This window comes from Burkholderia gladioli (assembly GCF_000959725.1).
Lineage (GTDB): Bacteria > Pseudomonadota > Gammaproteobacteria > Burkholderiales > Burkholderiaceae > Burkholderia > Burkholderia gladioli.
Genome location: NZ_CP009322.1, coordinates 2,636,847 through 2,694,517 on the forward strand (window position 1 = coordinate 2,636,847; position 57,671 = coordinate 2,694,517).

Consider the following 57,671-nt stretch of genomic DNA (forward strand, 5'->3'; position numbering starts at 1 on the left):
CCGGCTTCAGCTCGGTCGGCTCGCCGATCAGGCACAGGCGCGGGCGCGGCTCGCGCCGCTCGAGCTCGGCCAGCATCGGCCGAACGCCGAGGCAACCGACCTCCTCGTCGTACGAGAAGGCCAGATGCACGGGCATCGAGATTTCGTGCGCGCGCTCGACGAAGGCAGGCACGGCCGCCAGCACCGAGGCGAGGAAGCCCTTCATGTCGGCCGTGCCGCGCCCATACAGCTTGCCGTCGTGCTCGCTCATGCGGAACGGCTCGACGCTCCAGGCCTGGCCGTCCACCGGCACCACGTCGGTATGGCCCGACAGCACCACGCCGCCGCGATCGCGCGGGCCGATGGTGGCGAACAGGTTCGCCTTGCTGCGCTCGTCGTTGTAGAACAGCTCGCTCTCGACGCCGAAACTCGTCAGGTAGTCGCGGACAAACTCGATCAGCGCCAGGTTCGAATCGCGGCTGACCGTGGCGAAGCCGATCAGCTTCCCGAGCAGCTCGCGGCTGCCGAGGCGGCCCGCCGCCGCGGGCATGGAGGCGATCTCACTCATCGCCGGGCACGCCATAGCTCGGCGCCGCGGTCGGGTTGATCGCGCGCGTCAGGTAGTCGGCCATCTGCGGCTGGTAGGCCTGCCAGAGGCCGGCGAGCTGGCCGATCGGATCTTCGTCGGCCCAATCCACGCGCAGGTCGATGATCGGCCAGACCACGTCGCCGACCACCTTGAGCGCCGCCGAATGCACCGGGCCGGCCTCGCCGCCCGCGGCCATCGCGGCCTGCATGGCGGCCAGCAGCCGGTCGGCGAGCATGCCGGGCGCCTCCTCGAAGGCCGGCACCATCGCCTCGATCACCTTCTGGTGCGAGAGCAGGTTGCCGGCGGCCACGCACTGCTCGCCCGCCACCGCGTGATAGAGGCCCAGCGATTCCTTGCCGCTGAACAGCGCGGTGCGGCCCTGCCCGTCGATCACCGTCACCTGGCGATACTGGCTCCAGCCGTTCGCCGACAGCGCGCGATCGAGCGCGGCGGCCGGATCGAGCTGGCCGGCCTCGAGCAGGTCGAGGATCTGCGGACCCAGCGCCGGCAGCGTGACGTTCTGCGTGGCCACCGCGCCCACGCCCGCGCGCACCCAGGGGCAGCGCGCGCCCACCGCGATGCTCGACGAGCTGATCGCGATGCCGAGCTGCCCGGTTTCCTGACATCGTCCGACGATCGAGAAAGTCATGTTCGGCTCCTTGGCCTAGTTCAGGCCGGTTGCGGCGTCCAGTTGTCGGGGATCACGGCGATCACGTCGATTTCCATCAGCCATTGCGGCTGGCCCAGGGCACTCACCACCAGCCCCGTCGAGATCGGGAACACGCCCTTGAGCCACTTGCCCACTTCCTGGTAGACCGGCTCGCGATAGCGCGGGTCGATCAGGAAGGTGGTGGTCTTGACGATGTGCGAGAGGTCGCTGCCGGCTTCCTCCAGCAGTTGCTTGACGTTCTTCATGGCCTGCTCGGCCTGCGCGCGCGGGTCGCCCAAGCCCACCAGCTTGCCGTCGAAGTCGGTGCCGACCTGGCCGCGCACGTAGACGGTATTGCCGGCCCGCACGGCCTGGCACAGGTCGTTGTCGAGCGTCTGGTTCGGGTAGGTATCCTTGGTATTGAACATCCGGATACGGGTATGCGTCGGTTGGCTCATGGATGTACCTCGAAATCTTGATTCGGGAAGCCGCGTTGCCGCGGCTTCGTATGGGTTCGCGCTGAGGGGCCGCGCTGAGCGTTCCCGCTCAGGCCGCGGCGGGCGGCGTCCAGCTGTCGGGGATCACCGCGATCACGTCGATCTCCATCAGCCATTGCGGCTGGCCCAGGGCGCTCACCACCAGCCCCGTCGAGATCGGATGCACGCCCTTCAACCACTTGCCCACTTCCTGGTAGACGGGCTCGCGATAGCGCGGGTCGATCAGGTAGGTGGTGGTCTTGACGATGTGCGAGAGATCGCTGCCGGCTTCCTCCAGCAGTTGCTTGACGTTCTTCATCGCCTGCTCGGCCTGCGCCTGCGGATCGCCCAGGCCCACCAGGTTGCCGTCGAAATCGGTGCCGATCTGGCCGCGCACGTAGACGGTGTTGCCGGCTCGCACGGCCTGGCACAGGTCGTTGTCGAGCGTCTGGTTCGGATAGGTATCCTTGGTGTTGAACATCCGGATACGGGTATGCGTCGGCATCAGTTCACTCCCATTTCGCTGGTCTGGTTCCGGGCTTGCGCCTGGCTGGCGGCCGCGTCGGCCGGTTCAGCGGCTTCGCGCTGCGTGCTGTCGCGGTAGTCGAGGTACTTGCGCTGCGTCGCGATGTGATCGGCGACGTGCTTCGCGTCGTGCCAGACGCCCCAGATGAAGCTGGAGCCGCGGCGCGACTGCCACGGCAGGCCGAGGAAATAGATGCCCGGCTCGACCGACACGCCGCGCTGGTGGCGCGGCTTGCCCTTCGCGTCGAAGGCGTCGACCTGCAGCCAGCGGTAGTCGGTGGCGTAGCCGGTGGCCCAGATGATCGAGGTGACGCCGGCCGCGGCGAGATCGAGTTCCAGCCGCGGCTCGCTCAGGCAGGCGGGATCGGCGGGAATCACGCGCGCTTGCGGCTCTTCCGGCAGGTCGAGGCCGTTGCGCTCGATATAGGCATCGGCCTCGTCGAGCAGCGACAGGTAGTTCTCGTCGCCGCGCGCGATGTTGGCGACCAGGTCGTCCTGGAAGGTGACGACATTGCCCTCGAAGGACTTCGTCAGGCCGACCAGGTTCACGCCCTGGTGCGCGAGACGGCGGAAATCGACGGTATGGCCGCCGCGCGCGCCGCTCACGGCGATCGTCACATGCTCGCGGCCCGGCACGGCCGCCTCGGCGTCCCACTTGCCGAGCACGCCGAGCCACCAGCAGAAGTCACGGTTGCGATAGGCGCGCGGCGGTCGATCGTGCGGGCCGACCGACAGGTAGACGTCGCGGCCGGCGCGCTGCAGTTCGTCGGCGATCTGCACGCCCGAGGAGCCGGCGCCCACCACCAGCACGCCGCCCGCCGGCAGTTGCGCCGGGTTGTGGTAGTCGGCCGAGTGGATCTGCGTGAGCGAACTGGTTTGCGGCGCGATCGGCGGAATCACCGGGATCTGGAACGGGCCGGTGGCCACCACCACACGGCTCGCCTCGATGGTGCCGTCGCTGGTCTCGACCGTGAAGCCGGGGCGGCCCACGTTGCGCACCACCTTGGTCACCTCCACGCCGGTGCGGATCGGCGCCTGGAATTTCTTCGCGTAGGCCTCGAAATAGTCGGCCACGCGATCCTTCGACGCGAACGCGTCCGGATCGAGCTCCTCGAATTCGAGCCCGGGGAAGCGGTCGTGCCAGGCCGGGCCGTTCGCCACCAGCGAATCCCAGCGGCCGGTGCGCCAGCGCTCGGCGATCCGGTCGCGCTCAAGCACCAGATGCGGCACGCCGAGCCGGCCCAGATGTTCGCTCATCGCGACGCCGGCCTGCCCGGCGCCCACCACGAGCGTGTCTACGACTGTTTTCCCGACTGTCATCTCGAGTTCCTCTGAAAGCGGTTCAGGCTGTTGTTTCGTTGTCGCCCACGGCATGGCCGCGCGCGCAAAGGCATGAATCGAATTCTGTTCAGAGAAAACGAATAGCGAAATGATGTTTTTTGTGGTCGCTGGCTAGGAAAAAGCTGGTGGGGCGCCGAGGCCCGCCAGGCTTGGGAGAGGCGCGTTAAAAGGTCGCGAAGCTAGGGGTTCCTGACCTGTCTGGTACCGGCAGTGCCGCCCTGGGGCGCATTGTGCGGATGCCTGAGTCACTCCATCAATACGCATCCGAAGCGGCGGACAAGCATGAAAAAAGACCATGCCCTGCCTGGATCGACGGGACGTGTCGTCCGGGCCGCGATGCTTGCCTCCTGCCGCGCCCCATCCTCGGCCTCCGAGCGAACAGGGTGCGCCGGACACGTGATCCGCGTTCCGACGCCATATCGGGATCGCCAATGCGTGAACTGGCAGCGGCTTATGCAAACACGTGCCTCGAGGGCCCAGGAGGCTTCATTTACCCTCTATTCAATCCACTGATCATGCCCGCCATCGAACTCATTCACGATCGTGAAATCTTTACATCATTCTGGCAACGAGCCATTCTGGAAGTCGCATCGTTGCACGGCAAACCTGGCAAGGACGTGCTTTATCTCGATCCTATCGACCTGCAAACACAGAAATTCTTCGAGCTGCTCCGACTTCTGACAACAGCCCAAGGCGCGGACGAATTCGCTGTGATCATTCTCAAACCCGATCCGTTCGGCTATTTTAATTTTCATTTTGGGAAATATCCGGGATTCGTTCATAACAAGCACCACACCGACGATGAATACTTTTCGGTATTGATGGAAAATCCCGGCGACAGCCCGGCCGACGCGATAGGAATCAACTCTTACCAATACGTCGTCATGCCCTTGCACGGGAACTGGATCGTGTTTGGCGACAGGAATTGGGACATCGCGGTTTTCCATGGTCCGCCCGACATCATGAATCTGGCACGAAACTTCTACCCATTCTTCATCAAGCCGCCTGAAGGCTTTCGTATCGAACCTTATTACCATCGCGAGAACGACTGAAGGACTGCCGATACAACGCGCCGCCTCATTCGGCATCACCCGAACGAGGCGGCGCTCGCCCCCCACGATCGCTTCAAAAAATCAGCCCCCTACCGCCCCAAAACCCGCTCCACCAACCGCACGAAATAACTCGCCCCCACCGGCAGCAGGGCATCGTTGAAGTCGTAACTGGCGTTATGCAGCAGGCAAGGCCCGCCGCCGTGCCCATGCACGCGATGATCGCCCACGCCATTGCCGAGGAAGGCATAACACCCCGGCTTCTCGCGCAGCATGAACGAAAAGTCCTCCGCCGCCATGGTCGGATCGACGGCCGCGTTCACATGCGCCTCGCCCACCAGCTCGCGCATCACCGCCACCGCCAGCGCCGTCTGCTCGGGGTCGTTCACGGTCGCCGGATACTGGCGCTGGAAATCCACCTCGCTCTCGCAATCGAAGGCCGCGGCGGTCGCGGCCACCACCGCGCGCATGCGCGTCTCGATCAGGTCGAGCGTGGCCTCGGAGAAGGTGCGCACCGTGCCGCCCAGCCAGGCATCGGTGGGCACCACGTTCATCGCCTCGCCCGCGTGCACCTGCGTGACCGACAGCACCGCGCCGTCGATCGGATTGCGGTTGCGCGTGACGATCCCCTGCAGCGCGCTCAGCACCTGCCCCGCCGCGAACACCGGGTCGCGCCCCAGGTGCGGCATGGCCGCGTGGCAACCGGCGCCGCGCAGGTTGATCCGGAACAGGCTGGTGGAAGCCATCAGCGGCCCCGGGCGCACCGCGAAATCGCCGGCCGCGATGCCGGGCCAATTGTGCAGCCCGAACACGGCATCCACCGGGAAACGCTCGAACAACCCGTCCTCGATCATCGCGCGCGCGCCGCCGCCCGCTTCCTCGGCCGGCTGGAAGAACAGCTGCACGGTGCCGTCGAACTCGCCGTGCCGCGCCAGATGGCGCGCGGCCCCCAGCAGCATGGCGGTGTGCCCGTCGTGGCCGCAGGCGTGCATCGCGCCGGGCACCGTCGAACGATGCGCGAAGGTATTGGCCTCCTGCACCGGCAGCGCGTCCATGTCGGCGCGCAGGCCGATCGCGCGCGCGCTGCCGCCGCGCTTCAGGGTGCCGACCACGCCGGTGCGGCCGACGCCGCGCGTGACGGCATAACCCCATTGCTCGAGCCGCTCGGCGACGAGCGCCGCGGTGCGGAACACGTCGTAGCCGACCTCGGGATGGGCGTGGATATCGCGGCGGATCGCCGTCAGCTCGTCGGCGTGCGCGACGATGGAATCGATCAGTTTCATGCGGATGGGAAGGCCCTTGTCGGTCGTCGCGTCGCGGCAGCGGCAACGGCGGCAACGGCAGCGGCCCTGCCCGTGCAGCCCGCCGCCGCGACGCGAGACATCAGATATGGAACAGTTGCGCCACCAGGGTCGCGCCGATGAAGGTGCCGGCGTTCGCCACGAAGGACACCAGCACGATGCGCCAGCCGAGCCGGCGGAAAGCGGGGATGTCCTTGGCGATCGACAGCCCGGCGAACACCAGCATCGGCGTGGTCACGCCGAGGAAATCGTTGTGCGAGCTGAGCGCGGCGATCTGCGAGGCCCACGGGCTCCACGGCGAGGTCAGGAACATCGCCACCACCGATACCCAGCAGACCGCCGGAATCCGCCGCCCCGTCACGCGCGCCAGCGCATCGCCGACGATCGTCGCCACCACCATGATCGCGATCCCCGGCAGCCCCACCAGCGGCGTGGTGCCATGGGCGATCCAGTCGCACACCAGCGCCATCGCGGCCGTCACGATCCAGGCCAGCAGCTTGCCGCCGTAGCCGAGCGTGGGCGCCTCGGTGCGCACCTCGCCCAGCGACGGGCTGGCCGTCTCGGGCTGCGCCGAGGCCTTGGTGGTGCGGCCGATCAGCGGCTCCAGCACGCGATAGCCCCACACCGCCAGCGGCAGCGAGATGAACAGCGTGAAGTAGGTGCCGATGGTGGTGGTGATCAGGTTGCTGGCCGCGGCGAAGGCGAGCACGGATTTCGCCGTCTCCGGATCCTGCTGCGCGGCGATCGCGCCCGAGGCGGCCGCCATCATGCTGCCCGAGCCGACGCCCGAGCCCATCGCCAGCGCGAGCGGATCGAAGATGCCGAGGCTGCTCACGAAGCCCGCGAACACGGCGATGAACACCGCGCCGAACACGGTACCGGTCAGGTATTCGGCCAGCACGCCGCGGCCCTCGGCCGAATCCATGCCGTACTTCTCGCCGATGATCGCCAGGCTCGGCTCGCGGCCCACCGAGAAGGTCGCACCGATCGCCTCGCGCTTGATGCCGAGCAGCAGCGCGAGCGGCAGGCCGAGCAGGATGGTGCCGACGAAATGGCCGAATTCCTGGAAGGCCAGCGCCCAGCCCGCCGAGGCCAGCTTGGGCAGCGCGCTGCCCACCATCAGCCCCAGCTTGGAGACGAACAGCAGCAGCGCCGGCTGCAGGATCGCGGCGGCGAAGAACTGGTCGGGCACGCTCAGCCGCGCGCTACTGTTCCAGCGCGCGCTGGCCAGCCCCACCGCGGCGCCCAGCAGCAGCGCCCAGATCATCGGCAGCAGCACGACCTTGCCCGGTCCGAGCTTGAACGTAAACGAGCCGATCCATTCGGCGACCAGCAGGATGCCGGCCGCGTAGAGCAGGACCTTGGCGGTGGCCGCGCCGCCCAGCTCGCGGCGCTCGATCCCCAGTGCGTGTTGCATGGCAAGTCTCCCCTTGAAGCCCGGCTGCCGTCGGATGCGGGCCGGTGTTACAGATAACCGAACGCGGTCGGCGGCGCTTCGGCCGTCTCGACCCAGACGCTCTTGGTCTGCGTGTATTCGTACAGCGCCTCGACCCCGCTCGAGCGCCCGTAGCCGCTCATGCCGTAGCCGCCGAACGGCGAGGCCACGTTGATGGTCTTGTAGCCGTTGACCCAGAAGGTGCCGGCGTTCACCTGCGCGGCCACGCGATGCGCGCGCGCCACGTCGGTAGTCCAGGCCGCGCCGGCCAGGCCGAACTCGGTGTCGTTGGCGATCGCGATCGCCTCCTCCTCGGTGTCGAACGGGATGGCGGCCACCACCGGCCCGAAGATCTCGGTGCGCGCCACCTCCATCGCGTTCGACACGCCGGCCAGCACGGTGGGCGCCACGAAGTAGCCGCCGCGGCCCGGCTCGACGCGCTCGGCCGAGCCGGCGGCGAGCGTGGCACCCGCCGCCACGCCGCGCTCGATCATCGTCATCACGTGCTCGTATTGCTTGCGATTGTTGATCGGGCCCACCTCGGTCGCATCGTCGAGCGGCGCGCCGACGCGGATCTTTTTCGCGCCGGCGGCCACCATCGCGACGAATTCCTCGTAGACGGCGCGCTGCACCAGCAGGCGCGAGCCGGCCACGCAACTCTGGCCCGCGCCGGCGAAGATCGCCGCCTGGGCGGTCAGCGCGGCGCGCTTGAGGTCGGCATCGGCGAACACGATATTGGCCGACTTGCCGCCCAGCTCCAGCACGCAGGGCAGCACGCGGCGCGCGGCGGCCTCGGCGATGCGCGCGCCGGTGGCCGGCGAGCCGACGAACACCACCTTGCTCACCACGCGATGCGCGATCGCGGCCTGCCCGGCGGTATGGCCGAAGCCGGCCAGCACGTTGACCAGGCCGCGCGGCAGCCCGGCCCGCTCGCCGAGCATCGCCACCGCCAGCGAGGTGAAGGGCGTCAGCTCCGAGGGCTTGAGCAGCACGCCGTTGCCCATCGCCACCGCGGGCGCCACCTGCCAGCCGCAGGTGAACACCGGCGCGTTCCAGGGCGTGATCTGCAGCACCACGCCGGCCGGCTCGCGGCGCGTGTAGTTGAGATGCGAGCTCGGCACCGGGATCACGCTGCCGTAGAACTTGTCGGTCCAGCCCGCGTAGTACTCGAACATCTCGGCGACCCTGGCCACTTCGCCCCGGCAGTCGCGGATCGGCTTGCCCGAGCCGAGCGCCTCCAGCCGCGCGATCGCCTCGGCCTCGGCGCGGATCGCGCGCGCCACCTCCTGCATCACGCGGCCGCGCGCGGCATGCGTGAGCGCCCACCATTCGCGCTGCGCGCGGCGCGCGCTCTCGGCGGCGTGGTCGATCACGGCCGCGCCGGCGTCGCGATAGGCGAGCGTGGCCTGGCCCGTGGCCGCGTCGTAAAGCTGGATCGGCTCGCCCTGGCCGGCGACGAGTTCGCCGTCGATATAGGAGCCGATGGTGGCGGCGCCGGGGAAGAAATGCGCGAAGGCGGCGAGCAACTGGTCTGCGTGCTGGGTCATGTCTGGGTTCCGTGTCTGGATCGTCGAATGTCGGGCGTCGGGCTCGATCGCGGCGCGGGCCGCCCGGCCTCAGGCCGGATCGAGGAAGTCGACGATGCGGTTGAAGTCCTCGCCGTCCGCGACGTATTCCTCGCTGGCGGCCCACAGGCGCGCCGCCTCGCGCGCCACCGGCGCGACGCTGTCGAACTGGTCGAGCAGGCCCAGCGCGAGCCGCACGTCCTTGCGCATCAGCTTCATGGTGAAGCCGGAATCGAACTTGCCGTTGAAGATCCAGGTGGGGTAGTTGGTCAGCGTGGCGCTGTTGCGGCCCGAGCCGCCGTTCAGCGCCTCGACCAGCTTCTCCGGATCGACGCCGGCCGCGCGCGCGGTGCGCACCGCCTCGCTGGCGGCCAGCAGGTGCACGCCGGTCAGCAGGTTGTTGAGCAGCTTGGTGACATGGCCGGCGCCCACCGGGCCCACGTGCACGCGCTTGGCGCTGATCACCGCGAGGATCGGCTCGACCGCCTCGATATCGGCGGCCGAGCCGCCCAGCACCATGGTCATGGTGGCGGTGGCCGCGCCCTTGGGGCCGCCGCTCACCGGGCCGTCGACCAGGCCGATGCCGCGCTCGGCCAGGGCCGCCGCCACGCGCCGCGTGCTGTCGGGGTCCGCCGTGGTGGTGTCGATCACGATCGTGCCCGGTTTGGCGTTTTCGAGCACGCCGCCCGCGCCCAGCACCACCGCCTCGACCACCGCCGAGGTCGGCAGCGAGAGCAGCAGCACGTCGGCGTCGCGCGCGATCTCGGCCACCGAATCGCGCGCCGACAGCACCTCCTGCCCGGCCAGCGCGAGCGCCACGCCGGGCGCCGCGTCATAGCCGAGCACCGTGTAGTCGCCGCGCCGCAGCGAGCCGGCCATGCCGCGCCCCATGTTGCCCAGACCGATCACGCCCACCGTTTTCATCCGACGACTCCCGATAACTGTTGGTTCGAGGGCGGCGCGCCAGCTTGCGCCCGCCTTGCATGGCAACGATGTTCGGTCCGGCGATCCGTATAATCAATCCACGCCAATATTGATATTGTTCTCTTTTTTAGAACACTCGACACATGAGCGATACCCTCACCGACAGCCGGATCATCTATTTCTACGAGGCGGTGCGCTGCGGCACGATCCGCGCCGCGGCCGACTGGCTCGACGTGGCGCCCTCGGCCGTGAGCCGCCAGATCGGCCTGCTGGAGAAGGAGCTCGACGCCACCCTGGTGGAGCGCCACGCGCGCGGCGTGACGCCCACCGAGGCGGGCCGCTGCGTGATCGAGTATTTCCGCGAGCAGCTCGCGCACCGCGACGACCTGATCTCGCGCCTGCAGGAGCTGCGCGGTCTCAAGACCGGCCAGGTCAGCCTGGTGCTCGGCGAGGGTTTCGTCTCGGACCTGCTGGCCGGGCCGATGCAGCAGTTCTGCCGGCAGTTCCCGGGGATCCGCGTCAACCTCGACGTGGGCAGCACCAACGACGTGATCCGCAAGATCTCGAACGACGAGGGCGAGATCGGCCTGGTCTACAACCCGCCCACCGAGCCCAAGCTGGTGTCGCGCGCCTCTAAGCGGCAGCCGATGATGGCGATCGTCGGCCCGGATTTCCCGCGCCGCGGCCACAAGGTGCTGACGGTGCAGCAGCTCGCCACCTACCCGCTGGCGGCCACCCACCCGTCCTACGGCACGCGGCAGATGATGGAGGCCGTGGAATACGCCGAGCGCGTGCGGCTCGGGCCGATCGTCACCACCAATTCCTTCGCGATCCTCAAGGAGTTCGTGAAGTCGGGGCTCGGCATCTCGGTGATGCCGGCCTTCGCGGTGGCCGCCGAGCTGCAGGCCAGGGAGCTGTTCGCGATCGAGATCGCGCATCCGATCCTCGAGAACGCCGAGGCGCACATGGTCACGCGCGTGGGCCGCAAGCTCTCGGTGGCCGCCAACAAGATGCTGCAGATGATGACGGGGCAGATGCGGGCGTTCCGCTAGGCGCCGGCGCGTCGGGCTTAGCCTAAGAGACGGTTTCAAAAAGGGCCCGAGGGGCTGTTAACTTTCGCGGCGAGCTGTTAACCTCAGGCATCGGAACAACCGAGACGAGGAGATGGGCAAGCCAATCATCGACGACGAGTTGTGGACACTGATCGAGCCGTTACTGCCGCCATCCAAGCCACGGCGCAAGAAGAACCCGGGCCGCCTGCCGGTTTCGAATCGCGCCGCGCTGACCGGCATCTTGTTCGTTCTCAAGACCGGACTGCGCTGGCGCGATCTGCCTGCCGAGATGGGTTGCGGCTCGGGCGTGACATGTTGGCGACGGCTACGCGATTGGCAGGCTGCCGGTGTGTGGGACCGTTTGCACGAGCTGCTGCTCGCGAAGCTGCGCGCAGCAGACCAAATCGACTTCTCGCGAGCCGCTGTCGATTCATCATCGATTCGCGCAGTTGGGGCGGGCCAAAAACTGGGCCAAACCCAACCGATCGCGCGCGACCCGGTTCCAAGCACCACATCGTCACCGACGCCAACGGCACGCCGCTTGCCGCGATCCTGACCGGCGCGAACGTCAACGATGTCACGCAATTGCTGCCGCTGATTGACGCGATTGCGCCGATTCGCGGACTGCGAGGCCACCCGCTGCAAAGACCGCGTGTGGTCTACGCCGATCGAGGATACGACTCCGAGCGACATCGACGAGCGTTGCGCAATCGCGGTATTGAGCCGGTGATCGCCAGGCGCCGTACCGAACACGGCAGCGGCCTTGGCAAATATCGCTGGGTCGTTGAACGCACGCATGCTTGGCTGCATCACTTCCGTCGCCTCCGTATTCGTTTCGAGCGACGTGCGGACATTCACGGCGCGTTCCTCAAACTCGGTTGCTGCCTGATCTGCTGGAATACCCTTCGGCGCGTCGAGCAGCCTTTATGAAACCGTCTCTAAGCGCAATCAACGAAATCTGGAGTATGGATTTCGTCGCAGACGCGCTGTTTGATGGTCGACGCTTGCGGTCAAGATGACTTCAACGCCTGCGCGAGCATCTCAAACGGCTCATCAGCAAAAAACGGTCCGAGCGCACGTGCGATCGGACCGTTTACCCCCGTCCGGCTTGCTACACCGTCCGGTTTCCTCGCAAAAACCTCAACTGAACAGCCTTACCGCCTCGGCGGGCTTGTGTGTGCCATGTGCAGCCTGTCTCTACTCGTTCCCGCTCTCAAGCGACCAGCTTCACCACCTGCTTGCCATGATTACCGCCGCCGAGCAGGGTGATGAACGCCTCGGGCGCGCGCGCGAGGCCGTCGGCGACGGACTCGTGATAGCGCAGCTTGCCGGCCCCCACCAGTGCGCCGAGTTCCTCGAGCGCGTCGAACCATGCGTCGCCCTGATCCGCAATGATGAAGCCCTCGAGCCGGATCCGATTGATCAGCAGCAACTGCGGCATGGTGAGCGGAATCGCCTGACCGTTGTAGCCGGCGATCATCCCGCACAGCGCCACGCGCGCGAACGGGTTGCAGCGCATCAGCACGGCGTCGAGCAGCATCCCGCCGACGTTCTCGAAATAGCCGTCGATGCCGTTCGGACAGGCGCGGTTCAGCGCGGCGCTCATCGACTTGAGATCGCCGTACTGGCGATGGTCGAGGCAGGCGTCAAAGCCGAGTTCCTCCACCACGTACGCGCACTTCCTCGGACCGCCGGCGATGCCGATTACCCGCGCGCCGCGCGCCCGCGCCAGCTGGCCCGCGGCACCGCCCACCGCGCCGGCCGCGGAGCTAATCACGACGGTCTCGCCGGCTTGCGGCGCGATGATGCGCGCGAGGCCGTACCAAGCGGTCACGCCGGGCATGCCGATCGCGCCCAGATAGGCCGACAGCGGCGCGCGTGCCGGATCGACGTGGCGCCAGCCGCCGAGTTCGGCACCGTCGAGCAGCGCGTACTCCTGCCAACCGCCCATGCCGGCCACGAAATCGCCGGGCTTGAAACGCGCGTTGCGCGAGGCCAGCACTTCGCCCACCGTGCCGCCGATCATCACCTCGTCGAGCGGCTGCGGCGCGGCATAGCTCTTGGATACGCTCATCCGGTCGCGCATGTACGGATCGAGGCTCAGATAATGCTGCCGGACCAGCACCTGATCCTCGCCCGGCTGGACGAGCGGCACCGCTTCCAGCCGGAAGTTGCCCACCTCGGGCGCCTGCCTCGGCCGCGAGGCGAGCACGATGCGGCGATTCATTGCGGTCATGGCGTGGCCCTCCCCCGGCGCTCGCGGGCGGGGCTCACCAGCCGCCTCCATGCACGGCGGCGGCATCGATTTCCTGCAGCAAGGCCAGGTCGATTTGGCTCACCGAATCGACGATGCGACGCACGCCGGTCTCCTTCATGTCGTGCTTCTGCCAGCTCCACGCCTCGTTCGACGGCACGCCGATGAACGGCGTGCCGAGCATCTTGGCGTGCTCGGCCACGAAGTTCACGTCGTCGATGAACAGGGCCTGGTGCGGCGCCAGCTTGTAGAAGTCGCGCACGATCTCGCGCACGCCGGGACGGAACTCGTTGGTGCAGATGTAGGTGGCGAAGCGCTCGGCCTGTTCGCCGAGCCCGCGGCGCATGTAGTCCTCGTCGAGGCCGCCGTAGCAGATCACCGTCACGCCGAGCGAGGTCAGCAGATCGAGGAAGGCGGGCACCTCGGGCTTCATGCCGTGCGGATGGTCGCGCATGTATTCGTCGCGATAGCGGAAATAGCTCGCGATGCTCTCCTCGTCGCTCTGCTTGCGTTCGGTCTCGCTCATCTGCTCGCCGATCTGCCGGCGAAGGTAGTCCACCACCTCGGCGCGCGAGCGCGAGAAGGTGTTGCGCTCCAGTTCGCGCGTGTAGTCGATCCGGTAATACTCGCTGCACAGCTTGTGCATGATCGGGCTGAATGTGTCGATCAGCAACGGGCCGTCGAGATCGACGGCGATGAGGCGAATCGTTTGCAGGCTGGTGCTATTCATCGGATTTGTCTCCGCGGCAGGTTTCAGTGAAATTTCAGAATGACTCTGGGCACGCGGCGCTCAGATCGCGCGCCGTGCCCATGCTTCCTGCAAGGCGGCACTCAGGGACAAGGCGCTGGTGGAGAAGCGGCCGCACGGCTGGCCGTCCACCACGAACACGCCGTCGATGCGCAGATGCGACGCATCGCCGACCTCGGTGACCTCGTTGCGCTCGAACACGAGCTCCACGGCGTCGTCCCAGTACAGCGGCCGATCCAGCGCGACGTGCAGCGCCTTCAGCACGTCGCGGGTGGCCTCGCCGCGTGCCGGCAGGCTGGCCGCCAGCCGGCGCTCGGCGGTAAACAGCCGCATCGACTGACGGGCGGCCTCGGCCAGCACCACGATGTCGATCCAGGACGCCGGGAAATCGCCGAAATACGCGTTGTCCGGCTGCATCACCAGCGCGCAGCTCGGCTGGCCGGCCTCGCCGCGCACCTCGCTGAGCAGCACGTTTGCCGCATCGTGCTTGTTGAGGCTGCGCGCGGGCGCCGGCTCGGCGCGCCCGGGCATCTCGCCGACGGCGCGCGGCGGACGCGGCGGCACCGCGCTCACCACGAACTCGGCGTGAGCCATCTCGCGGTCGTTCTGGACCACCTGCGCCTGATACGTGTCGGATGCGTCGGCGGCGGCGCTCACATGGATCGTCGCGCCGGGCTCCTTGCGGCACAGATCGACGAAGTGCAGCCGCACTTGCGATACGAACAGCGCGGTGTCGGCCGGCAGGCCGTGCCGATGCAGATGGGCCGCCTGCACCGCCTCGCTCATCGCCGCGCCCAGATGCAGGCCGGACACATGGTCGAGCGGATGGTCGAAGAAGAACGCGTGCGATTCGTCCACCACCAGCTTGGCGTCGAGCCGCACCGGCTCGACCGACGCGATGCGCAGCGTCTCGCACAACTGGTTGCGCGGATCGCGGCGCAGCGGCGGCTCGACAGGCTGCGTCTGCGCGCCGGTCGTGGCGGGAATCGCGTAGAGGCGCCGACGGCCGTGCTCCGCTTCCGGCTCCGGCAGCGCGACGGCCGGCGAATCGGCCGACTCGCCATGCGGCTCGCCGTCGGTGGTCGGCGCGCTCGCGGCGACGGTCTGCTCGATGCAAGCCGCGAGGTCGACCGCACTCGCGCAACGCAGCAGCGCCGAGCTCTCGAGCGTCACGCCCTGCGTCTTGAACTCGGCGATCAGCGACGACGACAACTGCAGCAGGAACACCGAATCGAGCCCCAACTCGTGCAGCGAGTGCATGGCGAACGGCTCAGCCGGCAGGCCGGACAGCCGCCCCGCATGACCGCACACGCGCGCCAGCAAGGTGTCGTCTCCCGCCTCGCTTGCCGCCGCGGCGACGGGAGCCGCCGATGACGGGGCCGGGCCTTGCGCCGGCGCCGACGTCACGACACCAGCCGGTGCCGGCTCGATCCAGTAGCGCTCGGCCGCGAACGTGTAGCTCGGCAGATGCAAACGCCGCGGCCGACGCGCCGGGTAGAAGATCTGCCAGTCGAGCGCGAGACCCTTGACCCACATCGACAGCAGACGGTCCCACTTGCCCTTGGCGAGCCAGGTGGCCAGCAGCGACGGCAGATCCTCGTCGGCCGCCAGACTCGACACCATTTCCTTGTTGCGTTGTGCTTGGCCACGCATGCCACTGCCGAGCCGGCCGTCCTTCGTGAACGCACCGAGCCGCTCGCGCAGTTCGTCCAGCGAATCGACTGCCCAGGCCAGGCGCTCGTCCATCGCGTCGCGACCCACTTGCAGCGTGTAGGCCAGCGCATACAGATCCACCTCCGGATTGCGCTCCAGCCACGCCAGCAGTTGCGCCGCGCGCTCGGTCAGCGCCGCTTCCGTGCGCGCCGACAGCACCACCAGCGCCGGGCCGCCCGGCCGGGCTACCGGCTCCACCGGCGCGACATACTCCTCCAGCACCACGTGCGCATTCACCCCGCCGAAGCCGAACGAGCTGACGCCCGCGCGACGCGGCAGCGTACGGCCCGCCTCGTCGACCGGCGCCACCCACGGGCGGTTCTCCCGCACCACGTAGAACGGGCTGCCCGACAGACCAATGTACGGATTCTCCGGCTCGCTGTGCAGGCTCTTGACCAGCGTGGCGTGCTTCATCTGCATCACCACCTTGATCACGCCGGCCACGCCCGCGGCCAGCTCCAGGTGGCCGATGTTGCTCTTGACCGAACCGAGCCCGCAGAACGGCTGCTCGCCCGACTCGACGCCGAGGTTTGCAAACGCACTCTTCAGGCCGGTGATCTCCACCGGATCGCCGAGCTTGGTACCCGTGCCGTGCGCTTCGATATAGCTGAGCGTGCGCGGATCGACGCCCGAGCGGCGATACGCGTCCATCAGCAGGGCCGCTTGTGCCTGCGGGTTGGGTGCCGTCAGCGAACTCGCCCGGCCGCCGTGGTTTTCCGAACCGCCGCGAATCACGGCATAGATCGCATCGCCGGCCGCCTGCGCGTCGCTCAAGCGCTTCAGCACCAGCATCCCCACGCCCTCACCGCGCACGTAGCCGTTGGCGGCCGCAGAGAAGGTCTTGCAACGGCCGTCCTCGCTGAGCATGCCCGCCTTGCTGAAGCTCACATGCGCGTCGGGCGTGACGATGGTGTTGATGCCGCCGACGATCGCCATCTCGCAGCTGCCATCGCGCAGCACTGCGATGCCGCGGTTGATCGCCACCAGCGAGCTGGAGCAGGCCGTCTCGATCGGCTCGCTCGGCCCATGCAGGTTCAGGAAATAGCTCATCCGGTTCGGCCCGATGGACGGCACCACCGAGGTCGAGGTGAACGCCGCCTGCGCCTGCGCGGATTGCGCGAGCAGATTGCCGTAGCCGCTCAGGCTGGTGCCGACGAACAGCGCCGTGCGGCTGCCCGACAGCGCTTGCGCCGAATAGCCCGCATCCTCGATCGCCTTCCAGACATGCGTCATCAAGAGGCGCTGCTGCGGATCCATCACCTGTGCCTCGCGCGGCGTAATGCCGAAAAAGTGCGGATCGAACTCGTCGATGCCATCGATGAAACCGCCCCACTTCACGCGAGTACGGCCCGCGTCGTCGGTCGGATCGCCGTAGATGGCCTGCCAGTCCCAACGCATCGCCGGGATCTCCTCGATGCAGTCGCGGCCGTCGAGCAGGTTCTGCCAGAACGCGTCCGCGTCCTCGGCCATCGGCATGCGAGCGCTCAAGCCGACGATCGCGATCGGCTCGTCGAGCGGAGCCCGGGCCGGCGCGATGGCCGCTGCCGGCGCGTCGAACTGCACGTCGAGCGGTGCGGCGCGACGACGTGCCGCTTTCGCGGGCACGCGCCGGGCCGTCTGGGCCGTCTGGGCCGTCTGGGCCGTCTGGGCCGTCTGGGCCGTCTGGGCCGTCTGGGCCGTCTGGGCCGTCTGGGCCGTCTGGGCCGTCTGGGCCGCCGGCAGGATCGCAGCCGATGCCTCCGTCGCCGGTGCGAAGTGTCGCGCCATCGTCTCGCGATGCGCGTCGACCAGATAAGCCGTGAGCGCCGCCAGCGTCGGATGCTCGAAGAACACCGTCGGCATCAGATCCAGTTCGTAGGTGCGATTCAATTCGGTGGCCAGTTCAGTCAGCGAGATCGAGTCGAAGCCATAACCGGCCAGTTCCTCGTCGAGATCGATGTCCTCGGGCTTCACCTTGATCAGCACCGACGCCTGGTCCAGCAACGCCGCGCTGACCATGCGCGACAGGTCGGCACCGCCGGCCGCCGGCGAACGCGCGGCCGTGATCTCGACCGCCGGCGCGGCGGCGGGGTTCGCCCGATACGCCTCGTCGGCATCCTGCTCGGCCTCGAACCCGTCATCGTCGGCCTGGTCCCCGGCCGCGCCGAACAGCGCGAGCAACTTCTCGCGCTCGCCCGCCGCCACCAGAACCTGTGCCGCATCGCCCATCACCGCCTGCGCGAACGCCGCCAGTGCCGCCTCGTTCTCCAGCGGTACCAGCCCCGCCGTGCGACGCATCAGCTCGACGCTCGCCGCGTCCGGACGCATCGCCCCCTGCGCCCACAACGGCCAGTTCACCGACACGCTGCGCCCGCTCGCCTCGCCACGCGCCACACGCTCGGCGCGAGCGATCACATAGTGATCCATGAACGCGTTCGCCGCCGCATAGTCCGCCTGACCCGGATTGCCGCCGTAACCCGCCAGCGACGAGAACGTCACGAACAACTCCAGCGGCACATCGCGCGTAGCCCGATCCAGGTTCACGACACCCGCCACCTTCGGTGCCAGCACCGCGTCCAGTTCCGCCACGCTCTTGTTCGCCAGATACGCATCGCGCAGCAACCCGGCGCCGTGCAGCACGCCGTCCAGCCGTCCATACTCGACGACGATGCCCTCCACCAGCGCACTCACCGCCGCCGCGTCCGTCACGTCCAGGCGGCGATGCACGACACGCTCGCCGAGCGCGGCGAGCCGCGCTTGGGAAACCTCGTCGAGTGCCGAGCGGCTGCTCAGGATCACGCGTGCGCGCGGCGCACGCGCCAGGATCTCGCCGGCGAACACCAGCCCGATCGCACCGGCACCGCCGGTGATCAGATACACACCATCCTCGCGCCAGATCGGCCGGGCCGGCGTTTGTACCAGCTCCCGCGCCACCCGCACCTCGCGCACGCCATCGCGATAACGCAGCAGCGCGGCCGGTTCGGCCTGCTCGCCCTCCTCGCGCAAGCGATCGCCCATCACCACGCCGTTCATCTCGGCCGGCAGACACAGCAGTTGCGTCCTCAGACGCGGATATCCGAGCCGCGCCGTCTTCAGCAGGCCCGACAGACCCGCCAGCACCGCAAGCTCACCCGTCAGCGGCACGACCACCTGCACCAGCACGTCGGACGCCGGCTTCTCGGCCGCCAGTGCCTGCAGTCGCAGGAACACATGGCGGGCCAGGCCGTGATAGCGCGCACCGAGATCCTCGCCGACCACCGGCGCCACCTCGCAGTGCGTATCGGCCAGCACCGCCGACAGCTCGCCCAGCAATTGCGCACCGAAACCACACAACAGCACGACGCGGCGCGCAACCGGCACGATCGGCGCGTCCGACGGCAGCGCCCTCGGCTGCCATGCAGGTGCCAGCAGCAGCATGTCGTCGTCGTGCGTGGCGGCCGCGTCGAGGCGACGCGAGGCGAAGCCATTCAGTCGAACGCAAACGCGCCCCGCCTGGTCGAGCAGCACGATGTCGAGCTTGCGCACGGTCGCGCTATCGTCCCCGGCGGCGGCGACCCATACCCACATCTCGCGCTGGCACGGCGCCAGCACGTCCAGTTCGCGCAATGCGAACGGCAGCATCGGCGATCCGTCGGCGAGTTCGCCATCGACCTCGAGCACCAGCCCGATCGCGGCCTGCAAGGCCGAATCAAGCAGCCCCGGCGCCAGCGTCATGCCGGCCGGCAAGGCCGGCAGCGACAGCCGTGCCAGCACTTCCTGCTCGCCGGCATGCACCTCGGCCAGGCCGCGATGGCTCGGTCCGTAGACGAGCCCGAGCCGCTCGAACGCGGCATAACACTGCGCGGCCGTGAAGCTCGCGCGTTGCATGCGCGCCCGCAACGCATCCAGATCGAGCGTTTGCGACGCGGCTCCGGCTCGCGGCCGTGCCTGCGCGACACCGCGGCCATGCACGCGGCGCGCCGTGTCGGTGGCATCGTCGCTATGGATCTCGAAGCTCACGCGGCCATCGTCCTCGGCCTGCAGGTCGATATGCACCGCCCGCGGCGTGCCCGGCTCGACCGCCAGCGGGCGCGACCAGACGATCTGGTTCAGCACCAGCTCGGTCGTCGCGCCGGCACCGGAGTGCAGCAGCGCGGCATGCGCCATCTCCAGATAGGCGACGCCCGGCAGCACGCGCCGGCCTTGCACCTCGTGATCGGCGAGGAACGGCTCGCTGCCGTCGAACCGCGATGTGAAGCGCTGCGTCTCCAGGTTCGAGGTATTGGCATGCAGCAACGGATGCAGTTGCTCCGCGCCAGGCACCGGCGCCTTGCTCGCCGGGATGCTTGCCGCCGGCTTCGTCTCGGCCCAGTAACGCTCGCGCGAGAACGGATAGACCGGCAGATGCAGGCGCCGCGGCCGACGCGCCGGGTAGAAGATCTGCCAGTCGAGCGCGAGGCCCTTGGCCCACATCGACAGCAGACGGTCCCACTTGCCCTTGGCGAGCCAGGTGGCCAGCAGCGACGGCAGATCCTCGTCGGCCGCCAGGCCGGCGAGCGCGTCCTTGTTGCGCTTGACCTGCCCGCGCACGCCGCTGCCGAGCCGGCCGTCCTTCGTGAACGCACCGAGCCGCTCGCGCAGTTCATCCAGCGAATCGACCGCCCAGGCCAGGCGCTCGTCCATCGCATCGCGACCCACTTGCAGCGTGTAGGCCAGCGCATACAGATCCACCTCCGGATTGCGCTCCAGCCACGCCAGCAGTTGCGCCGCGCGCTCGGTCAGCGCCGCTTCCGTGCGCGCCGACAGCACCACCAGCGCCGGGCCGCCCGGCCGGGCTACCGGCTCCACCGGCGCGACATACTCCTCCAGCACCACGTGCGCATTCACCCCGCCGAAGCCGAACGAGCTGACGCCCGCGCGACGCGGCAGCGTACGACCCGCCTCGTCAACCGGCGCCACCCACGGGCGGTTCTCCCGCACCACGTAGAACGGGCTGCCCGACAGACCAATGTACGGATTCTCCGGCTCGCTGTGCAGGCTCTTGACCAGCGTGGCGTGCTTCATCTGCATCACCACCTTGATCACGCCGGCCACGCCCGCGGCCAGCTCCAGGTGGCCGATGTTGCTCTTGACCGAACCGAGCCCGCAGAACGGCTGCTCGCCCGACTCGACGCCGAGGTTTGCAAACGCACTCTTCAGGCCGGTGATCTCCACCGGATCGCCGAGCTTGGTACCCGTGCCGTGCGCTTCGATATAGCTGAGCGTGCGCGGATCGACGCCCGAGCGGCGATACGCGTCCATCAGCAGGGCCGCTTGTGCCTGCGGGTTGGGTGCCGTCAGCGAACTCGCCCGGCCGCCGTGGTTTTCCGAACCACCGCGGATCACGGCATAGATCGCATCGCCGGCCGCCTGCGCGTCGCTCAGACGCTTCAGCACCAGCATCCCCACGCCCTCACCGCGCACGTAGCCGTTGGCGGCCGCCGAGAAGGTCTTGCAACGGCCGTCCTCGCTGAGCATGCCCGCCTTGCTGAAGCTCACATGCGCGTCGGGCGTGACGATGGTGTTGATGCCGCCGACGATCGCCATCTCGCAGCTGCCATCGCGCAGCACTGCGATGCCGCGGTTGATCGCCACCAGCGAGCTGGAGCAGGCCGTCTCGATCGGCTCGCTCGGCCCATGCAGGTTCAGGAAGTAGCTCATCCGGTTCGGCCCGACCGACGGCACCGCCGAGGTCGCGCTATAACCGTCCGTGGCCCGTTCCTCGATCGGGAACAGGTTCTGATAACCGCTCAGCCCGGTGCCGACGAACAGCGCCGTGCGGCTGCCCGAGATCGACTCCGACGCATAACCGGCGTCCTCCAGCGCCTTCCAGACATGCGTCATCAAGAGGCGCTGCTGCGGATCCATCACCAGCGCCTCGCGTGGCGAGATGCCGAAGAACAGCGGATCGAACTCGTCGATGCTGTCGATGAAGGCACCCCACTTCACACGCGTGCTGCCCTCGCCGCCTGCCAGCTCGGCGGCCACCGCGCGCCAGTCCCAGCGCTTCGCCGGAATCTCCCCGATGCAGTCGCGGCCGTCGAGCAGGTTCTGCCAGAACGCGTCCGCGTCCTCGGCCATCGGCATGCAGGCGCTCAGGCCCACGATCGCGATCGGTTCGTCGTCGGCCTCGACGGGATCACGCCGGCGCGGCGCCTTGGCTCGGGCGCGGCGCGTCGACGGGGCGCTTGCCGCGGCGCGCAGCTCTCGCCGCGCCGCGGCGGCCGGCGCCGTGGCGGAGACGGGCGCCAGATGGCGCGCCATCGTCTCGCGATGCGTCTCGACCAGATAAGCCGTGAGCGCCGCCAGCGTCGGATGCTCGAAGAACACCGTCGGCATCAGATCCAGTTCGTAGGTGCGATTCAATTCGGTGGCCAGTTCAGTCAGCGAGATCGAGTCGAAGCCATAACCGGCCAGCTCCTCGTCGAGATCGATGTCCTCGGGCTTCACCTTGATCAAGGCGGATACGCGGCTCAAGAGCGCCGCTCCGACCACGCGCGACAGATCCACCCCGGCACCGGGCGCCGCCTGCGGCGCCGGCACGACGGCTTCGGTCGTGTCGTCGTCGGCCTGGTCCCCGGCCGTGCCGAACAGCGCGAGCAGCTTCTCGCGCTCGCCCGCCGCCACCAGCACCTGCGCCGCATCGCCCGTCATTGCCTGCGCGAACGCCGCCAGTGCCGCCTCGTTCTCCAGCGGCACCAGCCCCGCCGTGCGACGCATCAGCTCGACGCTCGCCGCGTCCGGACGCATCGCCCCCTGCGCCCACAACGGCCAGTTCACCGACACGCTGCGCCCGCTCGCCTCGCCACGCGCCACACGCTCGGCGCGAGCGATCACATAGTGATCCATGAACGCGTTCGCCGCCGCATAGTCCGCCTGACCCGGATTGCCGCCGTAACCCGCCAGCGACGAGAACGTCACGAACAACTCCAGCGGCACATCGCGCGTAGCCCGATCCAGGTTCACGACACCCGCCACCTTCGGTGCCAGCACCGCGTCCAGTTCCGCCACGCTCTTGTTCGCCAGATACGCATCGCGCAGCAACCCGGCGCCGTGCAGCACGCCGTCCCAGCCGTCCAATACTCGACGACGATGCCCTCCACCAGCGCACTCACCGCCGCCGCGTCCGTCACGTCCAGGCGGCGATGCACGACACGCTCGCCGAGCGCGGCGAGCCGCGCTTGGGAAACCTCGTCGAGTGCCGAGCGGCTGCTCAGGATCACGCGTGCGCGCGGCGCACGCGCCAGGATCTCGCCGGCGAACACCAGCCCGATCGCACCGGCACCGCCGGTGATCAGATACACACCATCCTCGCGCCAGATCGGCCGGGCCGGCGTTTGTACCAGCTCCCGCGCCACCCGCACCTCGCGCACGCCATCGCGATAACGCAGCAGCGCGGCCGGTTCGGCCTGCTCGCCCTCCTCGCGCAAGCGATCGCCCATCACCACGCCGTTCATCTCGGCCGGCAGACACAGCAGTTGCGTCCTCAGACGCGGATATTCGAGCCGCGCCGTCTTCAGCAGGCCCGACAGACCCGCCAGCACCGCAAGCTCACCCGTCAGCGGCACGACCACCTGCACCAGCACGTCGGACGCCGGCTTCTCGGCCGCCAGTGCCTGCAGTCGCAGGAACACATGGCGGGCCAGGCCGTGATAGCGCGCACCGAGATCCTCGCCGACCACCGGCGCCACCTCGCAGTGCGTATCGGCCAGCACCGCCGACAGCTCGCCCAGCAATTGCGCACCGAAACCACACAACAGCACGACGCGGCGCGCAACCGGCACGATCGGCGCGTCCGACGGCAGCGCCCTCGGCTGCCATGCAGGTGCCAGCAGCAGCATGTCGTCGTCGTGCGTGGCGGCCGCGTCGAGGCGACGCGAGGCGAAGCCATTCAGTCGAACGCAAACGCGCCCCGCCTGGTCGAGCAGCACGATGTCGAGCTTGCGCACGGTCGCGCTATCGTCCCCGGCGGCGGCGACCCATACCCACATCTCGCGCTGGCACGGCGCCAGCACGTCCAGTTCGCGCAATGCGAACGGCAGCATCGGCGATCCGTCGGCGAGTTCGCCATCGACCTCGAGCACCAGCCCGATCGCGGCCTGCAAGGCCGAATCAAGCAGCCCCGGCGCCAGCGTCATGCCGGCCGGCAAGGCCGGCAGCGACAGCCGTGCCAGCACTTCCTGCTCGCCGGCATGCACCTCGGCCAGGCCGCGATGGCTCGGTCCGTAGACGAGCCCGAGCCGCTCGAACGCGGCATAACACTGCGCGGCCGTGAAGCTCGCGCGTTGCATGCGCGCCCGCAACGCATCCAGATCGAGCGTTTGCGACGCGGCTCCGGCTCGCGGCCGTGCCTGCGCGACACCGCGGCCATGCACGCGGCGCGCCGTGTCGGTGGCATCGTCGCTATGGATCTCGAAGCTCACGCGGCCATCGTCCTCGGCCTGCAGGTCGATATGCACCGCCCGCGGCGTGCCCGGCTCGACCGCCAGCGGGCGCGACCAGACGATCTGGTTCAGCACCAGCTCGGTCGTCGCGCCGGCACCGGAGTGCAGCAGCGCGGCATGCGCCATCTCCAGATAGGCGACGCCCGGCAGCACGCGCCGGCCTTGCACCTCGTGATCGGCGAGGAACGGCTCGCTGCCGTCGAACCGCGATGTGAAGCGCTGCGTCTCCAGGTTCGAGGTATTGGCATGCAGCAACGGATGCAGTTGCTCCGCGCCAGGCACCGGCGCCTTGCTCGCCGGGATGCTTGCCGCCGGCTTCGTCTCGGCCCAGTAACGCTCGCGCGAGAACGGATAGACCGGCAGATGCAGGCGCCGCGGCCGACGCGCCGGGTAGAAGATCTGCCAGTCGAGCGCGAGGCCCTTGGCCCACATCGACAGCAGACGGTCCCACTTGCCCTTGGCGAGCCAGGTGGCCAGCAGCGACGGCAGATCCTCGTCGGCCGCCAGGCCGGCGAGCGCGTCCTTGTTGCGCTTGACCTGCCCGCGCACGCCGCTGCCGAGCCGGCCGTCCTTCGTGAACGCACCGAGCCGCTCGCGCAGTTCATCCAGCGAATCGACCGCCCAGGCCAGGCGCTCGTCCATCGCATCGCGACCCACTTGCAGCGTGTAGGCCAGCGCATACAGATCCACCTCCGGATTGCGCTCCAGCCACGCCAGCAGTTGCGCCGCGCGCTCGGTCAGCGCCGCTTCCGTGCGCGCCGACAGCACCACCAGCGCCGGGCCGCCCGGCCGGGCTACCGGCTCCACCGGCGCGACATACTCCTCCAGCACCACGTGCGCATTCACCCCGCCGAAGCCGAACGAGCTGACGCCCGCGCGACGCGGCAGCGTACGACCCGCCTCGTCAACCGGCGCCACCCACGGGCGGTTCTCCCGCACCACGTAGAACGGGCTGCCCGACAGACCAATGTACGGATTCTCCGGCTCGCTGTGCAGGCTCTTGACCAGCGTGGCGTGCTTCATCTGCATCACCACCTTGATCACGCCGGCCACGCCCGCGGCCAGCTCCAGGTGGCCGATGTTGCTCTTGACCGAACCGAGCCCGCAGAACGGCTGCTCGCCCGACTCGACGCCGAGGTTTGCAAACGCACTCTTCAGGCCGGTGATCTCCACCGGATCGCCGAGCTTGGTACCCGTGCCGTGCGCTTCGATATAGCTGAGCGTGCGCGGATCGACGCCCGAGCGGCGATACGCGTCCATCAGCAGGGCCGCTTGTGCCTGCGGGTTGGGTGCCGTCAGCGAACTCGCCCGGCCGCCGTGGTTTTCCGAACCACCGCGGATCACAGCATAGATCGCATCGCCGGCCACCTGCGCGTCGCTCAGACGCTTCAGCACCAGCATCCCCACGCCCTCACCGCGCACGTAGCCGTTGGCGGCCGCAGAGAAAGTCTTGCAACGGCCGTCCTCGCTGAGCATGCCCGCCTTGCTGAAGCTCACATGCGCGTCGGGCGTGACGATGGTGTTGATGCCGCCGACGATCGCCATCTCGCAGCTGCCATCGCGCAGCACTGCGATGCCGCGGTTGATCGCCACCAGCGAGCTGGAGCAGGCCGTCTCGATCGGCTCGCTCGGCCCATGCAGGTTCAGGAAGTAGCTCATCCGGTTCGGCCCGACCGACGGCACCGCCGAGGTCGCGCTATAACCGTCCGTGGCCCGTTCCTCGATCGGGAACAGGTTCTGATAACCGCTCAGCCCGGTGCCGACGAACAGCGCCGTGCGGCTGCCCGAGATCGACTCCGACGCATAACCGGCGTCCTCCAGCGCCTTCCAGACATGCGTCATCAAGAGGCGCTGCTGCGGATCCATCACCAGCGCCTCGCGTGGCGAGATGCCGAAGAACAGCGGATCGAACTCGTCGATGCTGTCGATGAAGGCACCCCACTTCACACGCGTGCTGCCCTCGCCGCCTGCCAGCTCGGCGGCCACCGCGCGCCAGTCCCAGCGCTTCGCCGGAATCTCCCCGATGCAGTCGCGGCCGTCGAGCAGGTTCTGCCAGAACGCGTCCGCGTCCTCGGCCATCGGCATGCAGGCGCTCAGGCCCACGATCGCGATCGGTTCGTCGTCGGCCTCGACGGGATCACGCCGGCGCGGCGCCTTGGCTCGGGCGCGGCGCGTCGACGGGGCGCTTGCCGCGGCGCGCAGCTCTCGCCGCGCCGCGGCGGCCGGCGCCGTGGCGGAGACGGGCGCCAGATGGCGCGCCATCGTCTCGCGATGCGTCTCGACCAGATAAGCCGTGAGCGCCGCCAGCGTCGGATGCTCGAAGAACACCGTCGGCATCAGATCCAGTTCGTAGGTGCGATTCAATTCGGTGGCCAGTTCAGTCAGCGAGATCGAGTCGAAGCCATAACCGGCCAGCTCCTCGTCGAGATCGATGTCCTCGGGCTTCACCTTGATCAAGGCGGATACGCGGCTCAAGAGCGCCGCTCCGACCACGCGCGACAGATCCACCCCGGCACCGGGCGCCGCCTGCGGCGCCGGCACGACGGCTTCGGTCGTGTCGTCGTCGGCCTGGTCCCCGGCCGTGCCGAACAGCGCGAGCAGCTTCTCGCGCTCGCCCGCCGCCACCAGCACCTGCGCCGCATCGCCCGTCATTGCCTGCGCGAACGCCGCCAGTGCCGCCTCGTTCTCCAGCGGCACCAGCCCCGCCGTGCGACGCATCAGCTCGACGCTCGCCGCGTCCGGACGCATCGCCCCCTGCGCCCACAACGGCCAGTTCACCGACACGCTGCGCCCGCTCGCCTCGCCACGCGCCACACGCTCGGCGCGAGCGATCACATAGTGATCCATGAACGCGTTCGCCGCCGCATAGTCCGCCTGACCCGGATTGCCGCCGTAACCCGCCAGCGACGAGAACGTCACGAACAACTCCAGCGGCACATCGCGCGTAGCCCGATCCAGGTTCACGACACCCGCCACCTTCGGTGCCAGCACCGCGTCCAGTTCCGCCACGCTCTTGTTCGCCAGATACGCATCGCGCAGCAACCCGGCGCCGTGCAGCACGCCGTCCAGCCGTCCATACTCGACGACGATGCCCTCCACCAGCGCACTCACCGCCGCCGCGTCCGTCACGTCCAGGCGGCGATGCACGACACGCTCGCCGAGCGCGGCGAGCCGCGCTTGGGAAACCTCGTCGAGTGCCGAGCGGCTGCTCAGGATCACGCGTGCGCGCGGCGCACGCGCCAGGATCTCGCCGGCGAACACCAGCCCGATCGCACCGGCACCGCCGGTGATCAGATACACACCATCCTCGCGCCAGATCGGCCGGGCCGGCGTTTGTACCAGCTCCCGCGCCACCCGCACCTCGCGCACGCCATCGCGATAACGCAGCAGCGCGGCCGGTTCGGCCTGCTCGCCCTCCTCGCGCAAGCGATCGCCCATCACCACGCCGTTCATCTCGGCCGGCAGACACAGCAGTTGCGTCCTCAGACGCGGATATTCGAGCCGCGCCGTCTTCAGCAGGCCCGACAGACCCGCCAGCACCGCAAGCTCACCCGCCAGCGGCACGACCACCTGCACCAGCACGTCGGACGCCGGCTTCTCGGCCGCCAGTGCCTGCAGTCGCAGGAACACATGGCGGGCCAGGCCGTGATAGCGCGCACCGAGATCCTCGCCGACCACCGGCGCCACCTCGCAGTGCGTATCGGCCAGCACCGCCGACAGCTCGCTCGCGAGCTGCGCGTCGAAGCCGCACAGCATCACCACGCGGCGCGCCAACGGGGCCGATGCCCCGGCTTGCAGTGCCTCCTCTTGCCAGACCGGCGCGAGCATCAGCGTCGCGTCGCCGTCGTGACCGGCATCGAGGTCGGCCTCATGCCAGGTTTCGTCGTCGGAGACGGACTCGCCCTGCGCGAGCGCCGCATCGAGGCGGCGCGACGCGAAGCCCTTGATCCGCACGCAGACGCGCCCCGTCTGGTCGAGCAGCACGATGTCGAGCTTGCGCACCGTCGCGCTATCGTCCCCGGCGGCGGCGACCCATACCCACATCTCGCGCTGGCACGGCGCCAGCACGTCCAGTTCGCGCAATGCGAACGGCAGCATCGGCGATCCGTCGGCGAGTTCGCCATCGACCTCGAGCACCAGCCCGATCGCGGCCTGCAAGGCCGAATCGAGCAGCCCCGGCGCCAGCGTCATGCCGGCCGGCAAGGCCGGCAGCGACAGCCGTGCCAGCACTTCCTGCTCGCCGGCATGCACCTCGGCCAGGCCGCGATGGCTCGGTCCGTAGACGAGCCCGAGCCGCTCGAACGCGGTATAACACTGCGCGGCCGTGAAGCTCGCGCGTTGCATGCGCGCCCGCAGCGCGCCGAGATCGAGCAGTTCGGGCGCGGGCTGGTCCATCCCGAGCCGGGCGACGCCGCGGCCATGCACGAGCTGTGCCGTGCCGCCGGCATCGTCGCTATGGATCTCGAAGCTCACGCGCTCGTCGTCCTCGGCCAGCAAGCTGATATGCGCCGCCTGCGGCGTGCCCGGCTCGACCACGAAGGGCCGCGACCAGACCACCTGATTCAACTGGACACGATCCGAGGCGCGGCAGGCGCCCGAGCGCAGCAGCGCGGCATGTGCCATCTCCAGATAGGCGACGCCCGGCAGCACGCGCCGTCCTTGCACCTCGTGATCCGCGAGGAACGGCTCGCTGCCGTCGAACCGCGATGTGAAACGCTGCGTCTCCAGGTTCGAGGTATTGGCATGCAGCAGCGGATGCAGTTGCACCGCGCCGAGCACCGGTGCCGTGCCTGTCGTCGTCACCGGCCCCGGCTCCACCCAGTGCCGCTCGCGAGCGAACGGATAGGCCGGCAGATGCAGACGACACGGACGTGGGCCCTGATAGAGCCGGTCCCACTTCACCGCGATACCCTTCGCCCACACGCCGAGAAGACGCGTGAACTTGCCCTTCTGCTGCCAGCTCTGGAGCAGCACGGCCATGTCGTCGTCGCCGCTCAGGCCGGCGAGCGCATCCTTGTTGCGCTTGACCTGCCCGCGCACGCCACTGCCGAGCTGGCCGTCCTTCGTGAACGCGCCGAGCCGCTCGCGCAGTTCGTCCAGCGAATCGACCGCCCAGGCCAGGCGCTCGTCCATCGCGTCGCGACCCACTTGCAGCGTGTAGGCCAGCGCATACAGATCCACCTCCGGATTGCGCTCCAGCCACGCCAGCAGTTGCGCCGCGCGTTCGGTCAGCGCCGCTTCCGTGCGCGCCGACAGCACCACCAGCGCCGGGCCGCCCGGCCGGGCTACCTGCTCCACCGGCGCGACATACTCCTCCAGCACCACGTGCGCATTCACCCCGCCGAAGCCGAACGAACTGACGCCCGCGCGACGCGGCAGCGTACGGCCCGCCTCGTCGACCGGCGCCACCCACGGGCGGTTCTCCCGCACCACGTAGAACGGGCTGCCCGACAGACCAATGTACGGATTCTCCGGCTCGCTGTGCAGGCTCTTGACCAGCGTGGCGTGCTTCATCTGCATCACCACCTTGATCACGCCGGCCACGCCCGCGGCCAGCTCCAGGTGGCCGATGTTGCTCTTGACCGAACCGAGCCCGCAGAACGGCTGCTCGCCCGACTCGACGCCGAGGTTTGCAAACGCACTCTTCAGGCCGGTGATCTCCACCGGATCGCCGAGCTTGGTACCCGTGCCGTGTGCTTCGATATAGCTGAGCGTGCGCGGATCGACGCCCGAGCGGCGATACGCGTCCATCAGCAGGGCCGCTTGTGCCTGCGGGTTGGGTGCCGTCAGCGAACTCGCCCGGCCGCCGTGGTTTTCCGAACCACCGCGGATCACGGCATAGATCGCATCGCCGGCCGCCTGCGCGTCGCTCAGACGCTTCAGCACCAGCATCCCCACGCCCTCACCGCGCACGTAGCCGTTGGCGGCCGCAGAGAAGGTCTTGCAACGGCCGTCCTCGCTGAGCATGCCCGCCTTGCTGAAGCTCACATGCGCGTCGGGCGTGACGATGGTGTTGATGCCGCCGACGATCGCCATCTCGCAGGTCCCATCGCGCAGCACTGCGATGCCGCGGTTGATCGCCACCAGCGAGCTGGAGCAGGCCGTCTCGATCGGCTCGCTCGGCCCATGCAGGTTCAGGAAGTAGCTCATCCGATTCGGCCCGACCGACGGCACCACTGAAGTCGCGCTGTAGCCCTCGCCCGCCCGCGCCTCGGCCGAGAACAGGTTCTGATAACCGCTCAGCCCGGTGCCGACGAACAGCGCCGTGCGGCTGCCCGAGATCGACTCCGACGCATAACCGGCATCTTCCAGCGCCTTCCAGACATAAGTCATCAGGAGGCGCTGTTGCGGATCCATCACCAGCGCCTCGCGCGGCGAGATGCCGAAGAACAGCGGATCGAACTCGTCGACACCGTCGATGAACGCGCCCCACTTGACACGCGTGCCGCCCTCGCCGCCCGCCAGCTCGGCGGCCACCGCGCGCCAGTCCCAGCGGGCCGCCGGGATCTCGGTCACGCAGTCGCGGCCGTCGAGCAGGTTCTGCCAGAACGCATCCGCGTCCTCGGCCATCGGCATGCAGGCGCTCAGGCCCACGATCGCGATCGCTTCGTTCGCGTGGGCCGTGCCGCTGTCTTGCATCGGCGCCGGAGCCGCCGCGACTGCCGCCGTGGGGGTGGCCGCCGCCGGTACCACGACCGTGTCGGCCACCGCCGGCGCCGCCTCGGCGAGGGGCATCACCGTCGTCGGCCAGACCTGCGTGAGCCGCTCTTGCTCGGTGCGCAGCAGATATTCGGCAAGCGCTTGCAGCGTCGGGAATTCGAAGAACAGCGCCGGCGTCAATGCGAAGCCGAATGCGGCGTTGAGTTCATTCGTCAGTTCAGTCAGCTGCACCGAGTCATAGCCGTATTCGCTCAGTGCCGTGCCCAGCTCAATCTGCTCGGGCACGACATGCAGACGCCCGGCCATGCGCTCACGCAGCGCGCCGCACAGACGATCGCGCAGCTCGGCGGCGCCGACGGCCCCCGGCGTGCCGACCGGCACGGCCGACGCGGCGACGGCCAGGTCCGGCTCGCGCGCCGCCACCGCGGCCTCGACCTCGATGGCCGGTGCCGGCGTCTCATGGATCGGCGCGGCCACCGTCGCCGGCGCGAACCTGCGCGTCAGCAGCGCCGCATGCGCGTCCACCAGATGCCCCGCCAGCCCTTGCAGGCTCGGGTATTCGAAGAACAGCGCCGGCGTCAGTTCGAGCCCGAGCTCGCGGTTGACGCGATCGGCCAGATCGGTCAGCGAGATGGAGTCGTAACCGTATTCGCTCAGCTCGCAATCGAGGTCGATCACGTCGGCCTCGACCTTGATCAGCGCGGCGGCCTGCTCGCGCAGGTAGGCGCCGACCCGATCGCGCAGCTCGGTCGCCGAGATCGCGGCGTCACGCATCGCGGGCGCGGCGCCGGATTGCGCCGGGGATCGCGCCGGGGATTGCGCGACAGGCGCGGCGACCACCGCCGGGGCCGCCGGGGCCGCCGGGACCGCCGGGACCGCCGGCATCGTCGGCGCCGCCGGGGCAGCAAGCGCTGCCGGTATCGCGACGGCCGGTGCGAGACGTGCCGCGAGCGGCGTGCGCTGGGTGGCCAGCAGATGCTCGGCCATGCGTTGCAACGTCGGGAATTCGAAGAACAGCGCCGGCGTCAGATCCAGGCCGAACTCGCGGTTCAGGCGATCGGCCAGATCGGTCAGCGACACCGAGTCGTAGCCGTAATCGCTCAGCTCGGCGTCGAACTCGACGAGCCTCGGCTCGACCTTGATGAGGCTTGCCACCTGCTCGCGCAAGCGCGCCAGCAGCCGGTCCAGCAGCTCGGAATCGGCGATCTCGGCCGAGACCGGCTGCGCCGCGGCGGTTGCGAGGATCGGCGCGGCCGGCTGCAACACCGGTTGCGCGACGGCGACCGTCACGCTGGCGGCCGGCTGTGCCGCGACGACCTCCGCGCGCACGCCCGGCTTGCGGGCGGTCACGCCGAAGGTGTCGATCAGGCGCCGGCGATCGCCGGTGGCGACCAGCACCTGCGCATGAGCGCTCGCGAACGCCGCGTCGAACGCGGCGATCCCGGTGGCATCGTCCATCGTCGCGAGGCCGAAGTTATCGAACATCAACGTGACGCTGGCCTCGTCCGGACGCATCCCGCCATCGGCCCACAGCGGCCAGTCGAGCGAGAGGCTGCGGCCCTGCCGCTCGCCGCTGCGCACCTGCAATTCGCGGCCGGCCATGTAGTGGTCCATGAACGCGTTGCCGGTGGTGTAGTCGGCCTGCCCCGGATTGCCGGTCACGCCGGCCAGCGACGCGAAAGTCGCGAACACATCGAGCGGCGCGGCACGGGTGGCGAGATCGAGGTTGACGAGTCCGCGCACCTTCGGCTCCAGCACCGCGACGAAGTCCGCCTCGGACTTCTTGAGCAGATAAGCGTCGCGCAGGAAGCCGGCGCCGTGCAGCACCGCGGTGAGCGGCCCGAACTCGACGCTCAGGCCTTCGACGAGTGCCTGCACGGCGCTCGCGTCGACCACGTCGAGCGACCGGTAGACCACCCGCGGGCCGAGCGCCTCGAGCGCGGCCAGCCGCGCGCCGTCGAGCTGCGAGCGGCCGGTCAGCACGACCGTGCTGGCCGGGCTGGCGGTCAGGATCGCGCGGGCGAACACCAGGCCGATCGCGCCGGCCCCGCCCGTGATCAGCACCACGCCCTTATCGCGCCAGACCGGTGCGGCAGCCGGCGCGGGCGCGATCTCGACCAGCGAGGCGAGTTCGCGGCGGCTGCCGCGGTAGCGCAGCAGCTGGCCGCGCGCGGGCATCTGCGCGCGTTCGGCACGCAGCAGCCCCGCGAGCCTGGGCAGGCCGATGCCGTCGGCCACCAGCACCACCTGGGTGCGGATCCGCGGATTCTCGAGCTGCGCGGTACTCAGCAGGCCCGACAGGCCCGCGAACGCGGCCGCTTCGCCTGCGGCCGGCAACACCAGTTGCAGCAGCGTCTCGCCGCGGCGCTTGTCCTGCAGGATGCCGCGCACCGTCGCGAACAACTGGCGCGACAGGCTCATGAAGCGTTCGCCGGCATCGGCGCCCTCGGCTTGCAGCGTCTCGCACCGCACGTCGCCGAGACGGTTAGCGAGCGCCGCCGCGTCGATGTCGGGCAGCGCGTACAGCAGCACCTGCTGCATGCCGCCGGTCGGCGCCGTGGCGGGGAACGCCAGCGGCTGGTCGACCCATTGCGGGCGCGCCAGCAGCACGCCGTCCAGCGTGGCTCCGGTCGGCTGCGCGACGGCAGCTGCCGGCACCGCCGAGCGCGGCGCGCTCACCGTCGCCACCGGGGCGGGCACCGCATCGACCGCCACTGCGGCGGCCGGCGCCGGCTGCCCGGCTTGCAGCCCGGGCACCCAGAAGCGCGTCTTCGCGAACGGATAGCCGGGCAGGCTGACGCGGTGCGGCTGCGCACCGCCGTGCAGCAAGGTCCAATCCATAGCCAGGCCCTGCACCCACATCGCCAGCAGCTTGTCGAACTTGCCCTTGGCGATCCAGCTGTGGATCGCGTCGCGCAGATCGTCGTCGCCGCTGAACGCGGCCAGCGTCTGCCGGCCGGCGCGCACATTGCCGCGGTGCAGATCGGCGGCGGCATCGTCGCCGCTCAGGAAGGCGTCGAGCCGCTCGCGCAGCTCGGCCACCGAGCCGACCACCAGCCCGAGCCGCTCGTCCATCGCCTCGCGGCCGGTCTGCAGCGTGAACGCGAGATCGGCGAGTGCCGGCTGGTCGAGCGCGAGCCGCTCGCTCAGGCGCCGGGCGACCTCGCGCAACTGTTCCGGGTTGCGCGCCGACAGCACCACCAGCGCGGGCCCCTGAGCGGCGGGCGCGGCTTGCGGCGTGCCCTGATATTCCTCGATCAGCACGTGCGCGTTCGCTCCGCCCGCGCCGAACGAGCTGACGCCGGCGCGCAGCGGATATTCGAGCAGCTCGCCGTCCACCTCGAGACACGGCCGCTCCCAGGCCGCCAGCTGCTGCTGCACGACGAACGGGGTAGCGGCGAAATCGATGTGCGGATTGAGTCGCGCGGAATGCAGCGAGGGCACCAGTTCGCGGTGACGCATCTGCAGCAGCACCTTGGTGACGCCGGCGATGCCGGCCGCGCTCTCGCAATGGCCGATGTTCGATTTCACCGAGCCGATCGCGCAGAAGCCGGTGTCGCGCGTCTGGCGGCGGAAGCTGTTCGACAGACCGGTGATCTCGATCGGATCGCCGAGTGAGGTACCGGTGCCGTGCGCCTCGATATAGCTGATGGTGCGCGCGTCCACCCCGGCGCGCTCCAGCGAGCGGGCGATCACCTCGGCCTGCGCGCCGGGGTTGGGCACCGTGTAGGCGTTGGTCTTGCCGCCGTGGTTGACCGCGCTGGCCTTGATCACGCCGTAGATGTGGTCGCGGTCGGCCTCGGCCTGCGCGAGCGGCTTGAGCAGGATCGAACCCACCCCCTCGCTCGGCACGTAACCGTCGCCGCCGTCGCCGAACGCCTCGCAACGGCCCTTGCTCGACACGAACTTGCCCTGGCCGAGCGCCAGATACTTGTTCGGATGCAGCGTGAGATTGACGCCCCCGGCGATCGCCATCGTGCATTCGCCGTCACGCAGGCTCTGGCAGGCCAGATGGATCGCCGTCAGCGACGACGAGCACATCGTATCGAGCGCGAGGCTCGGCCCGCGAAGGTCGAAGTAGTAGGACACGCGGTTGGCGATCGACGCCTGGCTGCCCGACAGCGCCATGCGGCGCCCCTGCAGGCTCTGTTCCGCGCCGTAGAGCTGGTATTCCTCGTACATCACGCCGACGAACACGCCCACCTGGCTGCCCGCCCGCGCGAGCGACTGGCGCGTGTAGCCCGCATCCTCGAAGGTATGGAACACGTTCTGCAGGAACACGCGCTCCTGCGGATCGATGATCTCGGCATCGCGCGGCGAGATGTTGAAGAACAGCGGATCGAACTCGTCGACGCCGTCGATGAAGCCGCCCCACTTGCTGTTGACCGTACCCGGCTGCGAACGGTCGCGGCTGTAGTACGGCGCGTGGTCCCAGCGCTCGGCCGGCACCTCGGAGACGCAGTCGCGGCCGGCGCGCAGGTTGTCCCAGAACGCGTCGACGTCGGCGGCCATCGGATAGCGGCCGGCCAGGCCGATGATCGCGACGTCGCCGACGGCCAGCGGCTCACGCGCCGGCGTCGCCGCGCGCGAAACCTGCCTGGCCAGCGCCGCCGGCGCCGCGCGCGCGGGTGCCGGCGCGGCCGGGACCGGCGCGGGGACGGCCGCCGCCGTGCGGCGCGAGCTGCCGAGCACCGCGTCGAGCTGACCGGCATGGCTCTCGACGAAGTAGCCGGCGAGTTCGGCGAGGCTGCCGTACTCGAAGAACAGCGTCTTCGACAGCGCTCCGAAATGCTTCTCCAGCTCGCTGGTGAGCTTGATCACCATGATCGAATCGAGCCCGTATTCCTCGAATGGCACGTCGGGCGTGATCTGCTCGGCCGCCATGCGCGTCGCATTCGCGAGCAGCGACTTCAGGTAACGCTCGGTGCGTTCATGCAATTGCGTATCGGTACTCAGGGGAATCTCCTCGGCGGGCAGGTCCGCCACACTGTTCGATGTCACGGCCGACTCGCCGGCCAGGACCATGCTCGCGAGTTCGGCATCGGCATCGGCATCGGGCAGGCCGGGCGCGGCCGTGACCGCCGCGCTGCCGCCCGCGGACGGCTGGCCCGCGAAGCGGCGCGCGGCGAAGCCGAGAATGCGTGCGCACACGGCGCCCTGCGCGTCGCAGACCACGAACTCGAGCTTCTGCACCGCGCTGGCCGCGCTCGAGCCCGCCTCGCGACGTACCCACACCCACATGTCGTCGACGCAGGGCGCCAGCGCCTCGACGCGCGCGGCCGCGAACGGCAGCACCGTGGTGCTGTCGCGCAGACTGCCGTCCTCGCCGAGCAGGAACGCGACGCTCGCCTGCAGCGCCGAGTCCATCACGCCCGGATGCAGCACGAACGCAGGCACCCCGCCGGGCGCGGCCACCGGCAGCGCGAGACGCGCCAGCACGGCGTCCTCGCCCGCATAGACGGCGGCCAGCCCGCGATGGCCCGGCCCGTAGGCGAGGCCCAACTCGGCGAAGGCGTCGTAGCACTGCGCCGGACTGAACTCGGCGCGGCCCATCGAAGCGCGCAGCGCGTCGAGATCGAGCGTCTCGGCCACCGGCGCCGGATCCCAGCGCGCGCTGCCCTGGCTGTGCACGCCGGCGTCGCTGTGGATGCTGAACGCGAGGCGTCCGTCCTCGTGCGGCACCAGACCGATGTGCAGGCTGGCCGGTGCGTCGTCGAGCGCGAACGGTCGCGACCACACCACGTTGGTGAGCACGGCGGCAGCGCCTTCCGGCGCGGGCGACAGTTCGGCGAGCGCGGCGCGCGCCATCTCCAGATAGGCGACGCCCGGCAGCACGCGCCGGCCCTGCACGACGTGATCCGCCAGGAAGAACTCCTCGCCGCGCAGGCGCGCGCTCAGGCGCAGGCCGTCGAGGTTCGAGGTGTTCGCGTGCAGCAGCGGATGCAGCACCGGTGCCGCGCGAGGCGGATCCATCGCGCCCGGACGGTAAGGCAGCGTCAGCCAGAAATGCTCGCGCGCGAACGCGTAGGTCGGCAAGCTCACCCGGCGCGCGCCGGGCGTGAGCCCGTAGGCGGCCCAGTCGAGCGTGGTGCCGCTCACCCACAACGGCAGCAAGGCCTCGTAGCGGCGCTCGGCGGCCCAGGCCGCGCAGCGCGCCGGCAAGCCCTCGTCGCGAGCGGTCGCGGCACCGCGGCGGGTCTCGCGGCGGCCGAGCCAGAGGCCTGCCTCATCGTGGCGGCCGGCCAGATAGGCGGCCAGCTTGTCGCGCGCCTCCTCGAGGCTGCCGGCCACGAAGGCGAGCCGCTGATCGAGCGCGACCCGCCCGACCTGCAGCGTGTGCGCGAGATCGGCCAGCGCGGGCGCGTGCGGCTCGCCGAGGACGTCGTGCAGCGCCTGGGCCATCTCGCGCAGCCGGTCGGCGTCGCGCGCCGACAGCAGCACCGCGTGCGGGCCCGCGTCGGCCAGGGCCGGCGCGGCGGCCGGCCGGGCCGGCAGGTATTCCTCGACGATCACGTGGGCATTCGCGCCGCCCGCGCCGAACGAGCTGATGCCCGCGCGCAGCGGCACCTCGCGGCCGTCGATCACGGGCCGTTCCCATGGGCCGAGCGCCTGCTGCAGCACGAACGGCGTGGCGGCGAAGTCGATCTCCGGATTGACCGTCTCGGCATGCAGCGACGGCGCGATCTGGCGGTGTTTCATCTGCATCAGCACCTTGGTCAGGCCGGCGATGCCGGCCGCGCTCTCGGCGTGACCGATGTTCGACTTGACCGAGCCGATCGCGCAGAAGCCGGTGTCGGCGGTGTGCTCGCCGAACGCGCGCGTGAGCCCGCTGATCTCGATCGGATCGCCCAGCGAGGTGCCGGTGCCATGCGCCTCGACGTAGCTGACGGTGCGCGGATCGATGCCGGCGCGCTCGAACGCGGTGCGCACCAGCGCGGCCTGTGCCGTCGGGCTCGGCACCGTGTAGCTGTGCGTCTTGCCGCCCGCGTTGATCGCGGTGCCCTTGATCAGGCCGTAGATGTGGTCGCCGTCGGCGATCGCGCGCGACAGCGGCTTGAGCAGCACCGCGCCCACGCCCTCGCCGTCGACGAAGCCCTGCGCGCCGGCACCGAACGAATGGCATTTGTCCGAGGGCGTCAGCATCACCATCTCGGAGAGCGTGATGTAGTGCTGCGGCACCGAGATCAGGTTCACGCCGCCGGCGATCGCGCAATCGCTCGCGCCGCTGTGCAGGCTCTCGACGGCCAGGTGCAGCGCCGTCAGCGACGACGAGCACGCGGTGTCGACGGCCAGGCTCGGGCCGGTGAAGTTGAACAGGTACGAGACGCGGTTGGCCGCCGACCAGTAGGCCGCGCTGGTGGCGTAGCGGCCGTTCATGATGCCGACGAACACGCCCATGCGCGGATTCGCGTCGGCCAGTTGCGCCGGCGTATAACCCGCGTCCTCGATCACCGCGTGAGCCTGCATCAGGAACTGGCGCTCCTGCGGATCCATGCGCTCGGCCTCGGCCGGCGAGATACGGAAGAACAGCGGATCGAACTTCGAGAAGTCGTCGAGGAAGCCGCCGTACTTGCTGTACATCGCGCCTTCCTTGCCCTTCTGTTCGTCGAAGTAGTCGCGCCAGTTCCAGCGCTCGGCCGGGATTTCACCGATGCAGTGACGGCCGTCGCGCAGGTTCTCCCAGAAGCGGCGCACGTTCTCCGCCTTCGGATAGCGGCCCGAGAGGCCGATGATCGCGATGTCCTCGCGCGGCGGCGGCGCCACCGGCAGGGCCGCCGCGGTGGCGCCCGGCGCGACAGGCGCGGCCGGCGGTGTGGCGACGGCTGCCTCGGGCGCGGCCGGCGCATGCGCCTCGACCGGCGTCGCGGTGACGGGAGCCGCCCCGGCGCCCGCCACCAGCGCGCGCAGGGCCGGCGCGTGCGTGACGAGCAGCCGCTCGGCCAGCCCCGCCACGCTCGTCACCTCGAACAGCAGCGTGCCGCCGATGTTCGGCAGCACGCTGCGCAGCCTGGCCGTCAGTTGCACCACCAGCACCGAATCGATGCCATAGCTTTCCAGCGGCTCGGCCGGATCGATCTCGGTGGCCGGAATGCGGATCACCTCCGCCACCAGCCCGCGCAGATAGTCGAGCGCGCCGGCACGCAGCGCGGCGTCGCCGCCGGTATCGGCGGAGGCGGCGGCCGCTGCCGCCGATACCGTGACGACCGGCTCGGCCGCCACCGCGACGACCGGCACGACGGCCTCGCTGATCGTGCCCGTCGCGCCGGACGCTTCGGCCGCGACCGGTGCCGCCGCTTGGGCGCCGCTCAGCAACGCGCCCAGCGGCTCCGCATGTGTCGACAGCAGGCGCTCGCTCAGCGCGTCGATGGTCGCCACCTCGAACAGCAGCGTGCCGCCGATGTTCGGCAGCACGCTGCGCAGCCTGGCCGTCAGTTGCACCACCAGCACCGAATCGATGCCATAGCTTTCCAGCGGCTCGGCCGGATCGATCTCGGCGGCCGGAATGCGGATCACCTCCGCCACCAGCTCGCGCAGATAGTCGCTCGCCGCTCCCCGCGACAAGGCCGCCGGTGCCGCTGCCGAATCGACAGCGGCGCTCGCCGCCGCGCTTCGCGGCGCGACGCTCACGCTGGCACGCGCGACGCTCGACGCCGCGCCGGCGGCGAGCGTCACCCGCCGCCGCATGGCGCGCGCCGGCAGGCGCAACGCCACCGGGCTGCCCGGGCCGACCGGCTGACGCGCCAGGCCGTCACTCTCGCCGACGATGATCTGCTGGGCGAGCGCGCGCGCCGAGGCGGCCGGCAGGCGCACCGAGCGGAAGCCCTCGGCTTCCATCGCCGCCTGCCAGACCTCCGGATAGAGACCGGGCGAGCCCGGCAACCGCAGCGCGGGGTCGTCGTAGAGCCACCAGCCCTCGAGCAGGCCGAAGGTCAAATGGCTGAACAGCAGGTTGTCGCTCATCTCGTTGAGCAGCAGCACGCCGTTCGGACGCAGCGTGGCCTTCACGTTGCGCAGCGTGTTGCGGATATTGGCGGTGGCGTGCAGCACGTTGGTGGCGATCACCACGTCATAGGCCTGCGCGTCGATGCCCTGCCCGTCGAGCGGCTTGCCGGCATCGAACAGCCGATAGGCCAGATACGGATTGGCGGGCCCGAACTCGCGCTGCGCGTGCATCAGGAACGCCTTCGACAGGTCGGTGTAGCAGTACTCGGCGATGTTGTCCTGGTACGGACGCAGCGCCGGGAACACGCGCGCGCTGGTGCCGCCGGTGCCGGCGCCCACCTCGAGGATGCGCACCCGCGCGGCCGGATCGTGCGCCACGCGCGCCTTCATCCAGGCCACCAGCACGTCCACCAGCACGGCGTTGAAATGGTCGGAGACGGGATTGTTCTTGTACACCCCCTCGACCAGCTTCAGCGACGACTTCGGGAACATCACGGCGGTGGCCGGACGGCGCTCGCCGAGAATCTCGGGCAAGGCGCGCAGCATCGCCTCGACCAGTTGCACGCGCGAGCGCCGGTTGTCGTCGGACAGCCACCCGGCGGTGTCGCGCTCCCAGTCGGCCCAGGCCGCCGCGGCATCCACCGGCCGCAACGCGTGATAGGCCCCGTCGGCATGCCGCGCGATCCAGCCATGGCCTTGCAGCACGGTCAGGGTCTCGTCGAGCCAGCGCTCGTACATGGCGGGCAAGCGCGCGCGCAGGCCCGCCAGCGTGGCACCCTCCGCGCCGAACAGGCCGAACTCGCGCAGTTGCACGTAGAGCAGCCTGGCGAGATGGTGGTCCATCTCCGCGGTCTGCGCGACCACGCGCTCGCACAGGCTCGCCACGCCGGCGTCGGCGGCCGGCGCCGGCAGCGTCGCGACCAGCGCGGGCAGCGGCGCGGCGGCGGCCGTCACGACCTCGCCCTGGCTGGTGCCGTCCATGGCCGACAGGCGCGTGACCTTGATCAGCGCGAGCTGCCGGCTAGGGCCGGTGAGCAGCACATCGAGCGCGGTCATCGCCTCGGGCGGCTCGACTGAGGCGATCCCGGCGCGCGCCATGCGCGCCTGATAATCAGCCGTCGCGGCCACCCCGACCTCGCCCCAGTAGCCCCAGTTCATGATGCGCACCGGGAAGCGGCGGGTCTGGTCGAGATAAGTCGCGAATGCGTCCTTGAACACGCAGCCGGCAGCGTAGTTGGCCTGCCCCGGCATGCGCGCGAAGGACTGGATCGACGAGAAGAACAGCATGAAATCGAGCGGCAGTTCGCCGAATACCTGGGCCATCCGCACGCTGACGTCCGCCTTCACGCGATAGCTCGACAGGAACGCCTGTTCATCCATGCGCGCGAGCGTGCGGTCCTGCAGCACGATCGCGGAATGCAGCACGCCGTCGATGCGGCCGAAGCGGCGCAGCACCTCGTCGCGCGCGGCCCGCAGCGAGGCGAGCTCGCCGGCGTCCGCGCTCAGGTAGAGCGGGCGCGGGCCGTGCGCGGCGAGCGCGTCCAGGCGGGCCTCGATGCGCGCGTCGGCCGCGGAACGGCCGAGCCAGACGATCTGCGCGCGATGGTCCTGCACCAGCGCCTCGCTCCACGCGCCGCCCACCCCGCCGGCCCCGCCGATCACCACGTAGACGCCGCCCTCGCGATACGAGGGCAGCGCCTCGGCCTGCGGCACCAGCGGCACGCATTGGCGGCGATACCACTGGCCGCCGCGATACAGCCACGCGTCGCCGTGCGCGTCGAACGGCAGCTCGAACACCTGTTGCAGCGGCACCTCGCCTCGCGTGTCGAGATCGATCACGCGTACCGGCCAGTTCGGATATTCGCGCGCGAGCGAGCCGAACAGGCCGTGCAGGCCGGCCTCGGCCGGCTGCACCGCGTCGTTCGCGTCGATGCCGTGGGTACGCGTGGTGAGCAAGGTCCAGTGCAGCGCATGCTCGTCGCGGCCAGCGGCCAGCAGCGCCTTGATCAGCCGGAACACGCGCAGTACGCCGAGCGGCTGACGCGCCAGCAGCGCGTCCTCCTGGCCCGGCACGGTGGATGCGGTGTCGCCGGCCCATACCACCTGATCGAAGTCGCGCAGCGCGGCCAGCCGCGCGACCAGCGCGTCGCGGCTCTCGTCGGCCACGAATGCGAGCGTCTGCAACTCGGGATCGAAGCGCCGCAGCGCGTCGACGAGCGGCGGTTCGGCGCCGATCACGAGCAGCCGGCCCACTTGCCGCGCGGCGGCCGGCAGCGGCGTCACGTCCCAAACCGGCTGCAGCAGCACCGGGAAGGCCGCGCCGTCGGCGACGGCGTTCGCGCCTTGCGCCGCCGCGGCAGCCGGCAGCGCGCCGCCGCGTGCGGCGGATGTCGCGTCCGCGCCGTCGTCGGTGCCCGGTCGCGGCGCGAAGATCCGTGAGCTGTAGCCGCTCAAGCGTGCGCACGGCGCGCCCGCCTCGTCGCACAGCTCGATGTCGAGCTCCTGCCAGCCGGCGCGCGGCTCGTGCAGGCGGATCGCCGCCCACAAGGTGCCCACGCACGGCGCCAGCACGTCGAGCCTGCGCAGCGCGAACGGCAGCGCGGTGCGGTTCTCGCCCATCAGCAGCGCGATCGATGCCTGAATCGCGGCATCCAGCAGGGCCGGATGCAGCACCACGCCGTCCGCCTGCGCGCCGGCCGGTTGCACCAGCCGCGCCAGCGCGAGGCCGGCGCCGGTGCGCACCGAGTCGATCGCGCGCAGGCTCGGGCCGTGATCGATACCCATCGCGCGGATCGCGTCGTAGCAGCGCTCGCGCGAGACCGTCGCGCTCGTGCAACGCGCCTGCCACGCGGCCAGATCGAGCGCGGCCGGCTCGGCCGAGCCGGCCTGCACGAAGCCCTGGGTATAGACGAACTCGGCGTCGCCGGCCGCGCGCACGCGGAATTCGTAGCGGCCCGCCGTATCGGGCAGCAGATCGACCTGGACCTCGGGCATCGGCTCGCCCGTCACGAACGGCCGTACCCACACCACGTCGGAGATCTCGACGCCGGTCTGCTTGCAGGTGACGGCCGCGAACGCGGCGCGCGCCAGCTCCAGCGAGACGACGCCCGGCATGATGGTGCGCCCCTGCACGACGTGATCGACGACGAAGAACTCGCGCCCGCTGAAGCGGGTGCGCAGCGACGGCCGGCCACCGCCGACGGCGCCCGCCGCGAGCCAAGGATGTGCGCTCGCCGCCGGCGTCGTGGCCGATATTGCGGCCGGTACCATGGCCGGGGCCGGCAGCGCGCCCGGTTCGATCGGACGCGCATCGGGCGCCAGCGTCATGGCCGCCGCATCGAGCCAGTAGCGCTCGCGTGCGAACGGATAGGTCGGCAGCGGCATGCGCCGATAGCCGCCATCGGCGTACAAGGTGCGCCACTGCGGCTCGGCGCCCTGCAGATAGGCGTCGGCCAGCGCGCCGAGCGCGGCGCGGTATTCGACCTCGGAGCCTGCGGCGGCGAGTGCCGCTGCCTGCTCCTCCCAGGCGCGCGCCGGCGCCGCACCGGCCGCGGGCGCCGTATTTCCGCTCGACTCGCGGTCCATCTCGCGGCCCGTATCGAGCGCGGCGCCGAGCGCCGCCGCCAGTTCGACCAGATCGCTCACCACCCAGGCCGCGCGGCGGCCGAAGTGCTTGCGGCCCGCCAGCAGCGTGAAGCTGAGGTTGCCGAGGTCGAGCGACGGCTTGCGCAGGCAGTGCGCACGCAGGCGTTCGATCTGCTGGCGCAACTGGCCGGACGTGCGGGCCGACAGCGTGACCAGCCACGCCGGCCGGTCGGCATGGCGCAGCGTGCTGTGCGGCGCCTCGCCGATCACCAGATGCGCGTTGGTGCCGCCCGCGCCGAACGAGCTGACGGCGGCCAGCCGCGGCCGCTGCGCCTCGCGCGCCCACGGCTGCAGCCGGGTATTGACGTAGAACGGGCTGTCGGCGAAGCGGATCGCGGGATTGCCGCTGCGGTAGTGCAGCGACGGCGGGATCTGCTCGTGCTCGAGCGCGAGCAGGATCTTCAGCACGCCCGCCACGCCGGCCGCGTACTGGGTGTGACCGAGATTGGTCTTCAGCGAGCCGATCGCGCAGTACTCGCGGCGCTCGGTGTCGGCGCGGAACGCGCGCGTGAGCGCGCCGAACTCGATCGGATCGCCGAGCCGGGTGCCGGTGCCGTGCGCCTCGACCATGCCGATCTCGCCGGCGTCGATGCCGAAGCGCTCGTAGATGCGGCGCAGCAGCGCCTCCTGCGAGCGCGCGCTGGGCGCCGTGATGCCGTTGGTGGTGCCGTCCTGGTTGACGCCCGAGCCACGGATCACGCCGTGAACGTGATCGCCGTCGGCCAGCGCGTCGGCAAGCCGCTTGAGCACCAGCACGCCCACGCCCTCGCCCGGCACGAAGCCGTCGGCGCTGGCGTCGAAGGTGTGGCAGCGGCCGGTGGCCGACAGCATGCCGGCGCGATGGGCGGCCGTGTAGAGCTTCGGCGTGGCCTGCAGGAACACGCCGCCCGCCAGCGCCATGCGCGTCTCGCCGCTGCGCAGGTCCTTGCAGGCGAGATCGATCGCGACGAGCGAGCTGGAGCAGGCGCTGTCGATCGCCATCGACGGGCCCTTCAGGTCCAGGTAGTAGGCGATCCGCGACGGGATCACCGAGGCCATGTTGCCCCACAGCGATTGCGGCGACGGCTTGCCGAGGAACAGATCCTGGTAATCGCCGCCGCAGCAGCCGACGTAGACGCCGCAATCGGTGCCGGCCACCTGAGCGCCGGCGTAGCCGGCGTCCTCCAGCGCCTTCCAGGCTTCCTGCAGGAAATGCCGCTGCTGCGGATCCATGTAGGTCGCCTCGAGCCCCGAGATGTTGAAGAACAGCGGGTCGAATTCCGCGATGCCCTCCACGAAGCTGCCGTGACGGCAGGCGGCCTCGCCGGCGTCGGCCGGTAGCGGCCAGCGCGTGACCGGCTCGATCAGGTCGTGGCCCTGGGCGAGGTGCTCCCACAGCGCGTCGAGGTCGTCGGAGCGGCCGAAACGGCCGCTGATGCCGACGATCGCGATGGCGTCCTCGCGCGCCGCCGCCGGGGTGGCGGCCGCCGCGCCGGCGGCCACGGCCGGCGCGCGCGGCGCGTCCGGCGCCGCGACCGGCTCCTTGTATTGCGAGACCAGATGCTCGACGAGCCGCTGCAGCGTGCTGTGGTCGAACAGGCAGGTGGTGTCGAGATCGAGGCCGAGCCTTGCGTTGAGGCCGTCGACCAGCTCCACGCCGAGGATCGAGTCGAGGCCGTAGTCGGCGAACGACTGATCGGCGCGCACCTCGTCGGAGCGCAGGTCGAGCGAGGCGCAGAGCCGCTCCAGCACGATCCGCTCGATGTACTCGCGAGTCTGCGCGGCGCTGGGCGCTTGCGGCTCGACGCTGGGCGCCTCAGGCTCGACGCTGGCCGCTTGCGGCACGACCGACGCGGGCGCGAGGCCGCGATAGCGCTCCGCGATCCAGTAGGTATTGCGCGCGTAGGGATAGCTCGGCAGATGCATGCGGCGCGGTCGCGCGTCGCGATGCAGCGCGGCCCACTCGATACGCTGGCCGGCCACCCACAGGCTCGCGAGCGTGCCCAGCTCGCGCGCGGCCAGCGCCGCCTCGACGGCCGGCTGGTTGCGGCGCGCCAGCGCCTCGCGCTCCTCGCCGCCCTGCGCCGCCTGCCCGGCATGAACGCCGGATGCGCCGACGTCGCCGGCCAGATACTGTTCGAGACGCGTGGTCAGTTCGGCGAGGCTGCCGGCCACGCAGGCCAGGCGCCATTCCATCGACTCGCGGCCGACCTGCAGCGTGTAGGCGATGTCCTCCAGGCGGGCGCCGTCGACGGTGGCCGGCTGCAGGCAGGCGGCCAGCTCGGCGACGCTGCCGCAGTCGCGCCACGCGTCGTCCGGCACCGCCAGCCCGGCGGTCCCGGCAAGCTGCTCCAGCAGTTGCCGCAGCTCGAACTCGCCGACCCCGTAGTCGCTGAAGCCGACGTCGGCCTCGATCTGCGCCGGCGCGACGTGCAGCAGGCCGGCCAGTCGCTCGGCGATCACCGGTGCGAGGTCGACGGCCGGCGTGCGATCGGCGCGAGAGAGGTAGGACAGCAGACGCCCGATGCGCCCGCGCAGCGCCGCCTCGGTGCGCGCCGACAGCACCACCAGGCTCGGCGTGGCGGCTGCCGCACGCGCGGGCTGCGCAAGCGGCACGAATTCCTCGACGATCACGTGCGCGTTGGCGCCGCCCGCGCCGAACGAGCTGATCCCGGCGCGCAGCGGCCATTCCCCGCGCGGGCCGGCCATCCGCCGCCACGCTGCGCCGGTACGCTGCAGCACGAACGGCGTGCGCTCGAAATCGATATTGGGATTGATGACGTCGGCGTTGAGGCTCGGCACCAACTGGCGATGCTTCATCTGCATCACCACCTTGGTCAGCCCGGCGATGCCGGCGGCCGCCTCCAGATGGCCGATGTTCGACTTCACCGAGCCGATCGCGCAGTAGCCAAGCGCGTCGGTGTCGCCGCGGAAGGCCTGGGTCAGCCCCTCGATCTCGATCGGATCGCCCATCTCGGTGCCGGTGCCGTGCGCCTCGACGAAACCGATGCTGCGCGCGTCGATGCCGGCGCGATCCAGGGCGGCGCGCACCACGTCGCGCTGCGCCGACGGGTTCGGCACGGTGTAGCCGTGGGTCTTGCCGCCGTGATTGATCTGGGTGGCGAGGATCACGGCGTGGATCGGGTCGCCGTCGGCCTGCGCCTGCGCGAGCGGCTTGAGCAGCACCGCGCCCACGCCCTCGCCCGGCACGAAACCGTTGCCGCCCTCGCCGAAACTCTTGCAGCGGCCATCGGACGAGAGCATCTGCGAGGCGCTCAGCTCGACGAAGCTCGATGGATGCAGGTAGAGGTTCACGCCGCCGGCGATCGCCAGCTCGCAGTCGCCCGCGCGCAGCGCGCGGCAGGCCTCATGGATCGCGGTCAGCGACGACGAGCACATGGTGTCGAACGGCAGGCTCGGGCCGTTCAGGTTCAGCGTGTAGGAGACGCGGTTCGCCACCGAGCTGAAGCTGGTGCGCGGATGCAGCGTCTCGCCGTCGCGCCACAACGCGGGGCCATACAGGTTGAAGCCGGTCTTGGTGATGCCCGCGTAGACGCCGACCCGCCCGCCGTACTGCGTGGCGAGTGTCTCGCGGCTGATCGCGGCGTCCTCCAGCACGTCCCAGCAGGCCTGCATGAACAGGCGTTCCTGCGGATCCATGCCGCTCGCCTCGCGCGGCGAGATGCCGAAGAACAGCGGATCGAAATCGGCGAAGCCGTCGAGGAAGCCGCCCCACTTGCCATAGCTCTTGCCCTGCGCGAGCGCGAGCTTGCGGTCGGCCTCGTAGAAGCCCTCGAGCGGCCAGCGCTCGGGCGGGATCTCGCCGATGCAGTCGAGGCCGTCGCGCAGGTTGTTCCAGAATTCGGTCGGCGAGGCGGCGTGCGGATAGCGGCCGCTCAGGCCGATGATCGCGATCGCATCGTCGTGCGCCTCGGCCGGCGCGCGCGCGGCCGCGACGGCGGAGCTCGCGCCGCGCGCCGTATCGGCCGTATCGGCCGTATCGGCCGTATCGGCCGTATCGGCCGTATCGGCCGTATCGGCCGTATCGGCCGCGTCGGCATCGGCCGCCCGCGCCGATGCGGCCGGCAAGGCATCGAGCCCGGCCCAGCGACGGCTCGCCGCCGCATGCTGGTCGAGCAGATAGCCGGCCAGGGCGGCCAGCGTGCGGTGCTCGTAAAGCAGGGTCTTCGGCAGGCTCGCGGAGAGCGCGGCGAGCCGCTGGTTCAGCCGCGTGATCATGATCGAATCAATGCCGTAGCGCTCCAGCGGCTCCAGCGCGTCGAGCTCCTCGACGCGATAGCGCGTGCATTCGGAGAACAGCGCCTTGAGCCGCGCCAGCAGCGCGGCGCGCAGCTCGGCCGCCTCGGCCTCGGGCGCGGCCGAGATGGAAGCGCAGGCAGCGTCGAGCGCCGGTGCCGCCGCGACGGGCGCGGCGCCGTCGAAGCCCGCGGCCAGCTTCACCAGATCGCCGCAGGCCACCAGCACCTGCGGCCGGGCGGCGGCGAGCGCCTGATAGAACGCCGCGAAGCCGCGCTCGCTGTCGATCGGCGCGAGGCCGAGGTTCTCGCGCAACGCGCGCTCGGTCGGCGCATCGATGCGCATGCCGCCCTCACGCCACAGCGGCCAGGCGATCGAGATGCTGCGGCGGGTCTGCAGCGCGCGGCGGTCGAGAAACGCGTTGGCGAGCGCGTAGTCCGACTGGCCGACGTTACCGAGCACACCGGCCAGGGACGAGAAGCTGGCCAGGAACTCGACCGGCAGCCCGCGGCTGGCGCGTTCGAGGTTCAGCAGGCCGCGCACCTTCGGCGCGCAGACGGCGGCCAGGTCGGCGGCCGACTTGCCGAGCGCGAAGCCGTCGCGCAGCGTGCCGGCGGCGTGGAGGATGCCGGTGAGCGTGCCGTGCTCGCGGTGCAGGTCGCGCAGCAGCGCCTCGACGGCGGCCGCGTCGCTCACGTCGAGCCTGCGCAGTTGCAGCCCCGGCCCGAGCGGGGCCAGCGCGGCGCGTGCCGCGTCGGACCAGTCCGAGCGCGCGGCCAGCACCACCCGCGCGCCGGGCGCGTGATGCAGGATCTCCCGCGCGAACAGCGCACCGAGCCCACCGGCGCCGCCGGTGAGCAGGTACACGCCGTCGTCGCGCCACGGCACCGGCGCACCGGCGGCGGGCAGCGGCGCGTGATGCAGCACGCTGCGCGTGCCGTCGCGATGAAGGATCGCGGCCGCGCCGTGATGCGCACGCTCGGCGTCCAGCAGGCTCGCAAGCCCAGGCGCGTCCACCCGCTCGGGATCGACGCCGATCACCTGCGCGCGGATCCGCGGATTCTCCTGCTCGACGCTGCGCAGCAGCGCGGCGAGGCCGAACAGCGGCTCGTCCTCGAGCGCGGCGGGGATCACCAGTTGCACCCGCAAGGGCGTCGCCAACGGCTCGCGCAGCGGCGCCTGCAGGGCAGCCAGCACCTGCACGGCGAGCGCCTCGTAGCGCGCGCCGAGATCGCCTTCGGGCCGCGCGAACACCTGGCAGCGCGGCGCGGCCGGCAGCGCCGCGAGCGTGGCGCGGGCCGCCGCGAACGGCTCGCTCAGCAGCACCAGCCAGTCGCCGCCGGCCGCCTCGGGCCCGGGTTCGAGCGGCTGCTCGCGCCATTGGGCTGCGTACAGGCCGACCTCCGCGCTGGTCGCGGCCGGGTCGTGCGCGGCGCCGTCACGCCGCGCCTTCAGCAAACGCAGCCCCTCGGCCTTGTCGATACGGCCACTTTTCAGATCCTGCAAGATTCGCTGCAACGCGTCCACGATCCTCTCCATTTACTCGCCGCGGCCGTGATCGGCCAGCGTCAATGCATCCATCGCCTCGTCGACGCTCAAGGTGTCGCTCAGCACGTTGTCCAGCATCCGCTCCAGCGTCGCGTCGTCGAGCGTCGGCGCCGCCTGGGCGGGAATCCAGTGGCGCTGGCCCGCGAACGGATAGGTCGGCAGCCCCACGCGAAGCGGCACGCGCGCGTGATACGTCGACCAGTCGATCTCGGCGCCGTCCACCCAGGCACGCAGCGTCTCGCGCATCGCGGCGCCGGCCGGCGGGAGCGCCGGTGCCGCCGCGCGCCGCGTCGAGCCGCGCAGCACGGCATCGGGCAGGTCATCGAGGTAATCGGTGAGCGTGGCCACCAGTTGCGCCAGCGAGGCGGCCTCGAAGCCCAGACGCTCGTCCATCGGCTCGCGGCCCACCTGCAGCGTGTAGGCCACGCGCTCGATCAGCCCGGCCGGCGCATCGCCCTCGGCCTGCCGCGCCCAGGCCAGCAGGCGACGCGCGACGATCCGCAGCTGCGCGTCGGTACGCGCCGACAGCACGATCGCGTGCGGGCCCACGGCGGCGGGCATGGCGTCCGGCGCCACGTACTCCTGCAGCACCAGGTGCGCGTTGGCGCCGCCGAAGCCGAAGCTGCTCACCCCGGCGCGGCGCGGGCGCGGCCGGCCCGCGGCATCCGCCGTGCGCGGCCAGGCCGTGAGTTCGCGCACGATCCGGAACGGGCTGCCGTCCAGCTCGATGTACGGGTTGAGCGGCTCGGCCTGCAGGCTGGCCGGCAGCGCGCCATGGCGCATCGCGAGCAGCACCTTGAGCACGCCGGCCACGCCCGCCGCCGCCTCCAGATGGCCGATGTTCGACTTCAGCGAGCCGATCGCGCACTGGCCCGCCGCGAGCGGCGCGCCGTCCTCGGTCGGCAGTTGCGCATAGGCCAGCTTCAGGCCGTTGATCTCGACCGGATCGCCGAGGCTGGTGCCGGTGCCGTGCGCCTCGACATAGCCGATGCTGGCCGGATCGATGCCATGCATGGCGCGCCGGATCAGCTCGGCCTGCGCGCGCGGGTTCGGCGCCGTCAGAGAATTGGCGCGCCCGCCATGGTTCTCGGCGCTGCCGAGGATCACGCCGAGGATCGGATCGCCGTCGCGCTCGGCCGCGCGCAGCGGCTTGAGCACCAGCGCCGCCACGCCCTCGCCGCGCACGTAGCCGTCGGCCCGCGCCGAGAACGTCTTGCACTGCGCCTCGGGGCTCAGCATGCCGGCCTTGTAGGCGCCCACGAAGGTGTCGGCGCTCAGCGCGAGGTTCACGCCGCCGGCGATCACCATCTCGCATTGGCCGGCGCGCAGGCTTTCCACCGCGCGATGTAACGCCACCAGCGAGCTGGAGCAGGCGGTGTCGATCGCCTGGCTCGGTCCGTGCACGTCGAGGAAGAACGAGACGCGGTTGGCCAGCATCGAATGCGCCGTGCCGGTGGCCGTGTAGGCCTCGGTGGGCACGCCGTGAGCAGCCAGCAGCGTGGCGTAGTCGTTGCCGCTCACGCCGACGTACACGCCGGTGGCTTCGGGCAGCCGGCTCGCGCGATAGCCCGCGTGTTCGACCGCGGCCCAGGCCGCCTCGAGGAACAGCCGGTGCTGCGGATCCATCAACTCGGCCTCGGCCGGCGAGATCTGGAAGAACGCGGCGTCGAAGCGGTCGATGTCGTGCAGCACGCCCGCGCGGTGCGGGAAGTCGGCCTGCTCCATCTGTTCGCGATAGGCGCCGCGATACCGGCTCATCGGCAGCGGCGCGATGGCGTTGCGGCCCTCGCGCAGGTTGCGCCAGAACGCGTCGAGATCGTCGGCGCCGGGCAGCCGCGCCGACATGCCGATGATCGCCACGGCGCGCTCGAGCAGCGGATCGGACGCGGTGGCGGGTGCCGCCGGCGCGAACCCCGCGGCCGCGACAGGCCGCGTCACCGCCGGAGCCGGCGTCGCCTGCGCGGGTCGGTGCCGGGTGCGCAACGTCGCGCCGTGGTTGCTCATCAGATGCCCGGCCAGTTGCTCGACGTTCTCGACCTCGAAGAACACCGCCGGCGTGAGGCCCACGCCGAGGTCGGCGCCGATCTGGCCGGCCAGCTCGGTCAGCGAGATCGAATCGAAACCGAGGTGGTAGAACGGCGTGCGCAGGTTGATCGCCTCGGGCGCGAACTTCAGGATCGGCGCCATCCGCCCGAGAATGCGGGCCACCACGTCGGTGCGGATCCGCGCGAGCTCATCGGGCGCCTCGACCGGCGCCGGCACCACCGGGGCCGCCGCAGCCGGCGCCGGCGCCGGGGCGGCGGCGGCCGCGGCCGGAGCGGGAGCAAGAGCAGGCGCCGCGGCGGGCGCGGCGGCCTCCCGCGCCACGGCGGCCGGCCGCGTCACGCCCGAGGCCACCGGCATCGCCGCGAGCCCGGTGAGCGCCGCGCGCCCGAAGCGGGCGCCGCGGATCGTGCCGAGCACGCGTCCGGTGTCGTCGAGCAGCGCGATCGTGTGGCGGCCCTCGATATCGCGGCCCTCGAACCGCAGGTGCCGCACCGCGCCGCCGGCGAATTCGAGCGCGTCGGCCCCCACGAAGCCGGCATCCTGCCAATCCGTCTCGCCGGCCTGCCGCGCGAGGAAGTGCGCGACCTGCTGCACGGCGCCGAGCACGGCCGGCGCGAGCGCGACGCGCGCGGCGAAGTGGTGTTGCTTCGGCATCGCTTCGCGCAGCGTGACCAGGCATGCGCCGCCGGCGCTCCAGCCGAGCCGTTCGACGCTCTCCAGGTACGGCAGGTAATCGAGCCCGCCCTCGCGCAGCGTGGCGTAGAAGGCGGCGCCATCGAGCGGCGCGGCGACGCTGCCGACCTCGAGCCCGAGCGTCGCGGGCCATTGCGGCGCGGCCGTCTCCTGCAGCGCGAAGCGCGCCAGCGGCCGGAGCACGCCGTCCTCGCCGGTGTAATGCACGCCCACTTCATGGCTGCCGGGCCCGCGCGTGGCGAGCGCGAACTCGAGCCGGGCGGGTCCGCTCCAGTCCGGCTCCGGATTCAACGCCAGATCGCATACCGCGAACGGCGCGGTCAACCCGGCGATGCTGCCCAGCGCCCAGGCCGCGTCGAGCACGAAGGTCGGCACGATGCGGCGCTGGCCGTCGCGGCGATACGCGTAATCGAGCAGATCGTCGGGCCGCGCGTCGGTCTCGTAGGCGATCGCCGACAGGTCCGACAGATTGCGGCCGATGAACGGATGCAGCTTGCCGCGCGAGGCGAGCGGATCGAGCACGCTCGGCGCGTCGGGATGCACCTCGTACCAGCAGCGCACCTTCTCGAACGGGCTCGGCGGCAGCGACAGGCGATGCGGCGTCCGCTCGGGCCACAGCAGGCGCCAGTCGAGCCGCGCGCCCTCGGCCCAATGACGCGCGAGCCGGGGCAGGTCGCCGGCCGCGAGATCGCGATCAAGCTCGCCGGGGCCGGCGCTCGGGTCGATCGACAGCACGTTGTCGACGAACACCGCGCCGGGCGCGAGCTGGTCGCGCAGGAATGCCTCGAGCGCCGCGATCACGTCGTCGAGGCTCGACGCCACCATCGCGAAGCGGCACGGCTGCACGTTGCGGCCCACCTGCAGCGTGTACGCGAGGCGCGCCGGGTCGAGCCCGGGCTGCTCGCGCAGCCGCGCCACCAGGCGCTCCATCCAGTTCTGCAGCAGCGTGCGGGTCATCGCCGAGAGCACGAACAGGCGCGGCGCGGCCGGCCAGTGCGCGGGCTCGGGCGCCGCGTATTCCTCGATGATCATGTGCGAGTTCATGCCGCCCGCGCCGATCGAGGTGACGCCGGCGCGACGCGGATAGGTGGTCGCGACGCCGTCGGCGCCGACGACGGTCGGGCGCCGCCACTCGGCCAGCTCGCGCTGCACGTGGAATGGCGAATCGGCGAACGGGATCGCCGGATTCAGCTCGTCGGCATGCAGCGACGGCACCAGCGTGGCGTGCTTCATCTGCAGCAGCACCTTGGTGAGGCCGACCACGCCTGCCGCCGCCAGCAAGTGCGCGATGTTGGACTTGACCGAGCCGATCGCACAGAAGGCGCGCTCGTCGGTGTGGGCGCGATACGCCTGGGTGAGCGCCTTGATCTCGATCGGATCGCCGAGCTTGGTGCCCGAGCCGTGGCCCTCGACGTAGCTGATGGTGCGCGCGTCCACCCGCGCGTCGGCCAGCGCCTTCTCGACGGCCCTGGCCTGCATGGCCGGCGTCGGCACCGTGAAGCCGTTGCGCACCCCGGCGTTGTTGATCGCGGTGCCCTTGATCACGCCGTAGATGTGGTCGCCGTCGGCGATCGCCTCGACCAGCGGCTTGAGCAGCACCGCGCCGAGGCCCTCGCCGAGGATCGTGCCGTCGGTGCCGAGGCCGTAGCTGCGGATCACGTCCGAGCTCTTCGACGTGAAATGCTCCTGCGAGCTGGAGATCAGGTTCTGCGGATGCAGCAGCAGGTTGACGCCGCCGGCCAGCACCATCCGGCACTGGCGCGTGCGCAGCATCCAGACACCCTGATCGATGCAGGTCGAGGCCGCCGAGCACATCGTGTCGAGGAAGATCGACGGGCCGGTGAAGCCGTAGAAATACGAGAGCATGTTCGGCAGCGTGCCGGTGTAGCTGCCGCTCGCGCGCGAACCGCGCGTGAGCATGTTCTGGAAGCCCAGCAGGTTGTAGTGGTTGCTCATGGTGCCGACCAGCACGCCGACGTCGCCGTCGTAGCGCTGGCGCATCTGCTCGCGCGAATAGCCGGCGTCCTCGAACGCCTCCACGCCCACCTGCAGGAACAGCCGCACCTCGGGCGACATCAGTTCCGCGTCGCGCTGCGAGATGTTGAAGTAGCGCGGGTCGAACTTGTCGATGTCGTCGAGGAAGCCGCCGGTGCGGATCGTGCTCTTGCCGAGCACGTCGCGCTCGTCGTGGTAGATGCCGGCGTGCTCCCAACGCTCCGAGGGAATCTTCTCGAACGCGTGCTCGCCGTTCTTCAACAGCTCCCAGAACGCGTCCAGCGTGGCGGCGCGCGGATAGCGGCCGGCCAGGCCGATCACGGCGATGTCGTGGAGATCGCCGTCGTACATCGCCGCCGGCGCGAGCGCCGGTGCCGGCACGCCGAAGCGGCTCGTGGCGCCGGCCGGACCGGCGGCGATCGCCGCCGGGGCCGGCGGCGCGGCAGGCGCGACAGGCTCGGCGCGCGTCGCCACGGCCGGCGCAGTCGCCACGGCGGCCGGGCGGCGCGCCGCCAGGGCCGCCGCGAGGGCCTGCGCGTGCTCCTCGTGCAGGTAATCGGCGATGCCTTGCAGGTCGACGTATTCGAAGAACAGCGTCTTGGGCAGCGAGCCGACCAGCTCCTCCAGCTGCAAGGTCATGTCGACCGCCATGATCGAGTCGAAGCCATATTGCTCGAACTTCTCGCCGGTGCGGATCTTGGCCGGGTCGAGCTTCAGCACCTTGCCGAGCGTCTGCTTGAGCAGCACCAGCGTCTCGCCCATCAGGTCCACGGCAGGCGCGGCGGCCGTCTCCACCGCTTCCACCGTTTCCAGGGCCGCGGCGGCTTGCACGGCCGGTGCCGGTTGCGGCGCCGCCTCGACGCGCGCGTGCCCGTACCGGACCGACACGTGGCCGGCCCGCCTGGCGGCGAGCACCGCAGCCAGCGCGCCGAGCCCCAGCTCGCTCGGCAGCGGCTCGCCGCCGGTGCGGCGGCGCATCGCGTCGATGCTGGTGGCATCCATGCGCATCCCGCCGTCGGCCCACAGCGGCCAGTCGATCGCGACCGTCACGCCATGCGCGCGGCCGGCACGCACCTGCGCGTCGCGGTAATCGGCGTAGGCGTCGAGGAAGCGGTTGGCGACCGCATAGTCGGCCTGGCCGGCGGCCGGATCGATGGCCGCCACCGAGGAGAACAGCAGCATGAAGTCGAGCGTGAGCCCGCGCGTGGCGGCGTCGAGGTTCGCGAGCCCATGCACCTTCGGCGCGAACACCGAGCTGGCCTGCCCGGCCGTCTTGTTGACGATCAGGCCGTCCTGCAGCACGCCGGCGGCGTGCAGCACGCCGTTCAGCCGGCCGTGGCGGCGCAGGATCTCCGCCACCACGCGCTGCGTGTCCTCGGCGTTGGCGACGTCGGCGACGAGATAGTCGAGCGTCACGCCGCGCGCGCGCAGTGCCGCGTCGCGGCCATCGGCCGGCCCGCGCCCGCTGAGCACCAGCACCACGCCCGAGAGGCCGGCCACGGCCTCGGCGATCAGACGGCCGAGGCCGCCCAGCCCGCCGGTCAGCCAGTAGACGCCGCCCGGCTTGAGCACCTCGCCGAGTGAGGCCGCCGGCAGCACCAGCGGCGCGACCACATTCGTCTCGCGCCGTCCGGCCATGTCGTAGCGAACCTCGTGCATCGCCCCGGACGCGCCGAGCTCCGCGCGCACGCGTTCGGCCAGCGCGGCGGCGGGCAACTGCGCGAGGCCGGCCACCATCATCAGCCGCCCGCGCAGACGCGAGCTTTCCTGCAACGCGACCTGCAGCAGCGCGGCGAGCGGCGCAAGCAGGCGCCCGGCCTCATCGTCGGGCAGCACGATGCAGACGTCGGCCTTGCGGCGCTCGCCCATCACGCGCTGCACGCCGCGCAGCACCACCTGGAAGGCCGCCTCGAGCCCCGCCGCGGCCTGTTCGGCCGGCGGCAGCACGAGCGCCTCGACGCTCGCGCCGAGCGCTTCGGCGAGCTGCCGGTCGCGCTGCGGATCGGGCGCGGCACCGGCCACGAACACCAAGGCGCCGGGATTCGCGGCCGGCGTGGCCGGCGCCGTCAGCGGCGCGGCCTGCCATTCGCGCACCCCGTAGCTCAGCGTGGCGGTCGAAGCCGTAGGAGCGGCGTCGGCGGCGGCCACGTCGCCCGCCTCCAACAGACGCAACGAGAGGCCCGCGAGCCGTACCCGCACGGCCCCCTGTGCGTCGCACAGGTCGATGTCGAAGGCCGGCATCGCGGCATTCCCGGCCGCGCCGGCGCTGGGACGGATCCAGGCGCACATGCGCGTGGCGCACGGTCCGTACTGACGCAGCTCGCGCAGCGCGAACGGCAGCGCCGGACGCTCGCCGCGCAGCAGCACCACGGTGCCCTGGATCGCGGCGTCGAGCAGCGACGGATGCAGCCGGTAGGCTTCGGCCTCGGCGTGCAGCGCCTCGGGCAGGCTCAGTTCCACCAGCACCTGCCGCTCGCCCTGGTACAGGCCGCTCATCGCCTGCAGCGACGGGCCGTGCACCATGCCGGCCGCGCGCAGCCAGCCGTAGGCCTCATCGAGCGCCACCGGGCTCGCGCAGGCGCCGCGCAGCGCGTTCAGATCGATCGCGGCCGGCGCCGCCGCCGGCTCGGCCTGCGCCACGATGGTGCCCCGGCTGTGCACCGTGAGCGTGTCGCCGGCGCCGCTGGTCACCTCGTAGGCGACGTCGCCGCGCGTCTGCGGCGTGAGCCGCATGCGCGCTTCCACCGGCTCGGCGCCCACCCGCAGCGGGCGCATCCAGACCACGTTCTTCAGCGTGCCGTGCTCGCCCGCCTCCACCGCGAGCGCGGCGGCCGCGCGCGCCATCTCGAGATAGGCGACGCCGGGCAGCACCATGCGCCCGGACACATGGTGATCGGCGAGGAAGAATTCGGTGCCCGCGAAGGCGGTGCGATAGGCCTGGCTGCTCAGCGTGGAGACGTTCTCGTGCAGCAGCGGATGCAGGGTGGCGAGCGCGGCCGGGGCCGTCGCGTTCGCCGTGTCCCGAGCGGCCGTCGCGGCCGCGGGTTCGGCCTCCGGCAGCCAGTGGCGCACGCGCGCGAACGGATAGGTCGGCAGCCGCAGCCGTTGCGGGCGCGCGGCGCGATGGAGCCGCGACCAGTCCACCGGCCCGCCGCCGCACCAGTGCTCGGCCAGCTTGTCGAGGCGGCCCTTCTCGATCCAGTGCGAGACCAGCAGCTCGGTATCCTCGTCGAGCGCCGCCGGCTTCGTGTCGTGCCTGCCGCGCCGCACCGGCGCCTGCCCGCGCCAGCTGCGCTCGACCGGCGCCGTGGCCGCGAGCGCCGCATCCAGGCGCGCGCTCAGCTCGGCCACCGAGTCCGTGACGAACGCGATGCGCTCGGCCATCCCCTCGCGGCCGATCTGCAGCGTGTAGGCGAGCGCGGCCAGATCGAGTTCCGGATGGGCACGCAGGTGCGCCGCCAACTGCCGGATCTGCTCGTCGAGCCGCTCTCCGTTGCGGGCCGACAGCGGCACCAGCACCGGCGTGCCGGCGACCTGGAGCGCGTCGGCCAGGTTGGCTGCATCGGCCCCGGCGAGGCTCGGGCCTTCCTCCAGGATCACGTGCGCGTTGGTACCGCCGAAGCCGAACGAGCTGACGCCCGCGCGACGCGGCGCCGTGCCCTTGGTGGCCCACGGCTGACTCTGACCCACCACGTAGAACGGACTGTCCTCGAACTTGATCAGCGGGTTGAGCTGGTGGAAATCGACGTTGCCCGGCAGCGTGCGATGCCGCATCGCCGCGATCACCTTGACCATGCCGGCCACGCCCGCGGCACCCTCGAGGTGGCCGATGTTGGTCTTGACCGAGCCGATCCCGCAGCTCTG

17 protein-coding genes (2 of these 17 cut by a window edge) are annotated in these 57,671 nt (G+C 70.6%); 3 read left to right on the forward strand and 14 right to left on the reverse strand.

The genetic code is table 11. The features are described from left to right. The 5 genes from argE to BM43_RS11800 all read right to left on the reverse strand — a co-directional run. Positions 1-547: the beginning of an acetylornithine deacetylase gene (gene argE / locus BM43_RS11780; RefSeq protein WP_230676403.1), read on the reverse strand. It extends 650 nt beyond the left edge of the window; 547 of the gene's 1,197 nt are visible here — the first part of the coding sequence; the start codon lies at positions 545-547; its stop codon lies beyond the left edge, outside the window. Next, positions 540-1,217, reverse strand: coding sequence for a DUF1028 domain-containing protein (locus BM43_RS11785; protein ID WP_036055461.1), 678 nt, complete (start codon positions 1,215-1,217; stop codon positions 540-542). Before BM43_RS11785 ends, argE begins: the two co-directional genes overlap by 8 nt. 20 nt (positions 1,218-1,237) lie before the next feature. Next, positions 1,238-1,675: a RidA family protein gene (locus tag BM43_RS11790; protein ID WP_013691298.1), complete on the reverse strand. Its 438-nt coding sequence runs from the start codon at positions 1,673-1,675 to the stop codon at positions 1,238-1,240. An 88-nt stretch (positions 1,676-1,763) separates the two neighbouring features. After that, positions 1,764-2,198: a RidA family protein gene (locus BM43_RS11795; RefSeq protein WP_036055460.1), complete on the reverse strand. Its 435-nt coding sequence runs from the start codon at positions 2,196-2,198 to the stop codon at positions 1,764-1,766. Next, on the reverse strand, positions 2,198-3,538 hold the full coding sequence (locus BM43_RS11800) for a flavin-containing monooxygenase (RefSeq protein ID WP_036055459.1): 1,341 nt from the start codon (positions 3,536-3,538) through the stop codon (positions 2,198-2,200). Before BM43_RS11800 ends, BM43_RS11795 begins: the two co-directional genes overlap by 1 nt. A gap of 257 nt (positions 3,539-3,795) precedes the next feature. On the opposite strand from BM43_RS11800, the gene BM43_RS11805 reads away from it, so the two are divergent. Beyond that, complete coding sequence (locus BM43_RS11805) at positions 3,796-4,611, forward strand: hypothetical protein (protein WP_230676402.1); 816 nt, start codon at positions 3,796-3,798, stop codon at positions 4,609-4,611. An 89-nt stretch (positions 4,612-4,700) separates the two neighbouring features. On the opposite strand, the gene BM43_RS11810 is transcribed toward BM43_RS11805, so the two are convergent. From BM43_RS11810 to BM43_RS11825, 4 genes are all read right to left on the reverse strand, one after another. Then, the gene (locus BM43_RS11810; protein WP_036055457.1) at positions 4,701-5,891 is read right to left on the reverse strand and encodes a M20 aminoacylase family protein; all 1,191 of its coding nucleotides are present in this window, start codon (positions 5,889-5,891) and stop codon (positions 4,701-4,703) included. Between the two features lie 100 nt (positions 5,892-5,991). Continuing rightward, positions 5,992-7,326 (reverse strand): DUF3100 domain-containing protein, encoded by a 1,335-nt coding sequence (locus BM43_RS11815; protein ID WP_017919203.1) that lies wholly within the window; start codon positions 7,324-7,326, stop codon positions 5,992-5,994. 47 nt (positions 7,327-7,373) lie between these two features. Next, positions 7,374-8,891, reverse strand: a complete 1,518-nt coding sequence (locus tag BM43_RS11820; protein WP_036055456.1) for an aldehyde dehydrogenase family protein — start codon at positions 8,889-8,891, stop codon at positions 7,374-7,376. Between the two features lie 69 nt (positions 8,892-8,960). Beyond that, a complete protein-coding gene (locus BM43_RS11825) occupies positions 8,961-9,833 on the reverse strand; it encodes an NAD(P)-dependent oxidoreductase (RefSeq protein ID WP_036040212.1) in 873 nt (290 codons plus the stop codon). A gap of 143 nt (positions 9,834-9,976) precedes the next feature. On the opposite strand from BM43_RS11825, the gene BM43_RS11830 reads away from it, so the two are divergent. Both BM43_RS11830 and BM43_RS38585 read left to right on the forward strand, forming a co-directional pair. Further along, the gene (locus BM43_RS11830; RefSeq protein ID WP_025099964.1) at positions 9,977-10,885 is read left to right on the forward strand and encodes a LysR family transcriptional regulator; all 909 of its coding nucleotides are present in this window, start codon (positions 9,977-9,979) and stop codon (positions 10,883-10,885) included. Positions 10,886-10,997: 112 nt separating this feature from the next. Beyond that, positions 10,998-11,815, forward strand: a protein-coding gene (locus BM43_RS38585; protein ID WP_088555423.1) for an IS5 family transposase whose coding sequence is annotated in 2 segments (ribosomal slippage) — positions 10,998-11,346 and positions 11,346-11,815 — 819 coding nt in all. Because the reading frame shifts where the segments join, the coding sequence is not laid out codon by codon here. Between the two features lie 283 nt (positions 11,816-12,098). Here BM43_RS38585 and BM43_RS11835 read toward each other — a convergent pair. The 5 genes in view from BM43_RS11835 to BM43_RS11850 are tightly spaced (at most 60 nt apart) and all read right to left on the reverse strand, a layout consistent with a single transcriptional unit that may run on beyond the window. Next, the gene (locus BM43_RS11835) at positions 12,099-13,121 is read right to left on the reverse strand and encodes an NADP-dependent oxidoreductase (RefSeq protein ID WP_042287319.1); all 1,023 of its coding nucleotides are present in this window, start codon (positions 13,119-13,121) and stop codon (positions 12,099-12,101) included. Between the two features lie 34 nt (positions 13,122-13,155). Further along, the gene (locus BM43_RS11840; protein ID WP_036055454.1) at positions 13,156-13,869 is read right to left on the reverse strand and encodes an HAD family hydrolase; all 714 of its coding nucleotides are present in this window, start codon (positions 13,867-13,869) and stop codon (positions 13,156-13,158) included. A gap of 60 nt (positions 13,870-13,929) precedes the next feature. Further along, on the reverse strand, positions 13,930-22,677 hold the full coding sequence (locus tag BM43_RS38590; RefSeq protein ID WP_080941768.1) for an SDR family NAD(P)-dependent oxidoreductase: 8,748 nt from the start codon (positions 22,675-22,677) through the stop codon (positions 13,930-13,932). Beyond that, positions 22,560-49,031 carry an SDR family NAD(P)-dependent oxidoreductase gene (locus BM43_RS41960; RefSeq protein ID WP_158380921.1) on the reverse strand — a complete coding sequence of 8,824 codons (26,472 nt, stop codon included), beginning with the start codon at positions 49,029-49,031 and terminating at the stop codon, positions 22,560-22,562. The genes BM43_RS38590 and BM43_RS41960 overlap by 118 nt, the downstream gene beginning before the upstream one ends. A gap of 33 nt (positions 49,032-49,064) precedes the next feature. Further along, a protein-coding gene (locus BM43_RS11850; RefSeq protein WP_052710568.1) for an SDR family NAD(P)-dependent oxidoreductase crosses the window boundary here: on the reverse strand, positions 49,065-57,671 show its 3' portion. Its footprint extends 1,146 nt past the window's final position; 8,607 of the gene's 9,753 nt are visible here — the last part of the coding sequence; the start codon falls outside the window, past its right edge — the gene reads right to left on this strand; the stop codon is at positions 49,065-49,067.

Coding starts and splice junctions, on each gene's coding strand:
- BM43_RS11785 (WP_036055461.1), bottom strand. CDS start 1,217: ATGACTTTCTCGATCGTCGGACGATGTCAGGAAACCGGGCAGCTCGGC.
- BM43_RS11790 (WP_013691298.1), bottom strand. CDS start 1,675: ATGAGCCAACCGACGCATACCCGTATCCGGATGTTCAATACCAAGGAT.
- BM43_RS11795 (WP_036055460.1), bottom strand. CDS start 2,198: ATGCCGACGCATACCCGTATCCGGATGTTCAACACCAAGGATACCTAT.
- BM43_RS11800 (WP_036055459.1), bottom strand. CDS start 3,538: ATGACAGTCGGGAAAACAGTCGTAGACACGCTCGTGGTGGGCGCCGGG.
- BM43_RS11805 (WP_230676402.1), top strand. CDS start 3,796: ATGCCTGAGTCACTCCATCAATACGCATCCGAAGCGGCGGACAAGCAT.
- BM43_RS11810 (WP_036055457.1), bottom strand. CDS start 5,891: ATGAAACTGATCGATTCCATCGTCGCGCACGCCGACGAGCTGACGGCG.
- BM43_RS11815 (WP_017919203.1), bottom strand. CDS start 7,326: ATGCAACACGCACTGGGGATCGAGCGCCGCGAGCTGGGCGGCGCGGCC.
- BM43_RS11820 (WP_036055456.1), bottom strand. CDS start 8,891: ATGACCCAGCACGCAGACCAGTTGCTCGCCGCCTTCGCGCATTTCTTC.
- BM43_RS11825 (WP_036040212.1), bottom strand. CDS start 9,833: ATGAAAACGGTGGGCGTGATCGGTCTGGGCAACATGGGGCGCGGCATG.
- BM43_RS11830 (WP_025099964.1), top strand. CDS start 9,977: ATGAGCGATACCCTCACCGACAGCCGGATCATCTATTTCTACGAGGCG.
- BM43_RS11835 (WP_042287319.1), bottom strand. CDS start 13,121: ATGACCGCAATGAATCGCCGCATCGTGCTCGCCTCGCGGCCGAGGCAG.
- BM43_RS11840 (WP_036055454.1), bottom strand. CDS start 13,869: ATGAATAGCACCAGCCTGCAAACGATTCGCCTCATCGCCGTCGATCTC.